The organism is Streptomyces sp. O3, assembly GCF_054788135.1.
In genome coordinates, this window is sequence record NZ_JBTVYK010000035.1 from 1 (window position 1) to 55772 (window position 55772).

Annotated in this window: 53 protein-coding genes, 1 other RNA gene and 3 pseudogenes (1 of these 57 running past the window's edge); 31 read left to right on the forward strand and 26 right to left on the reverse strand. The window is 72.5% G+C overall.

The window, feature by feature from the left end; all coding sequences use genetic code 11:
* Positions 1–327: 327 nt before the first annotated feature.
* Entirely contained in the window at positions 328–1383 is a 1056-nt protein-coding gene (locus ACX6XY_RS18605) for an MBL fold metallo-hydrolase (RefSeq protein WP_460331935.1), read from the reverse strand.
* A 249-nt stretch (positions 1384–1632) separates the two neighbouring features.
* Here ACX6XY_RS18605 and ACX6XY_RS18610 point away from each other — a divergent pair, with 249 nt between their 5' ends.
* A complete protein-coding gene (locus tag ACX6XY_RS18610; protein ID WP_460331937.1) occupies positions 1633–3090 on the forward strand; it encodes an aldehyde dehydrogenase in 1458 nt (485 codons plus the stop codon).
* A gap of 21 nt (positions 3091–3111) precedes the next feature.
* Positions 3112–3354, forward strand: a complete 243-nt coding sequence (locus ACX6XY_RS18615; protein WP_460331939.1) for a ferredoxin — start codon at positions 3112–3114, stop codon at positions 3352–3354.
* A 68-nt stretch (positions 3355–3422) separates the two neighbouring features.
* Here ACX6XY_RS18615 and ACX6XY_RS18620 read toward each other — a convergent pair whose 3' ends face one another.
* The gene (locus ACX6XY_RS18620; protein WP_460331941.1) at positions 3423–4043 is read right to left on the reverse strand and encodes a TetR family transcriptional regulator; all 621 of its coding nucleotides are present in this window, start codon (positions 4041–4043) and stop codon (positions 3423–3425) included.
* A 258-nt stretch (positions 4044–4301) separates the two neighbouring features.
* Here ACX6XY_RS18620 and ACX6XY_RS18625 point away from each other — a divergent pair, with 258 nt between their 5' ends.
* From ACX6XY_RS18625 to ACX6XY_RS18635, 3 genes are all read left to right on the forward strand, one after another.
* Entirely contained in the window at positions 4302–5843 is a 1542-nt protein-coding gene (locus ACX6XY_RS18625) for a glycosyltransferase family 4 protein (RefSeq protein ID WP_460331943.1), read from the forward strand.
* A 100-nt stretch (positions 5844–5943) separates the two neighbouring features.
* Complete coding sequence (locus ACX6XY_RS18630) at positions 5944–6717, forward strand: class I SAM-dependent methyltransferase (RefSeq protein WP_460331945.1); 774 nt, start codon at positions 5944–5946, stop codon at positions 6715–6717.
* Positions 6714–7802, forward strand: a complete 1089-nt coding sequence (locus ACX6XY_RS18635; protein WP_460331947.1) for a prenyltransferase/squalene oxidase repeat-containing protein — start codon at positions 6714–6716, stop codon at positions 7800–7802. Before ACX6XY_RS18630 ends, ACX6XY_RS18635 begins: the two co-directional genes overlap by 4 nt.
* A gap of 53 nt (positions 7803–7855) precedes the next feature.
* On the opposite strand, the gene ACX6XY_RS18640 is transcribed toward ACX6XY_RS18635, so the two are convergent.
* The 4 genes from ACX6XY_RS18640 to ACX6XY_RS18655 all read right to left on the reverse strand — a co-directional run bounded on the left by ACX6XY_RS18640 (position 7856) and on the right by ACX6XY_RS18655 (position 11962).
* A complete protein-coding gene (locus ACX6XY_RS18640) occupies positions 7856–8875 on the reverse strand; it encodes an LLM class F420-dependent oxidoreductase (protein ID WP_460331949.1) in 1020 nt (339 codons plus the stop codon).
* A 163-nt stretch (positions 8876–9038) separates the two neighbouring features.
* Entirely contained in the window at positions 9039–9950 is a 912-nt protein-coding gene (locus tag ACX6XY_RS18645; RefSeq protein WP_460331951.1) for a hypothetical protein, read from the reverse strand.
* Between the two features lie 222 nt (positions 9951–10172).
* Complete coding sequence (locus tag ACX6XY_RS18650) at positions 10173–11249, reverse strand: N-acetylmuramoyl-L-alanine amidase (RefSeq protein ID WP_460331953.1); 1077 nt, start codon at positions 11247–11249, stop codon at positions 10173–10175.
* Between the two features lie 38 nt (positions 11250–11287).
* A complete protein-coding gene (locus tag ACX6XY_RS18655; protein WP_460331955.1) occupies positions 11288–11962 on the reverse strand; it encodes a class I SAM-dependent methyltransferase in 675 nt (224 codons plus the stop codon).
* Positions 11963–12158: 196 nt separating this feature from the next.
* Between ACX6XY_RS18655 and ACX6XY_RS18660 the strand changes: the two genes are divergently transcribed.
* Positions 12159–12308 carry a hypothetical protein gene (locus ACX6XY_RS18660; protein WP_460331957.1) on the forward strand — a complete coding sequence of 50 codons (150 nt, stop codon included), beginning with the start codon at positions 12159–12161 and terminating at the stop codon, positions 12306–12308.
* A gap of 49 nt (positions 12309–12357) precedes the next feature.
* Here ACX6XY_RS18660 and ACX6XY_RS18665 read toward each other — a convergent pair whose 3' ends face one another.
* A complete protein-coding gene (locus ACX6XY_RS18665) occupies positions 12358–12588 on the reverse strand; it encodes a hypothetical protein (protein ID WP_460331959.1) in 231 nt (76 codons plus the stop codon).
* Positions 12589–12703: 115 nt separating this feature from the next.
* On the opposite strand from ACX6XY_RS18665, the gene ACX6XY_RS18670 reads away from it, so the two are divergent.
* The 8 genes from ACX6XY_RS18670 (at position 12704) to ACX6XY_RS18705 (ending at position 21033) form a co-directional block, all read left to right on the forward strand.
* Entirely contained in the window at positions 12704–13528 is an 825-nt protein-coding gene (locus ACX6XY_RS18670) for a helix-turn-helix domain-containing protein (protein WP_460331961.1), read from the forward strand.
* Entirely contained in the window at positions 13515–13808 is a 294-nt protein-coding gene (locus tag ACX6XY_RS18675; RefSeq protein ID WP_460331963.1) for a DUF397 domain-containing protein, read from the forward strand. The genes ACX6XY_RS18670 and ACX6XY_RS18675 overlap by 14 nt, the downstream gene beginning before the upstream one ends.
* A gap of 375 nt (positions 13809–14183) precedes the next feature.
* Entirely contained in the window at positions 14184–14906 is a 723-nt protein-coding gene (locus tag ACX6XY_RS18680) for a hypothetical protein (protein WP_460331965.1), read from the forward strand.
* Positions 14907–14979: 73 nt separating this feature from the next.
* A complete protein-coding gene (locus ACX6XY_RS18685) occupies positions 14980–16170 on the forward strand; it encodes a lipid-transfer protein (protein WP_460331967.1) in 1191 nt (396 codons plus the stop codon).
* 259 nt (positions 16171–16429) lie between these two features.
* Positions 16430–17869 carry an MFS transporter gene (locus tag ACX6XY_RS18690; RefSeq protein ID WP_460332062.1) on the forward strand — a complete coding sequence of 480 codons (1440 nt, stop codon included), beginning with the start codon at positions 16430–16432 and terminating at the stop codon, positions 17867–17869.
* A gap of 190 nt (positions 17870–18059) precedes the next feature.
* Positions 18060–18932, forward strand: a complete 873-nt coding sequence (locus ACX6XY_RS18695; RefSeq protein WP_460331969.1) for a MaoC/PaaZ C-terminal domain-containing protein — start codon at positions 18060–18062, stop codon at positions 18930–18932.
* 64 nt (positions 18933–18996) lie between these two features.
* On the forward strand, positions 18997–20076 hold the full coding sequence (locus ACX6XY_RS18700; protein WP_460331971.1) for a Zn-dependent alcohol dehydrogenase: 1080 nt from the start codon (positions 18997–18999) through the stop codon (positions 20074–20076).
* A gap of 15 nt (positions 20077–20091) precedes the next feature.
* Positions 20092–21033, forward strand: coding sequence for a 3-oxoacyl-ACP reductase (locus ACX6XY_RS18705; RefSeq protein WP_460331973.1), 942 nt, complete (start codon positions 20092–20094; stop codon positions 21031–21033).
* Between the two features lie 142 nt (positions 21034–21175).
* On the opposite strand, the gene ACX6XY_RS18710 is transcribed toward ACX6XY_RS18705, so the two are convergent.
* Complete coding sequence (locus tag ACX6XY_RS18710; RefSeq protein WP_460331975.1) at positions 21176–21367, reverse strand: hypothetical protein; 192 nt, start codon at positions 21365–21367, stop codon at positions 21176–21178.
* Positions 21368–21416: 49 nt separating this feature from the next.
* Positions 21417–22571 carry a hypothetical protein gene (locus ACX6XY_RS18715; protein ID WP_460331977.1) on the reverse strand — a complete coding sequence of 385 codons (1155 nt, stop codon included), beginning with the start codon at positions 22569–22571 and terminating at the stop codon, positions 21417–21419.
* A 221-nt stretch (positions 22572–22792) separates the two neighbouring features.
* Between ACX6XY_RS18715 and ACX6XY_RS18720 the strand changes: the two genes are divergently transcribed.
* A complete protein-coding gene (locus ACX6XY_RS18720) occupies positions 22793–23824 on the forward strand; it encodes an ABC transporter substrate-binding protein (protein ID WP_460331979.1) in 1032 nt (343 codons plus the stop codon).
* Positions 23825–23992: 168 nt separating this feature from the next.
* Here the strand turns inward: ACX6XY_RS18720 and ACX6XY_RS18725 are convergent, their stop codons facing one another.
* Both ACX6XY_RS18725 and ACX6XY_RS18730 read right to left on the reverse strand, forming a co-directional pair.
* The gene (locus ACX6XY_RS18725; RefSeq protein ID WP_460331981.1) at positions 23993–25471 is read right to left on the reverse strand and encodes a serine/threonine-protein kinase; all 1479 of its coding nucleotides are present in this window, start codon (positions 25469–25471) and stop codon (positions 23993–23995) included.
* A gap of 415 nt (positions 25472–25886) precedes the next feature.
* Positions 25887–27707 (reverse strand): serine/threonine-protein kinase, encoded by a 1821-nt coding sequence (locus ACX6XY_RS18730; protein ID WP_460331983.1) that lies wholly within the window; start codon positions 27705–27707, stop codon positions 25887–25889.
* A 400-nt stretch (positions 27708–28107) separates the two neighbouring features.
* Between ACX6XY_RS18730 and ACX6XY_RS18735 the strand changes: the two genes are divergently transcribed.
* Positions 28108–28539 (forward strand): hypothetical protein, encoded by a 432-nt coding sequence (locus tag ACX6XY_RS18735; RefSeq protein ID WP_460331985.1) that lies wholly within the window; start codon positions 28108–28110, stop codon positions 28537–28539.
* Positions 28540–28615: 76 nt separating this feature from the next.
* Here ACX6XY_RS18735 and rnpB read toward each other — a convergent pair.
* From rnpB to ACX6XY_RS18750, 3 genes are all read right to left on the reverse strand, one after another.
* An RNA gene (gene rnpB, locus ACX6XY_RS18740) (RNase P RNA component class A) lies at positions 28616–29026 on the reverse strand.
* Positions 29027–29082: 56 nt separating this feature from the next.
* Positions 29083–29652, reverse strand: coding sequence for a Uma2 family endonuclease (locus tag ACX6XY_RS18745; protein ID WP_460332064.1), 570 nt, complete (start codon positions 29650–29652; stop codon positions 29083–29085).
* 140 nt (positions 29653–29792) lie between these two features.
* On the reverse strand, positions 29793–31241 hold the full coding sequence (locus tag ACX6XY_RS18750; protein ID WP_460331987.1) for an RNB domain-containing ribonuclease: 1449 nt from the start codon (positions 31239–31241) through the stop codon (positions 29793–29795).
* A 101-nt stretch (positions 31242–31342) separates the two neighbouring features.
* On the opposite strand from ACX6XY_RS18750, the gene yaaA reads away from it, so the two are divergent.
* Complete coding sequence (gene yaaA, locus ACX6XY_RS18755; protein ID WP_460331989.1) at positions 31343–32161, forward strand: peroxide stress protein YaaA; 819 nt, start codon at positions 31343–31345, stop codon at positions 32159–32161.
* A gap of 119 nt (positions 32162–32280) precedes the next feature.
* Here the strand turns inward: yaaA and ACX6XY_RS18760 are convergent, their stop codons facing one another.
* From ACX6XY_RS18760 to ACX6XY_RS18770, 3 genes are read right to left on the reverse strand one after another with little or no spacing between them, the layout of a single operon-like run.
* A complete protein-coding gene (locus tag ACX6XY_RS18760) occupies positions 32281–33804 on the reverse strand; it encodes a bifunctional RNase H/acid phosphatase (RefSeq protein WP_460331991.1) in 1524 nt (507 codons plus the stop codon).
* The gene (locus ACX6XY_RS18765) at positions 33804–34547 is read right to left on the reverse strand and encodes a zinc ribbon domain-containing protein (RefSeq protein ID WP_460332066.1); all 744 of its coding nucleotides are present in this window, start codon (positions 34545–34547) and stop codon (positions 33804–33806) included. Before ACX6XY_RS18765 ends, ACX6XY_RS18760 begins: the two co-directional genes overlap by 1 nt.
* Positions 34544–35407 (reverse strand): Nif3-like dinuclear metal center hexameric protein, encoded by an 864-nt coding sequence (locus ACX6XY_RS18770; protein ID WP_460331993.1) that lies wholly within the window; start codon positions 35405–35407, stop codon positions 34544–34546. Before ACX6XY_RS18770 ends, ACX6XY_RS18765 begins: the two co-directional genes overlap by 4 nt.
* Positions 35408–35533: 126 nt before the next feature.
* Here ACX6XY_RS18770 and ACX6XY_RS18775 point away from each other — a divergent pair, with 126 nt between their 5' ends.
* Positions 35534–35956, forward strand: coding sequence for a GPI anchored serine-threonine rich family protein (locus ACX6XY_RS18775; RefSeq protein WP_460331995.1), 423 nt, complete (start codon positions 35534–35536; stop codon positions 35954–35956).
* Between the two features lie 93 nt (positions 35957–36049).
* On the opposite strand, the gene ACX6XY_RS18780 is transcribed toward ACX6XY_RS18775, so the two are convergent.
* A complete protein-coding gene (locus ACX6XY_RS18780; RefSeq protein ID WP_460331997.1) occupies positions 36050–36592 on the reverse strand; it encodes an MOSC domain-containing protein in 543 nt (180 codons plus the stop codon).
* 247 nt (positions 36593–36839) lie between these two features.
* Between ACX6XY_RS18780 and ACX6XY_RS18785 the strand changes: the two genes are divergently transcribed.
* The gene (locus ACX6XY_RS18785) at positions 36840–38819 is read left to right on the forward strand and encodes a PhoX family protein (protein WP_460331999.1); all 1980 of its coding nucleotides are present in this window, start codon (positions 36840–36842) and stop codon (positions 38817–38819) included.
* A 12-nt stretch (positions 38820–38831) separates the two neighbouring features.
* Here ACX6XY_RS18785 and ACX6XY_RS18790 read toward each other — a convergent pair whose 3' ends face one another.
* Together ACX6XY_RS18790 and ACX6XY_RS18795 are read right to left on the reverse strand one after the other, a co-directional pair.
* Positions 38832–39707, reverse strand: coding sequence for a PhzF family phenazine biosynthesis protein (locus ACX6XY_RS18790; protein WP_460332001.1), 876 nt, complete (start codon positions 39705–39707; stop codon positions 38832–38834).
* A gap of 106 nt (positions 39708–39813) precedes the next feature.
* Positions 39814–40581, reverse strand: a complete 768-nt coding sequence (locus tag ACX6XY_RS18795) for an SDR family oxidoreductase (protein WP_460332003.1) — start codon at positions 40579–40581, stop codon at positions 39814–39816.
* Positions 40582–40805: 224 nt separating this feature from the next.
* Here ACX6XY_RS18795 and ACX6XY_RS18800 point away from each other — a divergent pair, with 224 nt between their 5' ends.
* Both ACX6XY_RS18800 and ACX6XY_RS18805 read left to right on the forward strand, forming a co-directional pair.
* Positions 40806–42239, forward strand: a complete 1434-nt coding sequence (locus tag ACX6XY_RS18800) for a Bcr/CflA family multidrug efflux MFS transporter (RefSeq protein WP_460332005.1) — start codon at positions 40806–40808, stop codon at positions 42237–42239.
* An 11-nt stretch (positions 42240–42250) separates the two neighbouring features.
* Complete coding sequence (locus ACX6XY_RS18805) at positions 42251–43342, forward strand: serine hydrolase domain-containing protein (protein WP_460332007.1); 1092 nt, start codon at positions 42251–42253, stop codon at positions 43340–43342.
* Here ACX6XY_RS18805 and ACX6XY_RS18810 read toward each other — a convergent pair.
* The gene (locus tag ACX6XY_RS18810; protein ID WP_460332009.1) at positions 43317–44660 is read right to left on the reverse strand and encodes a hypothetical protein; all 1344 of its coding nucleotides are present in this window, start codon (positions 44658–44660) and stop codon (positions 43317–43319) included. The genes ACX6XY_RS18805 and ACX6XY_RS18810 overlap by 26 nt on opposite strands.
* A gap of 120 nt (positions 44661–44780) precedes the next feature.
* Between ACX6XY_RS18810 and ACX6XY_RS18815 the strand changes: the two genes are divergently transcribed.
* Positions 44781–45815: a small ribosomal subunit Rsm22 family protein gene (locus tag ACX6XY_RS18815; RefSeq protein WP_460332011.1), complete on the forward strand. Its 1035-nt coding sequence runs from the start codon at positions 44781–44783 to the stop codon at positions 45813–45815.
* A 328-nt stretch (positions 45816–46143) separates the two neighbouring features.
* Here the strand turns inward: ACX6XY_RS18815 and ddaH are convergent, their stop codons facing one another.
* Positions 46144–46962, reverse strand: coding sequence for a dimethylargininase (ddaH, locus tag ACX6XY_RS18820; protein WP_460332013.1), 819 nt, complete (start codon positions 46960–46962; stop codon positions 46144–46146).
* A gap of 195 nt (positions 46963–47157) precedes the next feature.
* Here ddaH and ACX6XY_RS18825 point away from each other — a divergent pair, with 195 nt between their 5' ends.
* Complete coding sequence (locus ACX6XY_RS18825) at positions 47158–47793, forward strand: TetR/AcrR family transcriptional regulator (protein WP_460332015.1); 636 nt, start codon at positions 47158–47160, stop codon at positions 47791–47793.
* On the opposite strand, the gene ACX6XY_RS18830 is transcribed toward ACX6XY_RS18825, so the two are convergent.
* The gene (locus tag ACX6XY_RS18830) at positions 47780–48649 is read right to left on the reverse strand and encodes a glycerophosphodiester phosphodiesterase (protein ID WP_460332016.1); all 870 of its coding nucleotides are present in this window, start codon (positions 48647–48649) and stop codon (positions 47780–47782) included. The two genes, ACX6XY_RS18825 and ACX6XY_RS18830, sit on opposite strands and share 14 nt — an antisense overlap.
* A gap of 150 nt (positions 48650–48799) precedes the next feature.
* On the opposite strand from ACX6XY_RS18830, the gene ACX6XY_RS18835 reads away from it, so the two are divergent.
* From ACX6XY_RS18835 to ACX6XY_RS18845, 3 genes are read left to right on the forward strand one after another with little or no spacing between them, the layout of a single operon-like run.
* Positions 48800–49540: a bifunctional DNA primase/polymerase gene (locus ACX6XY_RS18835; RefSeq protein WP_460332018.1), complete on the forward strand. Its 741-nt coding sequence runs from the start codon at positions 48800–48802 to the stop codon at positions 49538–49540.
* A 43-nt stretch (positions 49541–49583) separates the two neighbouring features.
* On the forward strand, positions 49584–50075 hold the full coding sequence (locus ACX6XY_RS18840; protein WP_460332020.1) for an HtaA domain-containing protein: 492 nt from the start codon (positions 49584–49586) through the stop codon (positions 50073–50075).
* On the forward strand, positions 50072–50878 hold the full coding sequence (locus ACX6XY_RS18845) for a site-2 protease family protein (protein WP_460332022.1): 807 nt from the start codon (positions 50072–50074) through the stop codon (positions 50876–50878). The genes ACX6XY_RS18840 and ACX6XY_RS18845 overlap by 4 nt, the downstream gene beginning before the upstream one ends.
* Positions 50879–50891: 13 nt before the next feature.
* Here the strand turns inward: ACX6XY_RS18845 and ACX6XY_RS18850 are convergent.
* Positions 50892–51142: pseudogene (locus ACX6XY_RS18850) on the reverse strand (hypothetical protein).
* A gap of 33 nt (positions 51143–51175) precedes the next feature.
* A complete protein-coding gene (gene npdG / locus ACX6XY_RS18855; RefSeq protein WP_460332024.1) occupies positions 51176–51904 on the reverse strand; it encodes an NADPH-dependent F420 reductase in 729 nt (242 codons plus the stop codon).
* A gap of 138 nt (positions 51905–52042) precedes the next feature.
* On the opposite strand from npdG, the gene ACX6XY_RS18860 reads away from it, so the two are divergent.
* Complete coding sequence (locus ACX6XY_RS18860) at positions 52043–52708, forward strand: hypothetical protein (RefSeq protein ID WP_460332026.1); 666 nt, start codon at positions 52043–52045, stop codon at positions 52706–52708.
* A gap of 43 nt (positions 52709–52751) precedes the next feature.
* On the opposite strand, the gene ACX6XY_RS18865 is transcribed toward ACX6XY_RS18860, so the two are convergent.
* Positions 52752–53042: a hypothetical protein gene (locus ACX6XY_RS18865; protein WP_460332028.1), complete on the reverse strand. Its 291-nt coding sequence runs from the start codon at positions 53040–53042 to the stop codon at positions 52752–52754.
* Between the two features lie 67 nt (positions 53043–53109).
* On the opposite strand from ACX6XY_RS18865, the gene map reads away from it, so the two are divergent.
* The 4 genes and pseudogenes from map to ACX6XY_RS18885 all read left to right on the forward strand — a co-directional run.
* Positions 53110–53967, forward strand: a complete 858-nt coding sequence (gene map, locus ACX6XY_RS18870) for a type I methionyl aminopeptidase (RefSeq protein WP_460332030.1) — start codon at positions 53110–53112, stop codon at positions 53965–53967.
* A gap of 207 nt (positions 53968–54174) precedes the next feature.
* On the forward strand, positions 54175–54825 hold the full coding sequence (locus tag ACX6XY_RS18875; protein ID WP_460332032.1) for a biliverdin-producing heme oxygenase: 651 nt from the start codon (positions 54175–54177) through the stop codon (positions 54823–54825).
* A 78-nt stretch (positions 54826–54903) separates the two neighbouring features.
* A pseudogene (locus ACX6XY_RS18880) lies at positions 54904–55158 on the forward strand (AfsR/SARP family transcriptional regulator); the annotation flags it as partial.
* Between the two features lie 138 nt (positions 55159–55296).
* A pseudogene (locus ACX6XY_RS18885) lies at positions 55297–55772 on the forward strand (ATP-binding protein) (its annotated part continues 2787 nt past the right edge of the window); the annotation flags it as partial.

Here is a 55772-nt window from a genome sequence, read left to right on the forward strand (position 1 = left end):
CCGGAAGCTGCGAACCGCGTGCTGCCCAGTTCACAGTCCCCGCTCCGCTCGCACCCCCCACCCCACCCCCTCACGTCCGTGAGCGGCTCCGGGCGGGTGGGTGGGATCCCTCGTGCGCCTGCGGGCGGGTGGGGGTGCGCGGTCCGCGTCTGACTGTTGTGGGCATACGTTCCGCAGGGCGAGGGGGCGCCTCCCGCTCGAGCGAAGCCGAGAGTGGGGGAGGGTGGGCACAACTCACCGACCCCGGTAACCGTCCTGACAGGGCCGCAGGGCGTCCCCCTCCCCGTGACGCGGGACGCCCCCGCCCCCTGGGCGCCGGGGGAGGGCCTAGCCCACGGCGCGGTACGACGTCGGCGTGCCTCCTGGCACCGCTTCCGCGTGGCCCAGTTTCACCAGGCGGCGGAGGTGCGCTTCCGCCTCGGATACGGCGATGTTGCGTGAGCCGTACGGGATCTCCTCCCAGGGGCGGTTCCATTCCATGCGCTCGGCGAGCTGCCAGGGCGTGAGCGGGGTGGCGAGCAGGGCGCGCAGTCCGCGGAGCCGCTCATCGTGGTGAGCCAGCAGCTCCCGCACCCGGCCGGGCGCGTCGGTGAAGGCGTACTGGTGGGCCGGGAGCACCTCGGCCACCCCGAGGCGGCCGACCCGTTCCAGGGAGTCCAGGTAGTCGCCGAGTGGATCGGTGACCGTGGCGTCGTCGGGGTCCTCGTAGAGGCCGATGTGCGGGGTGATTCCGGGGAGCAGATGATCGCCCGAGAACAGTCGGCCGTGGCCCGGCTCGCCGGACGGGTGCGCCTCTTCGAGGTGCAGGCAGACGTGTCCTGGCGTGTGTCCGGGGGTCCAGACGGCACGCAGGCGGCGGCCCGGCAGGTCGAGCAGGTCGCCGGGGGTGATGTCCCGGTCGGGCAGCGCGGCGTCCAGGCCGGGCAGGGCGCGCGCCGTGCCGGACTCGCGGGCGGCGAGGAGGGGGGCCAGGTGGGTGTCGGGGGCCCCGGCGGCGGTGAGTCTGTCGGCGAGGTAGTCGAGCCAGCGCTCCGGCGGCTGCTCGCGGGTGCGGCGTACGACGTGCGCGTCGGCGGGGTGCATCGCGATCCACGCGCCCGACGCCTCGCGCACCTTGCCGGACAGGCCGTGGTGGTCGGGGTGGTGGTGGGTGATCACCACGCCGTGTACGTCGGTGATCGCGGTACCGCAGGCGGCGAGCCCCGAGGCGAGGGTGTCGTAGGCCGTCGGGTCGTCCCAGCCGGTGTCGATCAGCACCGGGCCGCGGTCGGTGTCGAGCAGGTGGACGAGGGTGTGGCCGAGGGGGTTGTTCGGGATGGGGACCTTGATGCTCCATACGCCCCCGCCGTGCTCGGTCACCTGCGTCCGCGTCTTGGAGCTCATAGGCCCGCCCTTAAGTAGAACTGGTTTCAATAGTCGCTTAAGTCTACGGTTTCCGCGGGGTGTTGGTGGCAGGCTGGTGGGGTGCGTGATCGTCTGGAGTGTGGCGGCGTCCGGTATGACGTCGAGCTGCACGCGCGTCTGGCGACGGACCGTGTTCGTGCCGTGGACTCCTTCAAGTAGAACTGGTATCAGTTCAGTTCTGGGTAGCTGACATCATGTCAGGAGTTGCTTCTCGGGAGGCGGTTGGCCATGACCGAGCTTGTGGAACACGGAAAGTTGTTCATCGGCGGGGAGTTGGTCGACCCTCTCGGGACGGATGTCATCGAGGTGGTCTCGCCGCACACCGAGCGGGTCATCGGCCGTGTGCCGCACGCCGCGCCCGCCGATGTGGACCGGGCCGTCGCCCACGCGCGCAAGGCCTTCGACGAGGGCCCCTGGCCGCGGCTGCCGCTCGCGGAGCGCGCGGCCGTGGTGACCCGGATCAAGGACGCGTTCGCGGCCCGGCACGAGGAGATCGCCCGCGTCATCAGCTCCGAGAACGGCACCCCGTACACGTCGAGCGTGATGGTCCAGTCGCTCGCCTCGATGATGGTCTGGGACGCCGCCCTCACCACCGCGCGGGACTTCCCGTACGAGCAGCGGCGCGACGGCGTGCTCGGCCGGATCCTGGTCCGGCGCGAGCCGGTCGGGGTGGTGGCCGCCGTCGTGCCGTGGAACGTCCCGCAGTTCACCGCCGCCGCGAAGCTGGCCCCCGCCCTGCTCGCGGGCTGCCCGGTGATCCTGAAGGTCTCGCCCGAGACCCCGCTGGACGCCTATCTGCTGGCCGGGATCGCCGCTGAGGCCGGGCTTCCCGAAGGGGTGCTCTCGGTCATCCCCGCCGATCGGGAGGTCAGTGAGTACCTGGTCGGGCATCCGGGCGTGGACAAGGTGTCGTTCACCGGCTCGGTGGGGGCGGGCAAGCGCGTCATGGAGGTCTGCTCGCGCAACCTGACCCGCGTCACCCTGGAACTGGGCGGCAAGTCCGCCGCGATCATCCTGCCGGACGCCGACGCGGCCACCGCGGTCGCCGGGATCGTGCCCTTCGCCTGGATGATCAACGGGCAGGCCTGTGTAGCCCAGACCCGCATCCTCGTGCCGCGCGGGCGGTACGAGGAGTTCGCCGAGGCCTTCGCGGCCGCCGCGGGCGCGCTCAGGGTCGGCGATCCGCTCGACCCGGCCACCGAGGTGGGGCCGCTGGTCGCCCGGCGCCAGCAGCGGCGCTCCCTCGACTACATCCGGATCGGCCAGGAGGAGGGCGCCAAGATCCTCACCGGCGGCGGCCGTCCGGCCGGGCTCGATCAGGGCTGGTACGTCGAGCCGACGCTCTTCGGCGGCGTGGACAACTCGATGCGGATCGCCCGTGAGGAGATCTTCGGGCCGGTCATCTGTCTGCTTCCGTACGGCGACGAGGCGGACGCGGTGAAGATCGCCAACGACTCGGACTACGGGCTGAGCGGGAGCGTCTGGACCGCCGACGTCGAGCGCGGCATCGAGGTCGCGCGGCGGGTCAGGACCGGGACGTACAGCGTGAACACCTTCAGCCTGGACATGCTCGGGCCGTTCGGCGGCTACAAGAACTCCGGGATCGGGAGGGAGTTCGGGCCCGAGGGGTACGGGGAATACCACGAGCACAAGATGATCCATCTGCCCGGCGGCTATGAAGGATGAGGGATGAGGGGTGTGTGGGTGATGGGGGATCGTTGGCAGGTGGACGTCGACCGGGGGGTGTGCATCGGGTCCGGTATGTGCGCGAGCCTCGCACCGGGGGGCTTCCGGCTGGACACCGCGCGGCAGTCGCATCCCGTCGCCGACGTGACGGACGCCGATGAGGAGGTGCTGGGCGCGGCCGAGGCGTGCCCGGTCGAGGCGATCACGATCGCGCTGGTGGGAAGCGGGGAGTCGGTGTTTCCGCCCGAGGAGCCCGCGGGGTAGGGATCCGGGGGCGTAAGGGGAGGGGCGGGTGCCTGGGCTGGTGTCGTCGTCTGGCCCGGCGTCGTCCTTTAGGGGCGGCTGTCCGGTGACGTCGCGTCGATCAGGCGGCAGACCGTCTCGATGTCGATCTTCACCTGGGCGATCGAGGCCCGCCCCGACAGCCAGGTGATCAGCGCCGAGTGCCAGGTGTGCTCGATCACCCGTACCGCCGAGAGCTGCTGCGGAGTCGGGTTCTCCAGCTCCATCGCGTCCAGGATGATCGCCGTGGTGAGCCGGGACACGGTGTCCACCTCCGGGCTCACCGACCGGTCGGCGAAGGTCAGCGCCCGTACCATCGCGTCCGCCAGATGCGGCTCGCGCTGCAGTGCGCGGAAGGCCCGCATCAGGGTCTCGGCGACCCGGTCGGCCGCGGAGTCCCCGGCCGGTGGGTGCTTGCGGAGCGCTCCGTGCAGGTGCTGGAGCTGGTCCTGCATGGTGGCGACCAGCAGGTGGACCTTGGACGGGAAGTACCGGTACAGCGTGCCGAGCGCGACGTTGGAGGACTCCGCGACCTCGCGCATCTGCACGGCGTCGAAGCCGCCCTTGCTGGCCAGCTGGGCGCTGGCGTGCAGGATGCGCCGCCGACGGGCCTCCTGCCGCTCGGTCAGCGGTGGGGATGCGGCGCCGGATTCCTTCGCTTCCGTAGTCATGTGTCCCGTTCCACGGTGTGAGTGGTGCTGCGAGTGGTGCTCAATGCGGTGCTCAATGCGGTGCCCAGTGTGGTGCCCAGTGCGGGGCGTCGAGCATGGCAGGGCGCGGGGTCGTGGCGCGAATCACCTGCTCCGGGTCCCCCAGTCGGCTTACCTGCCGGTAAATTCAGAGCTCCTTGAACGATCAAGTCTGAAACTTGTTCTAGATTACCGTCCCGGCGTAACCTCGCGGGAACCGCAGGGAGAAGGGGGCCGTGAGTGACCGCTGAGGCCATGGACAAGGGGCCCCGTGCGGCCGCGTCGGGCGGCGCGGAGCGGCCGCTGCGCATCGCGCTCCTCACGTACAAGGGGAACCCGTTCTGCGGGGGTCAGGGCGTGTACGTACGCCATCTGTCGAGGGAGCTCGCGCGGCTCGGCCACCACGTCGAGGTGATCGGCGCGCAGCCCTATCCCGTGCTCGACGAGGGCGTGCCGCTCACCGAGCTGCCCAGCCTCGACCTGTACCGCAGCCCCGACCCCTTCCGCACTCCGAAGCGGTCCGAGTTCCGCGGCTGGGTCGACGCGCTGGAGTTCGCCACCATGCGCACCGGCGGCTTCCCCGAGCCGCTGACCTTCTCGCTGCGGGCCCGCCGCCACCTGGCCGCGCGCCGCGGCGAGTTCGACGTCGTACACGACAACCAGACGCTGGGGTACGGGCTGCTCGGCGGCCCGCGGCGGCTCGGCGCGCCCCTGGTGACCACCATCCACCACCCGATCACCGTGGACCGGCAGCTTGAGCTGGACGCGGCCGCGAACTGGCAGGGGCGCGCGTCGGTGCGCCGCTGGTACGGGTTCACCCGGATGCAGAAACGGGTCGCCCGTCGGCTGCCGTCGGTGCTCACCGTCTCCGGCTCGTCCCGCCAGGAGATCGTGGACTGCCTCGGCGTACGCGACGACCGGGTGCACGTCGTGCACATCGGCGCCGACACCGGTCTTTTCTCGCCCGATCCGTCGGTGCCCGAGGTGCCCGGCCGGATCGTGACGACCTCCAGCGCCGATGTGCCGCTCAAGGGCCTGATCCACCTGGTCGAGGCGCTCGCCAAGGTGCGCACCGAGAACCCGGCCGCGCATCTCGTCGTCGTCGGCAAGCGCGCCGAGGACGGGCCGGTCGCCGGGGCCATCGAGCGGTACGGCCTGGAGGGCGCCGTCGAGTTCGTCAAGGGCGTCACCGACGCCGAGCTCGTCGACCTGGTGCGCGGGGCTCAGGTCGCCTGTGTGCCGTCGCTGTACGAGGGGTTCTCGCTGCCCGCGGCCGAGGCGATGGCCACCGGTACGCCGCTGCTCGCCACCACCGGGGGCGCCATCCCGGAGGTCGCGGGGCCGGACGGCGAGACCTGCCTCGCGGTGCCGCCGGGCGACGCGGGCGCGCTCGCGGCCGGGCTCAACCGGCTGCTCGGCGACCCCGAGCTGCGCGCCCGGCTCGGCGCGGCCGGGCGTGAGCGGGTGCTCGCCCGCTTCACCTGGGCCCGCGCCGCCCAGGGCACGGCCGAGCGCTACCGCGAGGCCATCGCGGACGCGGCGACGCGAGCGGGTACGCCTGCGGCTGCGGCGGCTGGGGCGGCTGCGGCTGCGGCTGGGGCTGGTACGTCTCCGGCTGCGGCGCGTACGTCCGTGCCCGCGGGCGACGCCGTGCCCGCGGGCGACGCCGCGACCGCGGGCGACGCCACGGTCGCCCGTGCCGCTGGCGCGGTGGCCGCCGGTGGTGTGGACGCCGGTGGTGTGGACGCCGCCGCTCGTTCGGCTGACGGTGCTCCCCGATGAGGCGCCGTCGGCTTCCCCGTACCCCTGGCGCACCCCGCCGTTTCCGCCGCCCCGCGGCCGCCACCCCCACCGCCGGACTCCACCGAGAAGGCAGGCACTCGTGCTGACCGTCGACTTTTCCCGCTTCCCGCTCGCCGCGGGCGACCGCGTACTGGACCTGGGCTGCGGCGCCGGGCGGCACGCGTTCGAGTGCTACCGGCGCGGGGCGCGCGTGGTGGCCCTGGACCAGAACGCGGAGGAGATCCGCGAGGTCGCCAAGTGGTTCGCCGCGATGAAGGAGGCGGGCGAGGCCCCGGCCGGGGCCACCGCCACCGCGATGGAGGGCGACGCGCTCGCGCTGCCCTTCCCCGACGCGTCCTTCGACGTCGTGATCATCTCCGAGGTGATGGAGCACATTCCCGACGACAAGGGCGTACTCGCCGAGATGGTGCGGGTGCTCAGGCCCGGCGGCCGGATCGCGGTCACCGTCCCCCGGCACGGCCCCGAGAAGGTCTGCTGGGCGCTCAGCGACGCGTACCACGAGGTCGAGGGCGGCCATATCCGCATCTACAAGGCCGATGAGCTGCTCGGCAAGATGCGCGAGGCGGGCCTCAAGCCGTACGGCACCCACCACGCGCACGCGCTGCACTCGCCGTACTGGTGGCTCAAGTGCGCGTTCGGCGTCGACAACGACAAGGCGCTGCCGGTCCGCGCGTACCACAAGCTGCTGGTCTGGGACATCATGAAGAAGCCCCTGGCCACCAAGGTCGCGGAGCGGGCCCTGAACCCGCTGATCGGCAAGAGCTTCGTGGCGTACGCGACCAAGCCCCACCTGCCCGCCGACGTCGACGCGGACCGCGCCGACGACGCCGACCTCGCGGCGGCCGCCCAGTGACCACGCCCCGGACGGAACACCTGGCCCTGCCCGGCGTCCTCACCGCCGAGCAGGCCGCCCGGACCGTGGCGGCCATCCGCGCCGGGCAGCGCGAGGACGGCGCGATTCCCTGGTTCCGCGGCCACCACCTCGACCCCTGGGACCACACCGAGGCGGCCATGGCCCTGGACGCGGCCGGGGAGCACGCGGCCGCGGCCCGCGCGTACGACTGGCTGGCCCGCCATCAGAACCCGGACGGCTCCTGGTACGCCGCCTACGACGACGGCGACGCCGAACGCCCCACCGACCGGAGCGTCGAGTCCAACTTCTGCGCGTACATCGCCGTCGGCGTCTGGCACCACTATCTGGCCACCGGCGACGACGCCTTCCTGGACCGCATGTGGCCGCATGTGCGGGCGGCCGTCGAGTGCGTCCTCGCCCTCCAGCAGCCCGGCGGCCAGATCGGCTGGAAACGCGAGGCCCCCGAGAGCGGCGAAGGTGTCGGGGCGCCCGTCACCGACGCCCTGCTCACCGGCAGCTCCTCCATCCACCAGGCCCTGCGCTGTGCCCTGGCCATCGCCGAGCAGCGCGAAGAGCCGCAGCCCGACTGGGAGTTGGCGCTCGGCGCGCTCGGCCACGCGCTGGCCCGCCACCCCGAGCGGTTCCTCGACAAGAACCGCTACTCCATGGACTGGTACTACCCGGTCCTGGGCGGCGCGGTCACCGGACCCGAGGCCAAGGCCCGTATCGAGGAGGGCTGGGACCGCTTCGTCGTCCCCGGCTTCGGCGTCCGCTGCGTCGTGCCCAACCCCTGGGTCACCGGCGGCGAGAGCGCCGAACTCGCCCTGACCCTGTGGGCGATGGGGGAGTCCGACCGGGCCGTGGAGATCCTCCAGTCGATCGGGCACCTGAGAGACGAGGACTCCGGCCTGTACTGGACGGGGTACGTCTACGAGGACCAGGCCGTCTGGCCGGTCGAGCGGACCGCCTGGACGGCGGGGGCCGTGCTCCTCGCGGTGGCCGCGCTCGGCGGCCATGAGGCGACCTGCGCGGTGTTCGACGGGGAGCGGCTGCCGCGGGGGCTGACGCCGGACTGCTGTCGCTGAGACTGCTGGCCCTGGCCGCGTGCTTTTCGTGCCGTGCGTCTACGCCGGTGACGTCACCCGGTGGTGTTCAGGTCCGCCAGCACGCGCAGGGTGTGCGGGTCCGGGGCCACCAGCAGGAGATCCGTGACCAGGCCGCCCTCGCGCCACAACTCCAGCCGGTCCCGGACGCGTTCGCGCGGGCCGACGAGTGAGATCTCGTCCGCGAACGCGTCCGGGACCGCCAGTACCGCCTCCTCCCTGCGCCCCTGCGCGAACAGCCGCTGGATGTGCTCGGCCTCGTCGGCGAAGCCCATCCGGGCCATCAGACCAGCGTGGAAGTTCTTCGTGGCGTGCCCCATGCCGCCGATGTAGAAGCCGAGCATCGCCTTGACCGGGAGCAGCCCTTCGGCGACGTCGTCGCAGACCTTCGCCCGTACCAGCGGTGCGACCGTGAAGCCGGTCGGGAGGTCGGTCAGCGCGGTCTCGTACGCGTCTGTGCGGGTCGGCGACCAGTACAGCGGCAGCCAGCCGTCCGCGATCCGGGTCGTCTGCGCGATGTTCCTGGGGCCCTCCGCGCCGAGCAGGACGGGCAGGCCGGGGCGCAGCGGGTGGGTGATCGGCTTGAGCGGCTTGCCGAGGCGGGTGCCGTCGGGGCCGTCGTAGGGGAGCGGGTGGAAGCGGCCGTCCAGCGTGACCGGGCCCTCGCGGCGGAACACCTGCCGGATCACGTCCACGTACTCGCGCGTCGCGGTCAGCGGGCTGCGCGGGAACGGCCGCCCGTACCAGCCCTCCACCACCTGCGGCCCGGAGAGACCGAGGCCGAGCGTCATCCGCCCGCCGGAGAGATGGTCCAGGGTCAGCGCGTGCATCGCGGTGGCGGTGGGCGTACGGGCCGCCATCTGGGCGACGGCGGTGCCCAGCCTGATCCGTGAGGTGTGCGCCGCGATCCAGGTCAGCGGGGTGAACGCGTCGGAGCCCCAGGCCTCGGCGGTCCACACCGAGTCATAGCCGAGCCGCTCGGCCTCCTGGGCCAGCCGTACGTGGTCGGGGTCCGGGCCGCGGCCCCAGTAGCCGAGTGCGAGGCCGAGCCGCATGTGCCCTCCCGCTGTCGCGAGCTTTCCTGATGGGTCGTCAGGTTGCCTGAGTGGGCAGACTGTACGGGGCGGGTGCGGACAAGGCAACGGCCTCCGTCCCGGTGGACGGAGGCCGTTGGCGAGCTGCGGCGGACTGTGGCGGGCTGTGCGGTGTCAGCCGGTGTCAGCCGCGCTGGATGCCCGTGGTGTCCTGCAGGACGCCGCGACGGCCGTCCTGCGTCTGGGCCACCAGGCCGGGGCCGCGCTGCTCCACGGCCAGGTACCAGGTGCCGGGCGCCAGTTCGGCGATCGGCGTCGGCGAGCCGTCCTCCGGGTACAGCGGGCGGGCCACCGGCACCGCGAACCAGAACGGGGCGAAGTCACCGGCGGGCTGCTGGGCCGCCGCCTGCTGCGCGGGCTCCGGGGCCTGCTGGGCCTGCGGCTGGGCGGGCTGGCCCGGCTGCGGCTGGCCGCCGTACGAAGGCTGCGGCTGGCCGGGCTGGGGCTGGCCGCCGTACGACGGCTGCTGAGCGCCGGGGTAGCCGTAGCCGCCGCCCTGCTGCGGCATGCCGGGCTGGCCGCCGTACGGCTGCTGGCCGCCCGTCATCGGGGCGGGCGCGGCGCCCATCAGCGGGGCGCTCAGGGCCGGCACCAGCGACGTCGCGATCGCGGCGCCCGCGAGGACCAGGGCCGCGATCAGACCCACGATCAGTCCGGCGCCGGCGTCCGGGGAGGTGCTGCCGCCGGTGCCGCCGCCCAGGCGGCCGAGCTGCTCGAACATGAAGCCGAAGGACTGGTCCGTGTCCATGATCGCGAAGAGCGCGCTGAGCGCGGAGCCGAAGGTCAGGGTGATGCCCACCTGGCCGAGGTCGAGCCCCACGACCTTGCGCGCGGGCTGCAGTGCGCGGCCGACGGCGATCAGCGCGGCGCCGATGATGCCGAGCAGGTAGACGCTGACCAGCAGGTTGCCGTTGGACCAGGCGGTCGGGACGTCGCTGCCCGAGCCGTCGAACGTGTCGAGGAACGAGGCGATGAACAGCAACACCGCTGCTCCGATCACCACTGCGTCGCCTCGAGTGAGAGCGCGGAAATTCACTTCAGGTCCTTCGTAAATCGTCGAGTCGGTAGGCGTCGCTGTCGCCGGTACGCATGGTGCGAAGCGCGGGGGTGGCCCCCTATGGTACGGGCGACAGTATCGCCCGTTCGGCCGGGGTGTCTGCTCCGTATAAAGGTCGTGAGGATGCTTCCCCCGTGCTGTCCCCCTTGTGCTGCCTCGGCGTTGCTGTCTGTGGGGCGGCTGTGTCCGGCCGCTCCTGATCTACCCGTCGAGGAAGCCTGTGATGCCCTCCGCGATCCCACGGGCGGCCTTCTGCCGCCAGGCTCCATTGGTGAGTTGGGCGGCGTCTTCGGCGTCGCGCATGTTGCCACACTCGATGAACACCTTGGGAACCTTTGACAGATTGAGCCCGCCGAGGTCCTTGCGTACGTCGAGTCCGGTGCCGCCGCCGATGTAGTTCGCGGGTGCGCTGCCGGTGCGGCGTACGAAGCCGCCCGCGATGCGTTCGCCGAGCTCGCGGGACGGGCCGACGATCGCGGTGGTGTCCGCGTCGCCGGAGGTGACCTTGCCCGGCAGGATCACGTGGAACCCGCGGTTGCCCGCGCCCGAGCCGTCGGCGTGCAGGGAGACGGCGGCGTCGGCCTTGGCGTCGTTGCCGATTCGGGCGCGCTCGTCGATGCAGGGGCCGTAGGGGCGGTCGGCGTCCTGGGTGAGCTTGACGGTCGCGCCCTGCTCTTCGAGCAGCGTGCGGAGCCGGTGGGCCAGGTCGAGAGTGAACTTCGCCTCGGGGTAACCGTCGTTGGTGGCGGTGCCGGTGGTGTCGCACGCCTTGCGGTGCGTGCCGACGTCCACGAGGCGGGCGATCTGGGTGGTGTGCTTGAAGTTGCCCGGATTGTGGCCGGGGTCGATGACGACGGTCTTGCCGGTGAGGGGGCCGGTGAGGTCGGTGGGGTCGGTGGGGTCGGTGGAGCTCGTGGGTGAGGGCGAGGCGGTGGTGCCGGGTTCGGAGGGCTCGGGCTTCGCGGTGGAGTCGGCCTTGGAGTCGGCCGTGGAGTCGCCCGTGGAGTCGGCCTTGCCGTCTGAGGGCTCCGGGCCCGAGCTTGACGCGTCGCTGGACGCCGGACCGGGCGTGGGGCTGGACGACGACGCCCTGCCGTCCGCCGCCTGGCCGTCATCCGACGCCGCGCCGCTCACGCCCTGCCACAGCAGCCACCCGCCGAGGCTTACGGGCACCAGCGCGGTGGCCACGACCAGCGCGCCGCGTCGGCGGAAGCCGAAGGGGCGGCGCGGCTCCGGCGAGTGAGCGGGGGACGGGTTATCCGGATCGTCGTACGACACGCGGCGATGCTATCGGCGTTCGCGCGTGGGCGGCGTGCTCAGATGCCCGCACCCGTACGCCGCAGGACGCGCAGCGAGCCCGTGACGGAGGTCTCCGTGAACGCGCCGGACTCCAGCGCCCTGCGGTACACGCGGTACGGGGCCTGGCCGCCGTCCGCCGGGTCCGGGAAGACGTCATGGATGACGAGGAGCCCGCCTTCGGCGACGTGCGGGGCCCACCCCTCGTAGTCGCCCGTCGCGTGCTCGTCCGTATGCCCGCCGTCGATGAACACCAGCCCGAGCGGTCCGCCCCACACCCTGGCCGCCTGCGGGGACCGCCCGACGATGGCGATCACGTGGTCCTCAAGGCCCGCTTGGTACAGCGTGCGCCGGAAGGCGGGGAGGGTGTCCATCTGCCCCACCTCCGGGTCGACGACCGTCGGGTCGTGGTACTCCCAGCCGGGCTGCTGCTCCTCGCTGCCACGGTGGTGGTCGACGGTGACGGCGGTCGTGCCCGCCTGCCGGGCGGCGTCGGCCAGCAGGATCGTGGACCGCCCGCAGTACGTTCCGATCTCCAGCAGGGGCAGCCCGAGCCGCCCCGCCGCTACGGCGGCCGCGTACAGCGCGAGCCCTTCGCCGGTGGGCATGAACCCCTTGGCCGCCTCGAAGGCGGCGAGTATCTCCGGCTTGGGCGTCGGCGTCGGCGTTGGCGTCGGCGCGGTCGCGGCGGTCATTCGAGGTTCCTCCAGGGCGTGGCGTACGGGGTGCGGGCTGGGCGGCCGCTCCATGGTGCCACCTGTCCGTGGGGCGCGCTGTCTCGTCGTGGGGCGGGGCCCCGCCGGGGGTACGTGCTCACGCCGACTGGGAACCCCGTGGTGGGATACGGCGTGCGGCGGTGGACACAGTCGGCGCTCCGCTCGCACCCCCGCCGTGTCCCCTCACGTCGTCGTGCGCCTCTCGGTGCACTTCGGGCAGGCACAGGGCGGAAAGCGGGGCGGCACTTCGAGCGGAGCCGCCGAGTGGCCGGGCGTGTACGTCCGCTCCGGCTCCCAGGTGCGGCCGCCGTCGCGCGACACCTGAAGCGTGATCGTCGCGCCGAGCCCACGCGGCGCTCCCGCGCGCTGCCCGCTCACCAGTCGCCGCCGTACCGCGCGGCCTTCTGCCGTAGCCAGGCCTCCACCTCTTCCTGCTCCTCGGGGGAAGCCGCGCGCAGGTCGCCCGCGTGGACCGTGGCGACGAAATGCGTGAACCGCACGCGCCGCAGCTCCCCGTCCGCGCCGAGCACTTTGCCGGGGCCGTAGACGTCGGTGCCCGTGTGGGCGACAAAGCACCCTTCGCCGGGTGACCACTCCACCGTCATGCCCTGCTCCTCTCGCTCTGTGTGCCGTTCTCGTCACAGAGTGGGGCGGTGGCGGTTACGCTCGACAGTGGTTTGCGTGTGACAACGGCTGCTGCACTCCCTGGAGTTGATCGGCGTGGCGATCGAAGACACCCCCCAGGCCCGCGAACGGTACGGCCAGGAGCTCAAGCGACGCCGCGAGGCGGCCGGGCTCACCCAGGAGGAGTTGAGTCAGCGCGCGATCATGTCGCGTACGCACATCGCCCACATCGAGGCGGGCCGCCGCAGGCCGGACGTGGAGGACGCGCGCAGGCTGGACCAAGTTCTGGGAGCGGATGGGTTCTTCGAGAACTTCCTGCCGTCGCTGGGGGAGGGGCGGGTCGCCGAACACTTCGCTGAGGCGTTGGAGTTGGAGCGGCAGGCGACGGTGATCCGGGAGTACGGCCCCAAGCTGGTGCCGGGCGTGCTGCAGACTCCGGCGTACGCCCGTGAGGTGCTGGGCTCCGGCTTCCCGTCCAAGTCCGCCGACGAGCGTGACAAGCTGCTCGTCACCCGGCTCGAACGCGCCCGCATCCTCGACGACTTCCACTCACCGGTGTTCTGGGTGCTGCTCGACGAAGCGGTACTGCGGCGTCCGATCGGCGGCCCGGAGGTCATGTGCGAGCAGCTCCGGCACATCGAGGAGCTGGGCGCGAGCCACCGTATCCGGGTGCATGTGCTTCCCTTCTCCGCGGGCTTCCACGCACTGCTGGAGGGCTTCGTCACGCTCATGTGGTTCGAGGACCTTCCGCCGGTCGCGTACGTGGAAGGTCTGAAGACCGGACGGGTGCTGGAAGTCCCGTCCGTGGTGCGGGGGTGCCAGGCGGCATACGATCACGCCTTGGGGGACGCGCTGGCGCACCGCGAGTCCCTGGCACTGATCAGGTCCATCGCGAAGGAATACGAGCATGCGCAGCAGTGAGTACGTGAGCATCCCGGACGCCTCGGTCGTACCGATGTGGCGCAAGTCCAGCTACAGCGGCGGCAGTAGCGGTGACTGCCTGGAGGTCAGCGACGCCTACGTCACGGCGGCCTGGCGCAAGTCCACGTACAGCGGCGGCGAGAGCGGCGACTGCCTCGAAGTGAACGACATCTGCCCCGCCTGTGTCCCCGTCCGTGACAGCAAGAACCCGCACGGCCCCGCCCTCGTCTTCGGTCCGGCCGCCTGGACGGCCTTCGTTGCCTCCGTGGCGGCGTCGTAGGTGCACGGGCGGTAGTTGGTTGCCGGGTTCCGGCAGGGTGGGGGGCTGGGTCCTGGAGGGTTATGGGCCTGTGGCTTCCCTGAGCGCAACCGTACGGTCTTCTCGTGGATCTCAGGAACCGGATCTGGACGATCGGATCTCGGTGTTCGGCTGAGACCTGTGGGGAGGGGGTGCGGGATGGGGCAGGCTGCTCGGCGCAGGCGACGGGAGCGGCAGCGGCGTGACCGGCGTCGGGAGTACACGGCTCCAGCGCCTCCGGCGTCGCAGTGGACGGCGGACCGGGGGGAGGAGTGGGAGAGGGAGTGGGCGAGCGGCGAGCGGAAGCGGCGGTGGCGGGAGATCCGGCGGTTTCGGCGTGCGGCTCCCGTGATCCTGGTGGCGGGACTCGTCATGCTGTTGTTCGGGCTGGGGAAGCTCGGCTCGGAGGCGTCGGAAGCGGTGGCGCGGGAACGGGCGTTCCTCGCCGCCGCGCCGTGTGACCGGTCCTTGTGGGATGTGCTGGGCGTCGGGGCGGGGAGCGGGGAGCGGCGGGACTGCCTGTGGGTGGACGCGTTCACGGTCGATTCCGCCGGGACCGAGCCCTCGGGTAAGTCGACTCGCTACTACGCGAAGCTGGTCGACTCCACCGGGTGGGGGCAGCGGGTGACCTTCTCGGACCGTGACCCCGTGTTCGATCGGCTGTCGGAGGGGGGCCGGGTCGAGGGGACCGTGTGGCGGGGCGACGTCGTACGCGTGTCCGTCGACGGGGTGGCCGACGCGACAAAGGCGAACCCTGTCGGTAAGCCCCTGGGCGTCATGATGTGGGGCGGTTTTCTGGTGCTCGGTGGGGCGCTCGCGCTCATCGCCGGGGGGTGGGGGCTGGCGCGGCCGGAGAGCTTCGTGCCCAACGCGCCGCGGTCTGCAGTGGTCGCCGCGTGGGTGACCGGCGCGTTGGCGGTGGACTGGGCGCTGGTCGGGTTCATCCAGCTGGTGACGGAGATGGATGTGTGGCTGATGGGTCCCTTCGCGCTGGTGGGGGCGGCGCTACTTGGGGCTGGCTACTGGTGTTGGCGCTGGGCGCGTGGCCGCGAGGATCGTCCTCGTTCTCCCGGCGTCTGAACCTTCCGCCCTAATGGAACGTGTTCTAGTCTGTCCCGCCTTCGGCAAGCGCGAGCGAGCGAGGGAGCGGGACGTGAAGAGCTATATCGTCGGGGTCGGGATGACGAGGTTCGAGAAGCCCGAGTCGCGCGACTGGCAGTACTGGGACATGGCGAGGGAGGCCGGGACCAAGGCCCTGGAGGATGCCGAGGTCTCGTACGGGCTGGTGGACCAGGTGGCTGTCGGGTACTGCTTTCAGCCCTCGACGGCCGGGCAGCGCGCGGTGTACGAACTCGGGCTGAGCGGAGTGCCCGTGTACAACGTGAGCAACAACTGCGCTACTGGCGCTACCGCGTTGATGATGGCCCGGCAGTTCGTCGAGGGCGGGCTGAGCGACTGTGTGCTGGCGCTGGGGTTCGAGAAGATGGCGCGCGGGGCCCTGGGAGGCGGGGCGGACGGCGGGGACTTCGCGGCCTCGCCCGTCGCGCGGCACTACGGGATCATGGCCGCCCGGCACGGGTTCGAGATGACCCCGCCCACCGCGCAGATCTTCGGCGACGCGGCCCGCGAGCACATGGAGCTGTACGGCACCACCGAGGCGCAGCTCGCGGCCGTCGCGGCCAAGAACCACCGGCACTCGGCGCACAATCCGTACGCCCAGTTCCGGGACGTGTACGGGGTCGATGAGGTGCTCGCGGCGAAGACCGTGCACCGGCCGCTCACCAAGCTCCAGTGCTCGCCGACGTCGGACGGCTCGGCCGCGGTGCTGGTGGCGTCGGAGCGGTTCGTGGCGCGGCACGGGCTGGCCGGGCGCGCCGTGGAGATCGTGGCGCAGGCGATGACTACGGATACGGCGGACTCGTTCGACTCCGGGTCGTGTATCGATGTCGTCGGCAAGCCGATGTCGAGGGCCGCGGCCGCGCGGGCGTACGAGGTGGCCGGGCTCGGCGTCGAGGATGTCGATGTCATCGAGCTGCATGACTGCTTCTCGGTCAACGAGCTGCTGACGTACGAGGCGCTGGGCCTGTGCGCGGACGGCGAGTCCGGCAAGCTCGTGGAGTCCGGGGCGACGACGTACGGCGGTCGGTGGGTCGTCAATCCGTCCGGCGGACTGATCTCCAAGGGGCACCCGCTCGGCGCGACCGGCCTCGCCCAGGCCGCCGAGCTGACCTGGCAGCTGCGCGGCACGGCCGGTCAGCGGCAGGTGGCCGGGGCTCGGGTGGGGCTCGCGCACAACATCGGGCTGGGCGGGGCGGCGGTGGTGACGTTGCTGCGCAGGTCGTGACGGAGGGCCTAGGTCCTGCCTTCAAACTCCCGTCGTCGCCCGGAGGGCGGCCTCGCGGCGTCAGGTGCGTGCTCTCGGCGTGCCGGGTGCGGGCCCTCGTACTGGACGTACTTGGGTCTGCGCCCGGTGCGGCGAGAGTGCGTGCATGGCGTCGCGAGGCAGACGGGAGTTTGAAGACAGGGCCTAGGTCCAGCGGCGTACGGCTGGTGCGGCGAAACCCCGATGTGTCGGCCATGCGTCGGCTGAGAGCATGGCGGTCATGGTCCATGCCCCGTCTGACACTCGCCAGCCTGCCTCCGTCAAGAAGACCGCGCCGATGTGGGCGGTGGTGCTGGCGGCCTGCGCCGGGCAGTTTTTGGTCGTGCTCGATGTGTCGGTGGTCAATACCGCGCTGCCGTCGATGCGGGCCGACCTGGGGATGAGCGCGATCGGGCTGCAGTGGGTGGTCAACGCCTATGCGATCGCCTTCGCCGGGTTCATGCTGCTCGGCGGGCGGGCCGGTGACCTCTTCGGGCGCAAGCGGATGTTCCTGCTCGGGCTCGGGCTGTTCACCGCCGCCTCGCTGGCGGGCGGGCTGGCGCAGGTCGAGTGGCAGCTGCTGGCGGCGCGGGCGGTGCAGGGTCTCGGCGCGGCGGTGCTCGCCCCGTCGACGCTGACGATCCTCACGTCGGCGGTGCCCGAAGGGCCCGCGCGGGTGCGCGCGATAGGGACCTGGACCGCCGTCGGCGCGGGCGGCGGCGCGGCCGGAGGGCTGGTCGGCGGGGTGCTCACCGATCTGCTGTCCTGGCGCTGGGTGCTGCTGATCAACGTGCCGATCGGCGCGCTGGTGCTGCTCGCGGCCGGGCTGTGGATCAGCGAGAGCCGGGTGGGCGGCAGTCGGCTCGACCTGCCGGGCGCGCTGTTGGCCACCGGCGGACTCGCTACCTTGGCGTACGGGATCGTGCAGACCGAGTCCGCGGGCTGGACCGCGTCCGCGACGCTGCTGCCGCTGGCCGCCGGGCTGGCCCTGCTCGGGGCGTTCCTGCTGGTCGAGGCGCGTACGCGGGTGCCGTTGATGCCGCTGAAGCTGTTCCGGGTGCGGTCCGTCTCGGCGGCCAACGTCGCCATGTTCGTCTGCGGCGGCGCGATGTTCGTCATGTGGATGTTCATGACCTTCTACGCGCAGAACGTGCTCGGCTACACGCCGCTGGAGGCCGGTCTCGCGCTCGTCCCGTCCTCGCTGACCGTGATCGTGGGCTCCAAGCTCGCCCCGCGGCTGATGCCCAGGCTCGGCGCCAAGAACGTCTCGCTGCTCGGCATGGTGGTGTCGGCGGTGGGATTCGGATGGCAGTCGACGCTGACGGTGGACGGTGCTTACGTCACCTCGATCATGTTGCCGGGTGTCGTGATGATGCTGGGCGCGGGTCTCGCCGCGACGCCGCTGGCCTCGCTCGCCACATCGGGCGCCGACCCGGCCGACGCGGGACTGGTCTCCGGGCTGATCAACACCTCCCGCACGATGGGCGGCGCGCTCGGCGTGGCGGTGCTGTCCACGGTCGCGGCGACGGTGACCGGCGGCCTGGACACGGCCGACGCGCTGACCTCCGGGTACGCCATGGCGTTCCGGACGAGTGCGGGGATCCTGCTGTTCGGGGCGCTGCTCACGCTGGTGTGGCTGCCGCGTCCCGAGCGGCGAGCGGCGGCGGGGCCTTCGTTGTGATCTGACATTGCGTCAGGAGGCTTCACAAGTGGTGGGGGCTGCGTTATACATGGGATCACCGGCGTAGAACGCGTTCTAGAACGTCCGGAGCGTCAGTGAGGCCGGTCCCGATGCGACCTCGGTGCGACCGACGGTGCGGACGGCCGCACCGAGGTCTTATGTACTCAGTAGCTCAAGGAGCCGCGTTCTCATGCCCATTGACGCTGCCAAGGCCGTCGCCTCCGAACCCCGCAGCACCGACATCGCCTGGGACCACAAGGACGTCCAGCTCTACCACCTGGGCCTCGGCGCGGGCGTGCCCGCCACCGACCCGGACGAGCTGCGCTACACGCTGGAGTCCCGGCTGCACGTGCTGCCCAGCTTCGCCACGGTCGCGGGCGGGGGCATGGCGGTGGCCGGAGGGCTCGCCGCGCCCGGCATCGACGTGAACCTCGCCCATGTGCTGCACGGCGGCCAGTCGGTCACCCTGCACCGGCCGATCCCGGCCGCGGGCAAGGCCGTACAGACTTCGACGATCCCCGCCGTGTACGACAAGGGCAAGGCCGCGGTGATCGTGATGCGCTCCGACACGGCGGACGACGACGGCCCGCTGTGGACCTGTGACACCCAGATCTTCGTACGCGGCGAAGGCGGCTTCGGGGGCGAGCGCGGCCCGTCCGTGCGGGCCGAACTCCCGGACCGCGCACCGGACATCGAGGCGCACCGGCCCATCCGGGAGGAGCAGGCGCTGCTCTATCGCCTGTCCGGGGACTGGAACCCGCTGCACGCCGACCCGGAGTTCGCGAAGCTCGCCGGGTTCGACCGGCCGATCCTGCACGGCCTGTGCTCGTACGGCATGACCCTGAAGGCCGTGGTCGACGCGGCGCTCGACGGCGATGTCGCGCGCGTACGCGGCTACTCGACCCGCTTCGCCGGGGTGGTCTACCCCGGCGAGACGCTGCGGGCGCGGATGTGGCGGCAGGACGGCGACGGGCAAGGCGGCGGGCGGATCCAGGTGTCGGTCACGGCCGCCGAGCGGGATGACGCGCCCGTTCTGGCCGACACGCTCGTCACGCATTCCTGAGCCTGCTCAACCCGCTCGACCTCCTGACAGCTCCAGGCCGAACACCCGTGAGGGGAGCCGTACCGTGCGCGCAGCCGTACTGCACGAGATCGGACAGGACAAGCTCGAAGTGCTCGATGACGTCGAGGCGGTGGGATTCGGCCCCGGCAAGGTCCGGATCCGTGTCCGGGCCACCGGACTGTGCCACTCGGACCTCTCCGCGATGAGCGGCGTCCTGCCGCAGCCCGCGCCCTTCGTCCCCGGACACGAGGGCGCGGGCGAGGTGCTCGACGTCGGCGACGGCGTGACCCGTGTCAAGCCCGGCGACCGGGTGCTGGTGTGCTGGCTGCCGCCGTGCGGCGGCTGCCCCGCCTGCCGGCGCGGCCAGTCCCAGCTGTGCCTGGCCGGGTTCATGAACGCGGGCACGCCCAACTTCCGGCGTCCCGGCGGCGAGGTGTTCGGCTTCGCGGGCACCGGCACCTTCACCGACGAGGTCGTGGTCGCGGAGGGGTGCGCGGTGCCGATTCCAGACGACGTGCCGTTCGACATCGCCGCGCTGATCGGCTGCGGGGTGACCACCGGGCTCGGCGCGGCCGTCAACACCGCCGACGTCGCGGCCGGTTCGTCGGTGGCCGTGATCGGCTGCGGGGGCGTCGGGATCTCCGCGATCCAGGGGGCCAGGCTCAAGGGCGCGGCCCGGATCGTGGCCGTGGACCCGGTGGAGTCCCGGCGCGAGGCGGCGCTCGGGTTCGGCGCGACCGAGGCCGTCGCGCCGGACGGACTCGACGACGCCAAGCAGCGGATCACCGCGGGCGAGGGCTTCGACTACGTCTTCGAGGTGGTCGGCAAGTCCGCCACCGCCAGGACCGCGTACGAGGCGACCCGGCGCGGCGGCACCCTGTGCGTGGTCGGCGCGGGCGCGATGGACGACTTCCTCCAGCTCAACATGTTCGAGCTGTTCTTCGACGAGAAGCGGGTCCTGCCCTCGCTGTACGGCGGCGGGGACGTGCTCACCTCGTACGAGCGGGCCATCGCCCTGTGGCGGGCGGGCCGGATCGACCTGGCGGGCCTGATCACGCACCGCGTACAGCTCGGCGAGATCAACGAGGCACTCGACCAGATGCGGACGGGCGGCGCGCTCCGTACCTGCATCGAGATCAGCTGAGAGGGGCGTCGGGTGATGTCACAGCCGTTGGAGGGCCTTTCCGCGATCGTCACCGGCGCGGGCCGGGGCCTCGGCCGCGCTGAGGCGCTGGAGCTGGCCCGGCTCGGCGCGAGCGTCGTCGTCAACGACTACGGGCAACCGGGCCGGGACGGCTCCGGCGAGGCGTCCGGAGGGCCCGCCGAGGAGGTCGCGGCCGAGATCCGGGCCGCGGGCGGGCGGGCCGTCGCCCACCAGGGCGATGTCGCCGACCACGAACAGGCCCGCGAACTGGTCGACTTGGCGGTCGACAGCTACGGCACGCTCGACATCCTGGTCAACAACGCGGGCATCCTCCGCGACCGGATGGTCTTCTCGATGAGCGAGGACGAGTGGGACTCGGTGATCCGGGTCCATCTCAAGGGCCACTTCAACACCACCCGCTTCGCGTCGGCGCACTGGCGCGCCCGCAGCAAGGCCGCGGGCGGCCCGGTGTACGGCCGGATCGTGAACACCTCGTCCGAGGCGTTCCTCGCGGGCTCCGCCGGGCAGCCCAACTACGCGGCGGCCAAGGGCGGCATCGTGGGTCTGACGACCTCGACCGCGCTGGCGCTTGGCAAGTACGGGGTGACCGCCAACGCGATCTGTCCGCGGGCCAGGACCCGGATGACCGAAGACGTCTTCCAGGGTTTCCAGGAGCCGGCCGGCGACGCGCTCGACCCGCTCGCGCCCGAGCATGTCGCGCCGCTGGTCGGCTATCTGGCCTCACCCGCCGCCGGGCGGGTCAACGGGCAGCTGATGGTGGTGCATGGCGGCATGGTCGCGATCGTGGAACGCCCCAGGGTGGCGGCGAAGTTCGACACCGCCAAGAGCGTGTTCAGCCACGCCGAGCTGGACGAGCTGATCACCCCGTACTACGCGGACCGCCCGTCGGATGAGACGTTCGCGGCGGCGGAGGTGCTGGGGCTGAAGCACGGCTGACCGCGCGGGGGGACCGCGTGTGGGAGGGGCGGGCTGGGGCATCCGGTGCGGGTGCCCCAGCCGTGCCGCGTCCGGCTGTCCCGGTGTGCGGTGCCCGGACGTCTGAGGGCGTGGGTGTTTCAGGCCGTCCGGGAATGTGCGCTCAGGCCACCCGCGCACCGGCGTCGGCGGACTCCGCCGACGCCGCCGACTCGTCCGACGGGCGGCGGTGGCGACCGCCCGCGGCGGCGGTCGGGGCCTCCTGGGCGGCGGCGGGGCCGCGGTGCTTGCCGTGCCCGGCGGCGGGCGTGTTCGGTGCGTCCGGCTCGGCCTGGCCGGTTCCGCTCTCGGTCATCGGGAAGGTCACCCCGTAAGGAAGATCGTCGTACAACAGCCGGGTGATTCTAACCGGCTGTCACCTTCCCGGTGAGCGGGGCCTGCTGGAGGGGAATCGGACGCTGAGCTGCCGCTTTCGGTGGTTCGGGGGCAGGTTCGTCCGCCTCGTCGGGCGGCGGGGCGAGGCGGACGACGGCGCACGGCACGGCCGGTGTGGAGCAGGGGAGTCGGAGCGTCCCGTCGGCCGTCCACCGGCCGTTTCCGGCCAGCCAGCCCTCCGGCGCCGCGAGGTGCTGCGGCTGGCGCCGTCCCGGCCGCCACAGGGCGACCCAGGTGCCCGCCGCGCCGTCCACGCGCAGCGCCACCGCGCACTGCTCCGGGGTCAGCAGCTGTCCGGGCTGGACGGCGAACGGCGTCAGCGCGCAGTCCGCGATCCGCAGCGCGTCCGGGAAGCGCACCGGGAGGGTGCTGCCGAGCACCCCCCAGCCGAGCCGGTCGTGCCCCGGCGCGTCGGAGCGGACCAGGATCAGCCCGCTGCCCGGATCGGCGAGCAGCAGCCGGTCGTCGCTGCCGTCGGAGATCTGGAGCAGCGGTGACACCTCGCCGCCGCGCTCCAGGTCGACGGCGACCGCCTTCGTCCGTCCGCCGGCCTCGCGGTCCAGGGCGAGCATCCGCCCCGTACGGTCCAGCCAGACGCCGCCCGAGCAGCGCCCCGGCACCAGCGCGGCCAGCTCGGGGCCGAAGGAGCCGCCCGCCACCAGCCATACGGCGCTGGTGTGCTCCCCTACGGCCAGCGCGTAGGCACGCTTGCCGCAGGGTGACGGCGGCAGCAGGCGCAGCGACGCGCACTCCACGGCGCCGAGCGGTCGCTCGCCGGTTCCGGGGCCGGTCGGGTACAGCAGCGAGAACATCTGCCGCCCGTCCACCGAGCGCTGCACGAGCACCTGCCCGTCGGCCATCGGCAGCACGCCGGTGCCGGGCTCCTCGGGCTGGTCGAGGGGGAGCGGCACCGCGTACGGCTCGGGGCCGTCCAGGGTCCAGCGCTCGGCCCGCCAGGCGTCTCCGGTGGCCCGCGTACGCGCGAGCCGGGCGGCGTAGGAGCCGTCGGCGGTGATCGCGAACTCCGCCTGGGGCCGTGCCACCGCCTGGGCCTGGGCCTCTGCTTGGGCCTCCGCCCGAGCTTGCGCCGTCGCCGCCGCCGTCGTCGTCGTACAGACCGTCATCGACTGGTCACCTCCGGCGACGAAGGTAGTTTTCGTACGCGCTGCCGTGGCATCGGGCGCCCCTCGCTTCACACCAAAGGGTGGCGATGCCCCGGTTCGCCTGAGGGGCTGGGGGCGACTGTGCTGGACGGGCCGCGAGCGCTTACAGTAGGCCGCGCCATAGGTAAGGCACACCTAAGTGCCGCCCCTTCTCTCTTCTGTCCGTCACCTCTGGAGCACTGATGTCCATACGACGCCGCGGCGCCGCAGCCGTCGCCATCGCCGCAGCCGGCGCCCTGCTGCTCGGGGCCTGCTCGGGAGACGGGGGAGGGTCGGGGAAGTCGTCCGCGGGCAACGGCAGCAAGTCCGTCGCCCAGGGCGGCGACGACTTCACCAAGGCCGCCGAGAAGACGGCGAAGATGGGCACCGACGCCAAGGACGGCGAGTTCCCGCGGACCATCACGCACGCCATGGGCGAGACGGAGCTCAAGGCCCAGCCGAAGCGGGTCGTCGTCCTGGACGTCGGCGAGCTCGACAACGTCGTCTCGCTCGGCGTCAAGCCGGTCGGCTACGCGCCCACCGAGGGCGACGACGGCATCCCCGAGTACCTGAAGAAGGACGCCGGGAACCCCGAGAGCGTCGGCACGATCAACTCCCTGAACCTGGAGGCGATCAACAACCTCAAGCCCGACCTGATCCTCGGCAGCGAGCTGCGTGCCGCCAAGCTCTACCCGAAGCTCTCCAAGATCGCGCCGACCGTGTTCTCCATCCGTCCGGGCTTCACCTGGAAGGAGAACTACCTCCTCAACGCCGCCGCCCTGGACCGCACCAAGGAGGCCGAGGCGAAACTCGACGCGTACGCGAAGAAGGCGTCCCAGCTCGGCGACGACCTGGGCGACGACAAGCCCTCCGTCACGATGCTCCGCTACCTGCCGGGCATGATCCGGCTGTACGCGAAGGCCTCGTTCATCGGTGTCATCCTCGACGACGTCGGCGTGCCGCGCCCCGAGAACCAGCGGGCCAACGACCTCGCCACCGAGGTCAGCCCGGAGAAGATCGACGAGGCCGACGCGGACTGGATCTTCACCGGCGTCTACGGCGACGCCAAGCAGACCGACCGCGCCGCCGCCGAGGACAACCCGCTCTGGAAGAAGCTCCCCGCGGTCAAGAACGGCCAGGCCGTGAACGTCCCGGACGAGACCTGGTACCTGGGCCTCGGCGTCACCGCGGCCGACGCGGTCCTGAACGACCTCCGCGCCCACCTCGTCAAGTAGCCAGCACGCCCGCCGGGCGCTGGCGATTCACGCCGCTCCCCGGCGGGCGGGTGCCTCACCGAGACGGTTCTTCTCGCCGGGGGTGAGGTCGGTCATGGTGGTGTCCTCCAGGAGTCGCCTGGTCAGCGTATCCAGTCAGGCACATCGAGGTCGCCCGCAACCGGCAGTTCACGGGAGAGCGGAGCTGGAGGCGTCTCGTGTCCCACTGGCGCCGCATGCGGCCGCGGCGTTGTTCCGGGCGTAGACGGCGTTGTCGAAGATCGCCTTGTTCACCGGCTGGTCCCAGTCACGCGTCCCCATGCGCTGGTTCCTGGCCAGGCTCTGGTGTGCGTTCACGTTTTCCAGTAAAGCGTCTTTCAGCTCAGGGTCCTCGGCCTTCCGCCACGCGGTACGGGCCTGGCCCGTGTAGGAATCGGCACTGTGGGCGTACGCATACGCGGATACGGTGGTGTACTGCCGGTTTGCCTTGTGGAGTACCTCGCATGCCTCGGCGTCCGGTTCCGCACCGCCGGTTTTCACCGCTGCTATGACTCCTGCCGAGACGACGATGGCGGCGAAGGCGGCGAAGGCAAAGGCGCCTGATTTTCGTATGGACGCCTTCCGGCCCTTCGCCTCCCGTACCGCCTGTTCCGCCCCTTCCCTTGCCGCTTTCCTGTTCGCTGCTTCCCATTGCGCCCTCTTCTGGAGGCGCGCGCCGGGTGTGGCGTTTCGCTCCAGTATGGGCTTGGCGTCGCCCGGCCCTCCGGGACTGGTGCTCCGGGTGGTCGGTGCGGGGGTGTCCCAGTTGAGAAGGTACTCGGCACGGCGGCTGATCTGCGCTCCTACGGCGGTTGGAGGCCACGCGCCGTGGTGGGAGTGGGCGGTGGCGACGATGTCCGTCACCGTGGGGCGTCCGGCTGGGTCCTTGGTCAGGCACGCTTCGATCAGGGTAGTGAACTCATCGGGTATGCCGTCGAGTTGCGGCGGCTCGTAGACGCTGCGGTAGATCATGTCGGCGGGTGTGCCGGTGCCGAAGGCATGCCGCCCGGTGAGCGCGAACACGGTGACCGCGCCGAGGGCGAAGACGTCGGCCGGGGGCCCCGCCTTTCCGCCCTGCGCCTGTTCGGGGGCCATGCAGCCGGGGGTGCCGATGGCCATGCCGGTGGTGGTGAGGTTCGTGCCGTCCACGGCGCGTGCGATACCGAAGTCTATGAGGAGGGGGCCGCGTGCGGACAGCAGGATGTTCTCGGGCTTGATGTCCCGGTGGACGAGTCCCTGTGCGTGGACATGCTCCAGCGCGGCCGCGAGGTCCCCGATCATGTGCCACGCCGCTTCCGCCCGGAGCGGGACCGCTTCGGTGACGGCCGCGCGGAGGGAGGGGCCGGGGATGTAGTCGGTGGCGAGCCACGGCATGGGGGCGTCGGGGGCGGCGTCGACCACACGCACGGTGCCGGGGCCGGTGAGGCGTTGGCAGGTGCGTACTTCGCGGGTGAAGCGCTCGCGGAACCCGTCCGCCGCAGCGAGGTTGGCGTGGATCATCTTGACCGCGACGAACCGGCCGCCGCGCGTGCGGCCGAGGTAGACCGTGCCCATGCCGCCCGCGCCGAGGCGTGCCAGCAGCCGGTAGCTCCCGGCCTGTCTCGGGTCTGCTCCTGTCAGCTCCTGCACCACACGCCCCCATCCTCGACCACCGGCAACTGGTCATGTTCGCCGGGGAGTCGACCGTACTGGGTCAGACGTGGCCGGGTGAGCGGTTCTGGCGGGTTCCGGGGCGCGCAGTCCAGGGCCACGAGACCGTACTGGATGCCCCTCCATCGTGGTAGCGCGCGATGCCGGTGGCCTTGTGGCCTTCCTCCCTCAGCTCGACAGCGCAGGTACGCCTGTTCGAGGCCCGAGACCTGACCTTCGGGCCACAGGAGCTCACTCCCACAGAGGAGGACTTCAAACTGTCCTGGTGGCCCATGGAGGAAGCATTCGACGCAGCAGCGGAAGGCCGCTTTGAGCGACCCGGCCAACGCCTGATCCCCTGCTTGAGCAGCGGGCCGCGCCCCTTGGCATTCAGCCGGGAGGCGCGACCCGCCTGTCAATTTCCGAAGTCGCCTGCGCGGGTGTCCGAAGTTGTGTGCGCGGACGTGCCATGGAGCGACCGGGCTCGCCGGGTTTTGACGTCGCGGTAGCAGTACGCCGCGATGCTCAGGAGTGTCGCCGTGAGGTACAGCGGCAAGTTGTGGGCGAGTGTCGGCCCTGGGCCTTGAGTCACCCCCATCACGAAGCCGATGGCGGCCGTGGATGCGAACACGTAACCCACGCTTCGGGCCACGCCATCGGAGTGCGGTGTCAGTGCTGCCGTGAACACGAGAAGGCCCACCATGAGGAAGCGCACAAGCCAGACCGAGAAGACCCAGTCCGAGGGGGGTCCGAGATCGGTGCGCCAGAAGTCAGACGACAGATTGGCGAGCACGAACAGGGCAACTGGAGGACCGAACCGCTCCCACTGGGCACGGCTGCCGGGACTTGGGCTCGGGTGATGGGGGGCCGTGAGGGCAGACCCGCGGTCTGACCTGCCGTGGGCCGGTCGGGCCCGCCGGGTCCTGATATCGCGAAAGCAGTACGCTGCGGCGGTCAGGGAAGCCAGCACGTAGTAGAGCGACATATTGCTGGAATACGTGGCTCCCCGCTCAAGCAGCTGCGCGTTCCACAGGACACCGGTGCCAGCGAGCGCCGTGGTCACGTACCCGATTCCGCGCGTCATGCCCGTGGATCGCGGCGTAAGGGATGCCGTCAACACGATGGCGGCGCTCAAGGTGACCAGGGACGTCCAGAGGGTGACGGAGTAGGACCCTGCGCCATACCGCTCATTGAACGGCAGGCTGACAAGGAACACGAGCAAGATCGCTGGAGGGCCGAACCTCTCCAGTGCCGCGAGGTACGTGCCCTCAGGCTGAGCGAGAACGGCTGCCGGGTTATTCGCCCCCTGAGGTGAGGCCATGGGCGGAATCGAGGGCGGGCCCGGCTTTGTGAGCGGCCGGGTCCGGTCGTCTGCCGAGAGTTCGGTCTCGGGTGCGCGGTCGAGCTGGCGCAAGGCCTGGGAGAGCTCAGTAGCGCTCGGATACCGCTGGGTGGGGTCCTTGTGCAGCAGGGTCAGCACGAGGTCGTCCCAGCCGGGTGGGATGTTCGCGGACACCGAGCTGGGTGTGGGCGGTTGTTGGGTGAGGTGTGCCGAGAGGTAGCCCACGGTGTCGGGAGCCTGGAACGGCAGCTGGCCTGTGATCGCCTCGAAGAGAATGCAGCCGAGCGCGTAGAGGTCGCTGCGCGGTTCGGGGACCCCGCGTGCTTGTTCGGGGGCCATGTAGGGGGGTGTGCCCACGATGAAGCCGGTCTGGGTGAGACGGTCCGCGGTCGCGTAGGGATCGGCGGCCCGCGCGATGCCGAAGTCGAGGACCTTCACGAGACCGGAGGACGTGATGAGGATGTTGGAAGGCTTGATGTCCCGGTGCATGATTTTGGCGTCATGCGCCTCTGCGAGTGCGTCGCATATCTGCGCGCCCCACTGGGCCGCGTCCTGCGGGGTGACGTCGCCTCGGCGCAGCTTCGCGTCCAGGCCCTCGCCTCGGACCCGTTCCATCACCAGGAACGGCACCCTGTTGCCCTCGGTGTCGGTCTCGCCGAGATCGTGGATGGTGACGATATTGGGGTGCTGTAGCCGGGCGGTGATCCGTGCCTCGCGCAGGAACCGGGCGCGTGCCTCGTCGCCGCGGCTTCCGCCACCGGCGAGCAGGGAGATCACCTTGACCGCGACAGGTCGCCCCAGCGTTTCGTCCTGCGCCTCCCATACCTGCCCCATTCCACCCTCGCCGAGCTGTCGCACCAGCCGGTAACGGCCCCCGAGAAGCTGGTCTCGCACTGCTATGTCTCCCCGTTTCGGACATTCCTGCCCCGACCTCGACCTGATGCGGGTCAGGAACCAGTCATGATGAGTCTCCGGACGGCGCGGCGGCCTCGTTAGCGTCCGCCAGCCCCACCATGGCCTTCTCGGCAAAGGGCCCGATCAACTCAGCCTGACGCACTACGGCTTCCCACACGCCGCCCGAAGCGGTCAGCACCCGTGCTCGGCCACCGGTCCATCCGCCATCTGGCCCCCTCCGCTGCGCGCACGACTACAGCCAACTCGACAGTAGTGCAAACGACTTCGCTCTGTCTGGAAAGTTCACAGCCCCCTGCGTCCGGAGACGAACCCCCGGCTCACCCGTACACGCGACTACGGACATTCACACCACCGGCCATACGTGGAAGGAGGCCACATCTTGGCGTATGCCACCCTCGACGAGCTGAAGGCCCGTCTCGACTGGGACCTCGACGAGGACGAACTCCGCATCGGGGCCGGAGCCCTGGAGGACGCCTCCGACCTGGCGACCGTCTACGGCCGCGACTGGCCCGAGGCCACCCCGCCCCGCCTGGTGCGCACCCTCGTCCTCAAGTCCGCGGCAAGGTACCTGCGCAACCCGCACGGCTACACCCAGAGCCGGGCCGGTGACGAGACGCTGACCTGGGGCGATGCGCACGGCCGCGACGCGGGCAGCGTGTACTTCACCCGCGAGGAGGTCCGCCTCCTGGAAGGTCTGGCCGGCACCTGGCCGACCCTGACCAGCGTGGTCGTCTCCGTGACTTGTACCGCCACAGGATCGCCACACAGCACCGAGAAACACCCGGAAACAGTTACAAAGAGTGAGCAATGATCGCTCGTGCCCTGGAATCGAAACATGGCCACTGACCAGGTAAAACGCCTGGTCAGGGCTGCCCGCAAGGGGGCGGCGGACGAGTCGGCCTGTACGCCGGGTTCTGTCTCCCGGTCGCCTCGCGGCAGCCGGGGAGGCGGCCATCCATCTAGGACCGGCATTGCTGCCGGTCTCGTGCGGTCTACCCGCGGACTCGGGCGGGCAGCCCTCGGTCGTCCGCGCAGGGTCCTCTCGCGAGGGCCCCTCTTGACCTTGCTCCGGGTGGGGTTTACCTAGCCGCCTGGGTCACCCCAGGCGCTGGTGGTCTCTTACACCACCGTTTCACCCTTACCGGGTCCCGTACGGATACGGTCCCGGCGGTCTGTTTTCTGTGGCACTGTCCCGCGAGTCACCTCGGGTGGCCGTTAGCCACCACCCTGCCGTGTGGAGCCCGGACGTTCCTCGGCGGCGATCCGGAGATCGCCGTCGCGGCCGCCCGGCCGGCTCGTCCGCCGTGCCGACCATGTTACCTGTCGGGAGAGGGCGGATCGGACCTCATCAGACTCAGACGAAGTCCGTGGTCTCCAGGTCGAAGGCGAAGGGCTCGGGGAGGGGGAGGGGCTTGCCGAAGGCGCTGGTGTGGTGGTGCTGGTAGTCATCGCCCTCTGGTTCGCTGAAGAGGGTGACGGAAGCCTCGGTGCGGTCGACCAGCAGGTAGTGGGGAATTCCGTTGCGGGCGTAGCAGTGGCGCTTGGCCTCACGGTCGATGTCCGGCCTGCCGGAGGTGACCTCGACGACCATGGCGATGCCCTCGCACGGCATCCAGGAACCGGCGCCTCGGAACAGGCGCAGTTCGGTGGGTGCGAAGGTGCCGTCCGGAATGACGTGGTTCTTCGGGCAGCCGCCGCCGCTGCTGAGTTTCAGGCCCTTGTTGCCTGAGAACTGCATGAGGACGCGGGACCGGGCTTTCACTTGTGTATTGATCACGTCGATGTAGTCCTCGTGGTCCCCGTCCGGTGGCGGCGTCACGACAATCTCCCCCTCGATCAGTTCGGCCCGGAAGCCCTCTGGCGTATCCAGGGCGAGGAAACCCTCCAGCAGCAGCTCAGCCTGCGTGAGCGGTTCGTGTGCCATGGCAGTCATGTCACGCCCTTTCCTTGGTCGTCGCCGAAGGTAGCTGCCGAGGGGGCGGCGCCACCGCGTACGGGAACAGCTTCCCTCGATCGTGGCACAGCGGACCGTTTTCGCGGGGCGCATCCGGCTTCGGTGTGCCTTCACGCCGGGGCGAACTGGACCTTCGCCGTGCCCGGATCCGCCTGGGTGAGGCGGACCCGCAGGCGTTCGCCCAGCGGGAGGCGGGCGCCGGGGCTCTCGACGCGGCCGATGACCGCCGGGTCCTCCAGGTGGACCGTGCCGACCGCCGGGTCGGCGTCGGGGTCCTTGACGTCCACCACGTACGCGTCGAACACCTCGCCGATCCGGCCCCTGAGCACCGCCGCCTCGACCACGTCGACGCATTCGCGCTCCACGGCGCCCGCGCGCCGCGCGCCGTCGGCCATCTCCTGGGGGAGGTCGGGCAGCGCGGCCCGCACCCAGTCGGGCGGGGGCTCGTTCGCGGTCGCGGCCAGGCAGATCTCTCCCGTGTAGCGGTCCACGAGGCGGCGCAGTGGCGCGGTCGCGTGGGTGTAGGGGGCGGCTACCGCGGAGTGGATGCGCGGGTCGGGGACCTCGCCGTTCTCGAACACCGTGTAGCCCGCGCCCCGTAGCAGCGTCGTGCACTCTTCGAGGAAAGCGGCGTGCCGCGGGTCGCCGGAGTCGAGTGACCTGATCAGTTCCGCGTACGCGGTGTGGTGCGGCCAGTCGATGCCCAGCGCCCGGGCCGAGCGGCGGAGCCTGCCGACCGCGCCGTCCGGGGCGGCGGGCAGCGTGCGCAGGATGCCGGTGCCGTGGGCGGTCATCAGGTCCGCGGCCGCCATGCCGGTGAGCAGCGAGATCTGGGCGTTCCAGCCGTCGGCGGGGCGCGTGGCGCGGTACTCCAGCAGATAGCTGTCGCCGTCCTCGACGATCTCCTGCTCGGGGACGTTGAGGGAGATGCCGCCGCGCGCGGCTTCCAGGCGTTCGCGCAGTCGGCCGATGCTCTTGAGGAGGGCTACCGGCTCCTCGGCCGTGCCCTCGTCGATGGCCCGCTGGACGCCTTCGTACGCCAGCTTCGCGCGGCTGCGGACCAGCGCGCGGCGTACGTCCACGGCGACCCTGCGGCCTTCGGCGTCCAGGTCGATGGTCCAGAGCACCGCCGGACGGGTCTGGTCGGGCAGCAGGCTCGTGGCGCCCTCGGAGAGCAGCGGCGGATACAGCGAGACCCGCTCGTCCGGGAAGTAGAGGGTCATCACGCGCGCGTGCGCCTCGGTGTCGAGCGCGCCGCCGGGTGTGACGAACGCGGCGACGTCCGCGATCGCGTACCGCACGCGGTAGCCGCCGCCGGTGCGGCGGGACAGGTGCATCGCCTGGTCGAGGTCGGTGGACGTGGGCGGGTCGAGCGTGAAGAAGGGAATGCCGGTCGCGTCCTCGTCCGGCAGCCGCGGGGACCGCGCGGCCGCTTCCGCGTCGGCGAGCACCTCGGGCGGGAACTCCTGCGGCGTGCCCAGCTCGGAGCGCAGCGCACGCAGGGCGGAGCGCAGCGGGGCCTCGGCGGCGCCGGTCACATGCATATGGCGGCGGGGCATAAGCCGAGCGTATGGCCTCCGGGCCGTCGTGGCCTGTTGTGCGGTTACGCTGCTGCGGGGCCGCATCCCCGTCCGTGTTTTACCTAAGGAGAACGATCGCCGTGCTCGTCTTGCTGCCGCCGTCCGAGGGGAAGGCCGCTTCCGGGCGCGGGGCCCCGCTGAAGGCCGAGTCGCTGTCGCTGCCGGGGCTCGCCGACGCGCGGGCGGCCGTACTCGACGAGCTGGTGGAGCTGTGCCTGACGGACGAGGAGCGGGCGCGCGAGGTGCTCGGGCTGAGTACCGGCCTCGCCGGTGAGGTCGCCAAGAACGCCGAGCTGCGGACCGCGGGCGCGCGGCCCGCGGGGGAGATCTACACCGGGGTGCTGTACGACGCGCTCGGGCTCGCCTCGCTGGACGCCGACGCGAAGAAGCGGGCCAGGCGGGAACTGCTGGTGTTCTCGGGGCTGTGGGGCGCGCTGCGGATCGGTGACCGGATCCCGTCGTACCGCTGCTCCATGGGCGTGAAGCTGCCGGGGCTCGGGGCGCTGGGCGCGTACTGGCGGCCGCGTCTGGCGGACGTGCTGCCCGAGGTGGCGGGGGACGGGCTCCTGCTCGACCTGCGGTCGGCCGCGTACGCGGCGGCGTGGAAGCCCGTGGGGGAGCTGGCGGCGCGGACCGCGACGGTGCGGGTGCTGCACGCGCGGATGGTCGACGGGGTCGAGAAGCGGTCCGTGGTGAGCCACTTCAACAAGGCGACCAAGGGCCGCCTGGTGCGCGACCTGCTGCGGGCCGGGGCCGCGCCCGCCGGGCCCGCGGAGCTGGTGGAGGCGCTGCGGGACCTGGGCTACGTGGTGGAGGCCGAGGCTCCGGCGAAGTCCGGGAAGACGGCGAAGGCGGCGAAGGCGTGGCAGCTCGATGTGGTGGTGACGGAGATCCACTGAGGCGTCGGAGTGTCCGGCGTCGCCGGACGCGGGATGCGTCGGCGGCACGGGACCGGGCCAGGGTGAAGCCCCTGGCCCGGTCGAGGCCGCCGGGCCGCGGGGCCGGCAGGTGACCGGGGTCAGCGGAGGTACGACGTGTCGTTCAGGAGCCGTACCGAGGCGTTGCCGTCCGTGTAGTACGCGACCGCCGACAGGGACGCCGCCGACAGCTCCATCCGGAACAACGCCTCCGGGGGCGCGCCCAAGGCCAGCCTGACCAGCGTCTTGATCGGCGTGACATGGGTGACGAGGAGGACCGTGCGGCCCGCGTACCGGGCGAGCAGCTTCTCCCTGGCGGCGGTGACGCGCCGGGTGACCTGGGTGAACGACTCGCCGCCGCCGGTCGGCGCGGCCTTCGCCGATGCCAGCCAGGCTGCCAGGTCGTCGGGGTGACGCTGCTGGACCTCGGCGAACGTCATGCCCTCCCAGGCGCCGAAGTCCGTTTCGCGCAGCCCCTGCTCGATCCGGACGTCGAGGCCGAGCCGGGCGGCCACGGTGTGCGCGGTCTGCTGGCAGCGGACCAGCGGTGAGCTGACGATCGCCTCGATGGTGCCGCGCGCCGCGAGCGCGGCGGCGACGCGGTCGGCCTGCTCCCGGCCTACGGGGGACAGGTCGGGGTCGCTGCCGCCGCTGCCGGAGAACCGCTTCTCCGGGGTCAGCGCGGTCTCTCCGTGCCGCAGCAGGACGAAGGTGGCGGGCGGGCCGAGGTCGGCGGGCACCGCCCAGCCGACGGGCGCCGCCGCGCCCTCCGGGCTTCCGGTACCGGCGGCTCCCACACTCCGCGCGGCGTCGACATCACGCGCACCCGAAGCGGGCTGCGCGTGATCCCCGCGCACGGCGGCGGCATCGCGTCCGGCCGTTGCGGGACCGGCCGTTGCGGGACCGGCCGTCCCGCCGGTGCCCGCGCCCGAGGGTCCGGCGCTTGCGGCGGCGCGCGTGTGGTTCCCGTGCGCGGTGGCGTCGCGGCCCGCCGCCCGCGCACCGGCCGTCCCGCGGGTCTCGGTGTCCGTGGGGCGGTCGGCCGGGACAGCCCCGGCGGTGGCGTCCAGGGCCGTCGGGGCCTGGGCGCTCGCCAGGGCCGCGCGGGCCCTGGCCGCTCCCGCCGCCCCGTCGCCGGGAGCGGCCGCCGCGCGGGCGGCCTGGGCGTCGGCCGCGTCGAGGGCCGCCGTGCTCGCCGACGGCGACCACTGCCTGCCCCGCTTGCCCGCGTCCATCGCCTCGTTGGCCAGCCGGTCCGCGTGCTTGTTCTTCTCGCGCGGAATCCACTGGTACGTGACTCGCCCGGCGGGGAAGACCCGCGCCGCCTCCGCGGCCAGCGGCTTCATGTCCGGGTGCTTGATCTTCCAGCGGCCCGACATCTGCTCGACGACCAGCTTGGAGTCCATCCGGACGCTGATCTCGGCCTCGGGGTCGAGGGCCTTCGCGGCCTTGAGCCCGGCCACCAGACCCTTGTACTCGGCGACGTTGTTCGTCGCGACGCCGATGTACTCGGCCGCCTCGGCGAGCGCCTCGCCCGTCACCGGGTCGATGACGACCGCGCCATAGCCCGCGGGCCCCGGATTGCCCCGAGACCCGCCGTCCGCCTCGACGATGAACTTCCGCATTACAGGCCGGACTCCGAGGTACGCACCAGGATCCGGCGGCAGTTCTCGCAGCGCAGCACCGCGTCCCTGGCCGCGGCCTTGACCTCGTTCACCTCGGTGATGTTCAGCTCCAGACGGCAGCCCTCGCAGCGCCGCTGGTACAGCCGCGCCGCGCCGATGCCGCCCTGCTGCTCGCGCAGCTTGTCGTACAGCTTCAGCAGGTCGGCCGGGACCGAACCCGCCACCACCTCGCGCTCCTTGGTGACCGCGGTGGCCTCGCCGTCCAGCTCCTCGTACGCGGCGGTCCGCCGCCCCGTGGCGTCGTCGATCTTCGACTGGACGGACGCGACGCGCTCGGTCAGCTCCGCCACCCGCTCCTGCGCGGACTCGCGGCGCTCCATCACCTCGAGCACCACGTCCTCCAGGTCACCCTGGCGCTTGGCGAGCGAGGCGATCTCGTGCTGCAGGCTCTCCAGGTCCTTCGGCGAGGTGATCGCACCCGAGTCCAGGCGCTGCTGGTCGCGGGCGGCGCGCTGGCGCACCTGGTCCACGTCCTGCTCCGCCTTGGTCTGCTCGCGCGCGCAGTCGCTGTCCTCGGTCTGTGCCGCGACCAGCAGGTCGCGCAGCTGGGTGAGGTCCTTGTTCAGCGACTCGATCTCGGCGTGCTCGGGCAGCGACTCGCGCTTGTGCGCGAGCTGCGACAGCCGGACGTCGAGCGCCTGGACGTCGAGGAGTCGGATCTGGTCGGCGGGCTCGGCGTTCAGTTGGGGGCTCCAGATGAAGAGGGGGGAACAACGGAATCGGACGCCGCGTGGGCGGTCCAGGGGTCGGTGGCCGTCGTCGACACATGGACCCGCAGGCCCCAGCCGTGACGGTCGGAGATCGCGTCGAGCTGCGCGGCCGCCTGCTCGCACCAGGGCTGCTCGGTGGCCCAGTGGGCGGCGTCGAGCAACGCCAGCGGGGAGTGCTGGGTCGCCTCGGAGGCCGGGTGGTGGCGCAGGTCGGCGGTCAGGAACGCGTCCACGCCCGCCGCCCGTACGTGGCCGAACAGGCTGTCGCCGGAGCCGCCGCTGACCGCGAGCGTACGGATCACGGCGTCCGGGTCGCCCGCGGCGCGGACGCCCTGCGCGGTGGCGGGCAGCCGCTTGGCCGCGTACTCGGCCAGCTCCCGCAGGGACAGCGGGTGGTCGAGCTCGCAGATCCGGCCGAGCCCGCGGCGGCCCTTCGGGTCCGTGGCGTCGGGCGCCAGCGGGCCGACGACCCGCAGGTCGAGCGCGCCCGCGAGGGCGTCGGACACACCGGGGTCGGCGGTGTCGGCGTTGGTGTGCGCCACGTGCAGCGCGATGTCGTTCTTGATCAGGTCGTGTACGACCCGGCCCTTGAAGTGCGAGGCCGCGACCGTCGTCGTGCCGCGCAGATAGAGCGGGTGGTGTGTGACCAGCAGATCGACGCCGAGCCGTACGGCCTCGTCGACGATCTCCTGGACCGGGTCCACGGCGAACAGCACACGGGAGACGCGGGCGTCCGGATCTCCGCAGACCGTCCCGACGGCGTCCCAGTCCTCGGCCCGCTCGGGGGGCCACAGGGCGTCTAGCGCGGCGATGACTTCAGACAGGCGGGGCACGCAGGCAAGGCTACCGCCAGATGGGGCGGCTGCCGGAATCGCTTCCCGGTTCGCTCGCCGTGCGCGTGACGCGGGCCCGTGCCTACCGTGGACGAGGAGGGGAGGAAGAGGGGAGGAAGCAGAGCCATGAGCCTGATCGACCGCCTCAGGTCCGCCGCCAAGGGCGCCGGTACGGTGCCGGGGCACCCTGACGCGTCCCGCACGCCCAGTGCCGATGCCGGTGACGTTGACGGCTTCGGTGCCGGTGCCGGGGCCGGTGCCCTCCGGATTCTGAGCCCCGCTGCGGGCGACGTGTGGCGGATCGGGCAGGACGTGGGCGTCACCTGGCGGCTGACCGGGGACGCCGGGCACCCCTGCGACATCGTCTTGGTGCGCGGCGAGGGCGAGCGGACCGAGGGGGTCGCCGAACTGGCCGTCGGCGTGGACCCCGGCGACCTCGCGGCCTGGGCCACTGTCCCGGATGTGCCGCCCGGCGACGGTTACGCGGTCGCGCTGACGTCCAGCGATCCGCTGACCGTCTACAGCGGGCGGCTGACGATCGTCCGCTGACCCCGTCCACAGTGGACGGCCCCGCGCACGCCACGGGGGCGCGCACCCCGCGCCGCGCACCTCGCGCACACCGTCCCGGTCACATCGCCTCGGTCACACCGCCTCAAGCGGGCGGTGCGGCCCCGGCGGCAGCTCGACCTCGACGGCGTCGTCGGCCCGCACCACGCCGCCCTGCCGCACGACGCCCATCACCCCGGTCTTGCGGACGACGCCGCCCGCCGCGTCCCGGCCGACGACCTGCTTGAGCAGCCCGGCCTGGAAGTCGTCGATCTGGCGGCACGGGTTGCGCAGCCCGGTCACCTCGACGACCGCCGACGCGCCGATCCGCAGCAGCGCGCCGACGGGCAGGCCGAGCAGGTCGACGCCGCCGGTGGTGATGTTCTCGCCCAGCTGGCCCGGCGCCACGTCGAAGCCCGCGGCGGCGACCTCGGTGAAGAGTTCCTCGTGGATGAGGTGGACCTGGCGCAGGTTCGGCCGGTCGGGGTCCTTCGCCATGCGGGCGCGGTGCTTGACCGTCGTCCCGGCGTGTATGTCGCCCTCCACGCCGAGCCCTTCGCGCAGGGTGATGCTGTCGCGGTTCGGCTTGGTGAAGGAGTACGTGCCGTTGCTGCTGACCGCCCGGACCGTGCCGCCCATCTCGTGGCCCCCTGTTTCCCTGTTTCTCTGGTTTATCTGAATTCCTGTGGTGCTGGCGCGTTTCGACCCTATCTCCGGCTCTTTGCGCGGGGCCAGGCGATTCCCTTGGCGTTCGAGGGGTGTACGCGCGTAGATCCGCGGTCCTAGTATCGCCGGACTGTAACTTCTGAGCGACTGTCAGGCGTCTGTTCCTCAGGGTGACCAGGCGACCGGGCAGTCGGCGCATTCTCGACACCGAGGACGGAACATGACTGCTGACCCTTCAGTGTTCCCCGTGGCCGACCCCGACGATGTGAGCTCGAACCCCTCCGCCAACCGCCCGTTCCGGGACGTGGTCGCGACCCGGATGTCGCGCCGCGCCGCCCTGCGCGGCGGCACCGCGGCCGCCGTCGGGTTCCTGGGGCTCGGCGTCGCGCAGGGCGTCGCGGCGGCGACGCCCGGCCGGTCGCGCCCCCTGCTCGGGTTCAAGCCGGTCGGCACGCACAGGGCCGACGAGCTGACCGTCCCGGAGGGCTACGAAGCGCAGGTGCTCATCCCGTGGGGCACCCCGATCCAGCCCGACGGCCCGCAGTGGCGCAAGGACGCCTCCAACACCGCCGCCGAGCAGGCCCGGCAGCTGGGCATGCACCACGACGGCATGCACTTCTTCCCGCTGGGACGCGGCGGACACGGTGGACGCGGCGGCCATGGCGGGCACCGAGGACAAGGGCACGGCGGGTGGGGCCGACACGGCTGCGACCGCGGCATGCTGGTGGTCAACCACGAGTACGTGGACCAGTCCCTCCTGTTCCCCGACGGCCCCGGCGAGATGACCGAGGAGAAGGTCGAAAAGGCGCTCGCCGCGCAGGGCGTCAGCATCGTCGAGATCGCCAGGAAGCGGGACGGCTCCTGGGAGCGCGTCGCGTCCCGCCGCGCCCGCAAGGTGCACGGCGGGACCCCGGTCGCCTTCTCGGGTCCGGTCCCCGCCGACCACCCCGAGCTGCGGTCGAACAACCCCCCGCTGGGCACCCTCAACAACTGCTCGATGGGCGTCACCCCCTGGGGCACCTATCTCGCCTGCGAGGAGAACTGGAACTCCTACTTCGGCACCGAGGACGCCTCCTGGGAGCCCACCCCGAGCCAGGCCCGCTACGGCCTGAGCCGGGTCGGCTTCGGCTACCGCTGGCACCTGGCCAGCCCGCGCTGGGACGTGGCCGTCAACGGCAAGGAGGCGAACCGTTTCGGCTGGGTCGTCGAGATCGACCCGATGGACCCCGGCCACACCTCGGTCAAGCGCACCGCGCTCGGCCGGATCAAGCACGAGGGCTGTGTCACCACCGAGTGCCGCGGCCGGGTCGTCGGCTACATGGGCGACGACCAGCGGGGCGACTACATCTACAAGTTCGTCGGCAGGCGGCCGTGGCGCAGCTACCGGCGCGGGCAGAGCCCGCTCGACGACGGCACGCTGTACGTAGCCCGCTTCGACGACGACGGCAGCGGCACTTGGCTGCCCCTGGTCTTCGGCGAGGGCCCGCTGACCGCATCGGGCGGCTGGCGGGACCAGGCCGACGTACTGCTCCGTACCCGTGAGGCGGCGGACGCCGTCGGGGCCACGCCGATGGACCGCCCGGAGTGGCTCGCCGTCAACCCGAAGAACAAGGACGTCTACTGCACCCTCACCAACGGCACCGGCGAAGGGGGCGCGGCCAACCCGCGCACCCCCAACCCGTACGGGCACATCATCCGCTGGCGTGAGGAAGGCGGGGACAACACCGCGACCCGGTTCCGCTGGGACGTCTTCCAGCTCGCCGGTGACCCGGCCTACGACGACGCGGTCGACCTGACCGAGGAGACCATGTTCGGCTCGCCGGACGGGCTCTGGTTCGACGCCGACGCCCGGCTGTGGATCCAGACCGATATCTCCAACTCCGCGCAGAACCTGCCGGAGAAGGGGTACGACCGGATCGGCAACAACGCCATGCTGGCCGCCGACCCGCGTACCGGCGAGATCCGTCGTTTCCTGGTCGGGCCGCGCGGCTGTGAGATCACCGGGGTCGTCACCACGCCCGACCAGCGGACGATGTTCGTGAACATCCAGCATCCGGGCGAGTCCACCGCCGCCTGGGGCGCGCCGACCCCCGACAATCCGCGGGCGGTCAGCAACTGGCCGGACTTCGACCCGGACGGCCGTCCCCGCTCGGCCACCGTGGTGATCCGCAGGACGGACGGCGGCAAGATCGGGGCCTGACCTTCCCGCGCGTCAGGCGCTGATCGAGACGGCCGTGCCCGAGACATGGACGCGCGGGTCACCGGCCCGCAGCGTCACCGTGAGCACACCGGGGCGGCCCATGTCCTCGCCCTGGTGGAGCGTGAGCACCGCCTCGTCCTTCGCGAGGCCCAGCTCGCGCGCGTACGCCCCGAACGCGGCAGCGGCGGCGCCGGTCGCCGCGTCCTCGACGACCCCGCCCACCGGGAACGGGTCGCGCACATGGAACACGGAGTCGGCCGCCCGGTACACCAGTTGCAGCGTGGTCAGGCCCAGGCGCCGCATCAGGGCGTCCAGGCGGTCGAAGTCGTAGTCCAGGTCCGCGAGCCGTTCCCGTGTCGCGGCCGCGATGACCAGGTGGTCATTGCCCGCGAACGCGATCCGCGGCGGAAGCGCGGGGTCCAGGTCGGCCGCGGGCCAGTCCAGAGCGGCCAGCGCCTCGGTCAGATCGGCCTCGGCCACGGGCTTGACCCGCGGCTCTACGCTGCTGAGCGTGGCCCGCAGCTCGCCTTCGGCCTCGCCGACGGTCACCGGGACCGTCCCGGCCGGGGTCGCGAAGACGTAGTCGCCGGGGCCGCTCCGGTGTTCGGCCAGCGCCACCGCGGTGGCGACCGTGGCGTGTCCGCAGAAGGAGACCTCCGCCTTCGGGCTGAAGAACCGCAGCGTGTACGCGCGTCCGGGCTCGCCGCCCAGGCCCTCGGGCGGCGCGGTGAGGAACGCCGTCTCGCTGTAGCCGAGTTCGGCCGCGACGCCCAGCATCGCCGCGTCGTCGAGGCCGGAGGCGTCCAGGACGACTCCGGCGGGGTTGCCGCCGTCGGGGCTGCTGGAGAAGGCGGTGTAGCGCAGGACTTCGGTCGTGTTCTGTGGCATGTCCGCACCCAACCACGGCGCTGGCGCGCGCATTCCCGCCCGCGTGTCCCCGCGCGTTCCGTGTGCTTCCGCGCGTTCCCGCGTGCTCCCGCGCGTCCCCCGTGGGTCAGCCGCGCCCGATGTACGGCATGGTGGTCGCCATCACCGTCGCGAACTGCACATTCGCCTCAAGCGGCAGCTCCGCCATGTGCCGTACGGTGCGGGCGACGTCGGCCACGTCCATCACCGGCTCGACGGCCAGCTCGCCGTTCGCCTGCAGGATGCCCTGGCGCATCCGCTCGGTCATGTCGGTCGCCGCGTTGCCGATGTCGATCTGGCTGGCCGCGATCCGGTACGGACGGCCGTCCAGGGACAGGGACTTCGTCAGGCCGGTCATGGCGTGCTTGGTGGCCGTGTACGCGACCGAGTGCGGGCGCGGGACATGCGCGGAGATCGAACCGTTGTTGATGATCCGCCCGCCCTGCGGGTCCTGGGCCTTCATCTGCCGGAAGGCGGCCTGGGCGCACAGGAAGGCGCCGTTGAGGTTGGTGTCGACGACGTGCCGCCAGGCGTCGTAGTCCAGGTCCTCCAGCGGCACGCCGCCCGGACCGAACGTGCCCGCGTTGTTGAAGAGCAGGTCCAGGCGGCCGAACCGGTCCCGCGCGGTCGCGAAGAGGGCGGTCACGTCCTCCTGGCTCGCCACGTCGGCGCGTACGCAGTGCACCCCGGCGGCGTCCCCGGCGAGGGCCGCCGTCTCCTCCAGGGCCTCGACGCGGCGTCCGGCGAGCGCCAGCGACCAGCCGCCGCGCGCCAGCTCCACCGCGACCGCCCGGCCGATGCCGGAGCCCGCTCCCGTCACTACCGCCGTCCTGGTCCGCGTCCGCGTATCGCTCATGGGCCGCAGGGTACTCACCGCGGACGGCGTCTACGCCGCCCGTCCGCCCACCGGTCACGCACCGGTCGCCCACCGGTCACGCATCGGTCGCCCACCGGTCGCCCACCGGTCGCCTCCGGCGGGCCGCTGAGCCGCCGAGCCGCCGGGTGATCCCGTCTATTCGGTTCGGCGATCTTGTTCGAGCTGAGAACATGGGTGCGGACGGGAAACCAGGGGAGGGGCGCATGCCGAAGCGCGGCACGGAGGGCACCGCTGTGCCCGCGGCATCAGGGGGCACCGGGGAGGACGGCGCGGCGTCGTCGGCAACAGGTGCGGCGGCCGGTCCGGCGGCGGAGCCCGCTGGGGCCGCCGTTCGGCGGCGCGCCGCCCGTACCGGCTTTCTCGTCACCCTGATACTCGGCGGGCTGACCGCCGTACCGCCGCTCTCCATGGACATGTACCTCCCGGCCCTGCCGGAGGTCACCCGCTCACTGGGCACGTCCGCCGCGACCGTCCAGGTCACCCTCACCGCCTGCCTCGCCGGTATGGCGCTCGGCCAGCTCGTCGTCGGGCCGATGAGCGACAAGTGGGGCCGCCGCCGCCCGCTGCTCGCCGGGCTGCTCGTCTACGTCCTGGCCACCGCGCTGTGCGCGCTCGCGCCCACCGTCGAACTCCTCATCGGCTTCCGGCTGCTCCAGGGCCTTGCGGGCTCGGCCGGGATCGTCATCGCGCGGGCCGTGGTCCGCGACCTGTACGACGGCATGGAGATGGCCCGGTTCTTCTCCACGCTGATGCTGATATCCGGGGTCGCGCCGATCGTCGCGCCGCTGATCGGCGGCCAGGTCCTGCGGGTCACCGACTGGCGCGGCATCTTCCTGGTGCTCGCCGCGATCGGCGTCGTACTGACCGTCCTGGTCTGGCGCAGACTCCCGGAGACCCTCGCCCCCGACAAACGCCAGAACGGCGGCGTCGGCAAGGCCCTGCGCACCATGGGCGGGCTGCTCACGGACCGGGTCTTCACCGGCTACGCGCTGGCGGGGGGCTTCGCGTTCGCCGCGCTCTTCTCGTACATCTCCGCGTCGCCGTTCGTGATCCAGGAGATCTACGGGGCCTCGCCGCAGACCTTCTCGCTGCTCTTCGGGATCAACTCCGTCGGCCTGATCGCGGCGGGTCAGATCAACGGCAAGGTCCTGGTCGGCCGGATCAGCCTGGACAAGGTGCTCGCCGCCGGGCTCACCGTGATCACCCTCGCCGCGATCGCGCTGCTGCTGATGGCCAGCGGGGTGTTCGGCGAGGTGGGCCTCGTGCCGATGGCGACCGGGCTGTTCTTCCTGATGTCCGCGATGGGCATCACCCTGCCCAACACACAAGCCCTGGCCCTGATGCGGACCCCGCACGCGGCGGGCTCCGCGTCCGCGCTGATCGGCGCCGCGTCCTTCCTGGTCGGCGCGGTCGCCTCGCCGCTGGTCGGCATCGCGGGCGAGGACACGGCCGTGCCGATGGCCGTCGTACAGCTGGCGGGCGCGCTGGCGGCCGTCGGCTGCTTCGCGGGGCTGTGCCGTCCCTGGAGCCGTACGGCGCGGAAGGCGCAGAAGGCGCAGAAGGCGCAGAAAGCGGAGAGCGCCGGGAGAATCGAGAGCGCCGGGAGAACCGAGGAAGCCGAGGGAGCGGAGCGCTGAGAGCGGCACGGTTGCGCGTCGGGCCGCCGAGCAGGGCCGGGCTCGACGCGGCGGAACTGAGGCTGCTGGTCGCGGAGGCGGCACGGCTGCCGGACGACTGGTGCGCCGGTGCGGTGGTCGTCGCCGGGCGCGGGCCGGTGATCGCCGTCGAGGAGGCCGTCGGCTGGGCGGTGCGCCACCGCTCCGTCGACGAGGAGCTGCCCGAACACCGCCGGGTGCCGATGTCCACCGGCACGCCCTTCGACCTCGCCTCGCTGACCAAGCTGTTCACCGCCGTCGCCGCCGTCCAGCAACTGGAGCGCGGGGCTCTCGCCCTCGACACGGGCGTCGGGGCGTACATCCCCGACTTCACGGCCGCCGCCGACCACGGCCTCACCCTGCGCCACCTGCTCACCCACACCTCCGGACTGCGCCCCGAACTCCCGCTGTACGACTGCCCGGACGCCGAGGCCAGGCGCGCGGCGCTGCGTGCCGAGGAGCCGGTCGCCGCGCCGGGGAGCGGCTACCGCTACTCGGATCTGAACCTGCTGCTGACCCAGGCGGTGCTGGAGCGGGTCACCGGGCGGCGGCTCGACCGCCTCGTACGGGACGGCGTCACCCGCCCGCTGGGCATGCGGCACACCGGCTTCGGGCCCTGCCCGTTCGCCGCGGCCACCGAGGACCAGCGCAGGCCCTGGGCCAAGCTGGACCGGGGGATGGTGCGCGGCACCGTGCACGACGAGAACGCCTACGCGCTGGGCGGGGTCGCCGGGCACGCCGGGCTGTTCTCGACCGCCCGCGACCTGGCGGTGTTCTGCCGGACGCTGCTGAACGGCGGCGCGTACGGCACGGCGCGGATACTCGGCGCCGACCACGTCGACCTGCTGCTGCGCGCCCCCGGCCTCGGCTTCCAGGTCGACCAGCCGTGGCTGATGGGCGAGCTGGCGGGCCGGGGCGCGGCCGGGCACTCCGGCTTCACCGGGACCTCGCTGGTCGTGGACCGGGCCACCGACACGTTCCTGGTGCTGCTCGCCAACACCGTGCATCCGCGCCGGAAGCCCGCCGACAGCGCGCCGCGCGCGGCGGCGGCCACCCGGCTCAGTCGTGCCGCTCGTATCCGATGAGGTGCACGACGTCCTTGCCGTCGGTCCAGCGGAAGATCCCCACGCCGCCCTGGTCGTGCGCGGGCAGCCGCAGGCCGGGCGCGAGCGCGCGGAGCTCGGCGGTGTCCAGGCGCACCTCGACCGGTGTCCCGCCGCCGGAGAGCGCGTCCGCCGCGCCGCGTGCGCCCGTCGCGCCGTAGGCCACGCCCGCATCGGTGACGGTGGCCAGGGTCAGCGACCTGGCGCCGCCGTTCTCGCCGTCCTCCTCGAAGCAGCGGCCGGTCCGCTTCCACAGGTCGAAGGCGAGGTTCCCGGCGACGAGGTAGCGGCCGGTGGGGGAGCGGGTCAGCTCGGGGTAGCGGCCCGGCTTGAGCGCGGGCCTGCGGCACTCGACCGTGATCAGCGCCTTGCCGTTCACCGCGTCGTGCAGCGCCCACACGTCCCGCTCGGCCGCGCCGGAGTCGTCCGGGCCCTCGCGCTTCTTGCTCCACTTGGCCAGGACGTGGTCCGCCGTCACGGATGTGGGCGTGCCCGATCCGGGCGCGGTGCCTTCAGGGGCGGTTCTCCGTCCGTGCCAGGCGCCGGGCACCCAGAACTCGCCGTCCCCGCTGACCAGCGGCCCTGTGCTGGTCAGGCCGCGTATCTCGGTGAGCTCGCGGCACTTCGCACAGTCTTTCGGGTCCTTGAGGTCGACGCGCTCGAAGCGGGCGGTCTCGCCCGTACGGGGGTCGACGACGACGGCGTGCGTGCCGCCTGTGCCGACCAGGACGCCGGGGCCCGCGCCGCTCACGCCGGGCGCGGTGGGCCAGGGCAGCTCGACGCGTCGCAGGGAGCCGTCGGCCGCGTCGTACATGTCGAGCGAGAGGACCTTGTCGGCCGTGCTCAGCGGGTCGCGGTCGCTGGCCGTGCCGTACGACCAGGTCGCGAAGTACTGCCGACGGTCCTTGCTGACCGCGAGCAGCCGGGGGAGGCGGGAGCCGTCGTCGCCGAGCGGCTGCCAGGGGTCGCTCGACCAGAGGGGCTCGCCGGTCCTGGCCGCCACCGCCGTGAGGCGGAAGCGCCGCCGGTCGACCCGCTCGATGTACGCGATCCGGTTCGCGCCGTCCGCCAGCGCGTAGTCCCGCGAGACCCCGGATATCTCCCAGCCGCGCCGGGTGTCGTACGCCGCCGGGACGTCCAGCCGGGTGGCGGGGGCCCGGCTGGACGGCGTGGACGCGGCCGAGCCGCCGCCAGCGGAGCCGTCGCCGCGCCCGCCGCCCGGATCGGCCGTGCCGCCGTCGGTGAAGGCGGCGAGGCCCAGCAGCAGCGCCAGGACCACCACACCTGCGACGAGCGCCACGCGCACGATCCTCTGTCCCACTGGTCCCCCCAGGAGCATGACAGTCGGTGTTCACACGTGACGCCAGCGTAGCAACGGGCCCTGACAGCGCGGCAGCGTCCGGCCGCCTAGAATCTGCGGGTGAACGACCCCCGTACCCCCGCCTCTCCCGCCTCTCCCGCCCCCTCCGCGACTCCGGCGTCCCCCGCTGAGACCCTGCGCGCCGCGCTCGCCGGGCTGCTTGACGGGCTGCCGCCGAAGCAGGCGGCGCAGGCCGTCGAGCGGCTGATCGCCAACTACCGGGGGCGTACCCCGACCGACGCGCCGGTGCTGCGCGACCGTTCGGACGTCGCCGCGTACGCCGCGTACCGGATGCCGGCGACGTTCGAGGCGGTGCGCGCGGCGCTGGACGGGCTCGCGGACGCGGCGCCCGCGGGCTGGTCGCCCGGCAGCCATGTCGATGTGGGCGGCGGCACCGGCGCGGCCACCTGGGCGGTCAGCGCGACCTGGGAGTCCGTACGGCCGGTGACGGTGCTGGACTGGGCCGAGCCCGCGCTGGCGCTGGGCTGTGAGCTGGCGGCGGCGAACCCGCTGCTGCGCGCGGCGCGGTGGCAGCGCTCGCAGATCGGAGCGGCGCTCCGCCTGCCGAGCGCTGATCTCGTCACCGTGTCGTACGTGCTCGGGGAGCTGACCGAAGCGGACCGGCGGGCCCTGGTCGACGAGGCGGCCAGGGCCGGGCAGGCCGTGGTGGTCGTCGAGCCGGGCACGCCCGACGGCTATGCCCGCGTCCTCGCGGCGCGGGACCGGCTCATCGCGGCCGGGCTGCGGATCGCGGCGCCCTGCCCGCACGCGGCGGAGTGCCCCATCGTGCCGGGCCGGGACTGGTGCCACTTCTCGGCGCGGGTGAGCCGGTCCTCGCTGCACCGGCAGGTGAAGGGCGGCTCACTTCCGTACGAGGACGAGAAGTTCAGCTATGTCGCGGCGACGAGGTTCGCCGTGGAGCCGGTGGCGGCGCGGGTGGTCCGCAAGCCTCAGATCCGCAAGGGCCAGGTACTCCTGGACCTCTGCACGCGCGATCCTGGCCTGACCCGTGACACGGTCACCAAGCGGCACGGGCCGCTGTACCGGGCGGCGCGGGACACAGACTGGGGCGACGCCTGGCCACCGCCGGAGTAGCCACCCCGGCCCCGCCCGGCCCCGGCCTGTGCCCGGCCCCTGGCCTGTGCCTGGCCCTGGCCTTGGCCTGCGCCCGCCCCGCGCCCGGCCCCTGGCCTGTGCCCGGCCCTGGCCTGCGCCTGGCTCCGGCCTGTGCCCGGCCTCCGGTGCGGGACGGCTCAGGGCCCCGAACTCAGGCTGGCCCCTGGCCGCGCGGGCTGGCCCCCCGCGCGGGCTGGAGCGCCGCGCGGGGTGGCGGCCGGGCGGGCCGAGTCGTCGCGCGCGCCCCGGACGCCGGGCGGGCAGGTCCGCCCGCCCGTCCGCCCGTCCGCCCGGCCGGGAGCGAGGCCTACGCCCCCCGGAGTTCGAGCGTGCAGCACTTCACGCTGCCGCCGCCCTTCAGCAGCTCGCCCAGATCGATCCCGACCGGCGTGTAGCCGCGCGCCCGCAGCGGCTCGAACAACCCCAGCGCGGCCTGCGGCAGCAGCACATGGCGGCCGTCCGACACCGCGTTCAGGCCGAGCGCCTCGGCGTCCGCGCGCTCCGCGATCAGCGCGTCGGGGAACAGCCGCCGCAGCACCGCCCGGCTGCCCGCCGAGAACGCGCCGGGGTAGTACATGACGTCGTCGCCCGCGTCGTCGAGCACGGCGAGCGCCGTGTCCAGGTGGTAGAAGCGCGGGTCCACCAGGTCGAGCCCGATCACCGGCCGCCCGAAGAACTCCTGCGCCTCGCCGTGCGAGAGCGGGCTCGCCCGGAAGCCGCGTCCGGCCAGGATCCAGGACGCGGTGACCGCGAAGTCGCCCTCGCCCTCGTTGACATGGGCCGGTACGTACACGTCGGTGTAGCCGTGCGCGTGGAACCAGTCCAGGTGCTCCTCGGCCTCGGGGGCCCGCTCGCGGTACGCGAAGCGCGCGCCGAGCACCCGCCCGTCCAGCACGGTCGCGCCGTTCGCGGCGAAGACCATGTCGGGCAGTCCGGGCCGCGGCGTCAGCTCGTCGACGGTGTGGCCGAGCGAGCGGTACCGGTCCCTGAGGTCCTCCCACTGCGTGACGGCGAGGGGGACGTCGACCGGTTTGCCGGGGTCCATCCAGGGGTTGATGGAGTAGGTGACCTTGAAGTGTGCCGGTGGGCACATCAGATAGCGCCGGGGTGTGGCGTGACGAGGCAAAGAAGGCTCCTCACGGTCGGCCGGGGTCCCTGGTCGGGACCCGTGCTGTCTCGTGCTGCCCATGGTGCGGCGTACACGGCTGTTGTGGGTGGTGGCGAACGGGTTGTTTTCCGGCCGTTTGCCATCGCCCGCCACAGCCGCCCCTCCCGATTCGAGACGATACGTATCGGCTCTGCTCGCTGCTACATTCGACCCATGGCCACCAAGACCGCCCCCGACCAGAACCGCCGCAGCGAACGCTCCCGCCGAGCGATCTACGACGCCGCACTCGCCCTCGTCGGCGAGGTGGGGTACCCCAAGACGACCATCGAAGCGATCGCCGCCCGCGCCGGAGTCGGCAAGCAGACGATCTACCGCTGGTGGTCGTCCAAGGCGGAGGTGCTGCTTGAGGCCTTCCTCGACCTCGGCGAGCAGGCCGCCGACGCCGCCGCCGAGGCGGCCGGACACGAACCGGGCCAGGGCTACGCGATCCCGGACACCGGCGACCTCGAAGCCGACCTGAAGCACGTCCTGCGGGCCACCGTCGACGAGCTGCTCGACCCCAAGTTCGACGCGCCCTCGCGCGCCCTCGCCGCCGAGGGCGTCATCGACCCCGCCCTGGGCGCCCGGTTCGTCGAGCAGCTGCTCGAACCCTCGCTCCAGCTCTACGTCCAGCGGCTGCGCGCCGCCCAGGACGCCGGAGACGTACGCGCCGACGTCGAGCCGCGCATCGCGCTGGAGCTCTTCGTCTCCCCGCTCGCGCAGCGCTGGCTCCAGGGCACCGGGCCGCTCTCGCACGCCTATGCCGACCGCCTGGTCGAGTACGCGCTGTACGGGCTCACCCCGCGCTGACCCGCCGCCCCGCGCCGCGCGCCGGGGTGCGGGCGAGCAGCCCCGGAGCGTCCGTGAGGACCCCGTCGCAGCCGAGCCGCAGCACCCGGTCGCGCTCCTCGGGCGTGTTCACGGTGTGCGCCCACACCCGCCCGATGCCGGACTTCACGGCGCGCGTCAGATCCTTGTCGGCGGCCTCGTGGTTCACGTCGAGTACGTCGACGAAGTCCCGCCACTGGGCGGGGTCGTCGGTCCGCAGCTGCTTGGCCGAGCGCCACAGCTGGGCGAGCAGGCCGAGTTCATGCGCCTGCCGTGCGACGGCGGGCTTGTTGGAGTTCACGAACACCGACCGGGTGAGCCCGCGTGCCCGCAGCTTCCCGGCCAGCACCGGGAGGCTGTCCGGGTCCTTGGCCTCCAGCATCAGCAGCACCCGGCCGCCGAACCGGTCCAGCACCTCGTCCACCGTCGGCGGGCGCTCGGACCGCCAGCTGCCGGGCAGGGCGGGGTCCGGGCGCAGCCGGACCCGCTCCCAGTCCTCGCGGGTCAGGGCGCGCACCGGCCCGGTCATGTTGGTCGTACGGTCCAGGGTCTTGTCGTGCATCGCCACCAGCGTGCCGTCGCGCAGCATCCGGAAGTCCACGTCCAGCACGTGCGCGGTGCCGCGCAGATAGGCGGCCATCAGCCCGGACATGCTGTTCTCCGGCACCTCCAGCGCCCCGCCGCGGTGTGCCGTGTACGTGACACGGGTGAGCGAGTCGACGGTGAGGGGCGCGCCCCGCCATTCCAGGGGGGTCGGGGACCCGCCGGGGCCCGTGGGTCCCAGGTGTCCCGTGAGGGTCAGTGCCATGAGCATGACGGGCACGGTGGTGGTGACCATGGCGCCCAACGTAGAGGGACGAATCGGGTTATGCCAGACAAAGACCCCCAGTGGCTGGCATCACCCCAGGTACCCCGGATGTGGACTACGGCCACCCGCGGAGCAGGATGGTGGCACCATGGACGGAACGAGGGCGAGATGAGGGGTTAAATGGGCGCGGAGTTCGGCCGACCGGCTGGTGGACAGAGCAGGATTTCCCAGTGGCTGCGAGCCCGCCGTCCACAGCACGCCGACGCCGCCGCGGCGTCGGCTCGGGAGGCGGGGCTGCTGGCCTTCGCCGAGGCGGGCCTCCCGCTCGCGCCCGCCGCCCATCCCGCGGGGTATCGCTGCTCCTGCGACCGGGTCGGCTGTCCGACGCCCGCGCGACATCCCCTCTCCTTCGCCTGGCAGACCCAGTCCACGACGGACCGCGCTCAGATCGAGCGCTGGGCCAGGCACCAACCGCAGGCCAACTTCATCACCGCGACCGGCATGGTCCACGACGTACTCGACGTACCAGTGGAGGCCGGTCGCAGTGCGTTGGAGCGGCTGTGCGAGGCGGGGGTCGAGGCCGGGCCCGTCGCGGAGCTGTCCGCGCCGGGCGACCAGGGGCGGATGCTGTTCTTCACGCTCACCCGCGGCACCCCGGCCGACGAGGACGAGTGGTGGCCCTGTGAGCTGGACTGCCACCCCGAGACGATGGACGAGCACCCCGGACTGCGCTGGCACTGCCGGGGCTCCTATGTCCTGGTGCCACCGGCCCGGCTGCCCGGAGACCAGCGGGTGACCTGGGTACGCGGCCCGGAGCACCCCCTGCCGGAGCCGCTGACCCTGCTGGAGACGCTCACCGACGCCTGCGCCCGCTTCGCGCCCGACTCGGAACCGGTGGCGGCCTGGCCGCTGCGCGGCTGAACTCCCGGCGCGGCTGAGATCCTGCCGTGACGGAGTCCCCGGCGTGGCTGAGTCCCCGGCGGGGCTGAGCCCCTCGTCGGGCAGCAACAGGGGCGCGCGCTGGGCCAGTACGCGCGCCAGCGCGACCCGCGCCCGCTCGCCCAAGGACAGCGCGGCGGACTGCGGCAACACGGCCCTGAAGCCGAAGAGCGGTCTGCTGACGGTGGCCGAGGCCCCCGCCAAGCTCACCGCCGACGGCGCGAGGGCCTCCGGGTCGCTGTACAAGGCGGGCACCGGTATGGGCCCCGTGTCGCTCGCCGTCGCCCTCACTGAGGGCGCGGAACTCCCGGCGCTGCCCGACCTGGGCTCGTCGGCCGCGCCCACGACGCCGACCCCCGAGCCGGCGGCGTCCGACGCGACCCCGTCCGCCGCCGCTCGCCCGTGGGCGACCGGGCCTGACGCGCGAGGCCGCCCGTACACCTGTCCGTCCGGCACGCCTGACCGTTCTACGGGGGCGGCCAGGCGTGCCCGGACAGGGCCTAAGGTCGGTGCATGAGCCGTACGCGTACGGGCATCGCCGGATCCGAGCGCCGCGTCAGCCCCGTCTTCCTGGGGCTGGTCGCGGTGACCGGCGTGAGCGGCTGGGCCGTGTGGGCGGATGTCCTCCCGCGCATAGGGATCGCGGTGTTCCTGTTCGTCACCGCGGCCTGGGTCGTCTCGCTCTGTCTGCACGAGTACGCGCACGCCCGTACCGCCCTGCACAGCGGGGACGTCTCGATCGCCGCCAAGGGCTATCTCCGGCTCAACCCGTTCGCGTACACGCACGCGTTGCTCAGCATCGTGCTGCCCGTGCTGTTTGTGATCATGGGCGGGATCGGGCTGCCGGGCGGCGCGGTCTTCATCGAGCGAGCCCGCATCCGCGGCCGCTGGCGGCACAGCCTGATCTCCGCGGCCGGACCGCTCACCAACGTGCTGTTCGCGGTCGTCTGCACCGCGCCGTTCTGGCTGGACGCCCTGGACGGCGTGCCGGGGCCCTTCCGCTACGCGCTCGGCTTCCTGGCGCTGCTCCAGGTGACCGCCGCGATCCTGAACTTCCTGCCGGTACCCGGCCTGGACGGGTACGGCGTCGTCGAACCCTGGCTTTCGCACCGCCTGCGCCGCCAGGTGGAGCCGTTCGCGCCGTTCGGGCTGCTCGCGGTCTTCGCGGTGCTGTGGATCCCCGAGGTCAACGAGGTGTTCTTCGACGCGGTGCGCGCCCTGCTCCGAGGGCTCGGGGTGCGAGATCTGGACTCGTACTGCGGGCTGAACCTCTACCGCTTCTGGCGGGAGGAGGCCTCGTTCTGCCTGGTCAGCCGGTAGCCGGGCTGGCTGGTCAGTCCGCAGCCGGGGAGCCCGCGGCGGCCGCGCGCTCGGCCTTCGCGCGGCGCAGGTAGTACCAGGCCATGTTCGACGACAGCCCGGCCAGCAGCACCCAGACGACCCCGAGCCAGCTGCCCTGGACGAAGGACACCACGGCCGCGGCCACGGCGAGCAGACAGACGGTGAGGGCGTAGAGGGCGAGGCGGGGCATGGGGGTCGGCTCCTGTCCGGGTCCTGAAGGCGTGCGCTTCCAGTGTCCCCCATGCCCCGGCCGCGCCGGTACGTCGGCCGCCGGGCCTAGATGTCGGTCACGCGCAGGCCCGCGTGCGCCTTGTACCTGCGGTTCACCGAGATCAGGTTCGCGACCAGCGACTCCACCTGGTGGGCGTTGCGCAGCCGCCCCGCGAACACGCCCCGCATGCCGGGGATGCGCCCGGCCAGCGCCTGCACGGTCTCCACGTCGGCGCGGGCCTCACCGAGCACCATCACATCGGTGTCGATCTCGTCGAGCGACGGGTCCTGCAACAGCACGGCCGACAGATGGTGGAACGCCGCCGTCACCCGCGAATCGGGCAGCAGCGCGGCGGCCTGCTCGGCCGCGCTGCCCTCGGCGGGCTTCAGCGCGTACGCGCCCTTCTTGTCGAAGCCGAGCGGGTTGACGCAGTCGACGACCAGCTTGCCCGCCAGGTCCTCGCGCAGCGCCTCAAGGGTCTTGGCGTGGCCGTCCCACGGTACGGCGACGATCACCAGGTCACTGCGCCGCGCGCACTCCGCGTTCGCCAGGCCCTCGACGCCGAGACCCAGCTCGTCCGCCGCGGTCCGCGCCCGCTCCGCCGCCCGAGAGCCGATGATCACCTTCTGGCCCGCCCTGGCCAGCCGGTAGGCCAGGCCGCGCCCCTGGTCGCCGGTGCCGCCGAGCACGCCGACCACGAGCCCCGACACATCCGGCAGGTCCCAGGGGTCTTTCGCGGGGGCCTTGGCGGGGGCCTTGGCCGGAGCGTTCTGCACATCATCGGAGGAAGTCATAGGGGGACGATACTCGCAGGTACGCGCCAAGACCCCTGAGTCGTACGCCAGTACACCCCACATGTCGCACGTCAGTGCACCCCACCGGAACCGCCCGAACCGGCCACCCGCCCGGCCGGTCTGCGACAGGATGCGGCCATGGACGCCGTACGGGTCGCGCTGCTGCGCGACGTGCTGGCCGGAACGGAGTGGCTCGGGGCGACCCGCCGCTTCGCGGGAACCCTGCGTACCTCGGTGGTGCCGCACGGCGGCGGGCTGCTGCTGGTCGGCACCGAGGCGTACGAGCCCTGGCACCTGGCCGCGCATCTGGCCGACGAGGCGGCCTGGTCGGGCACGCCCGAGCTGACTCCGACACTCGTACGGCACCGGGTGCGGCCCGGCGGCCCGGCTCAGCTGTCGGTGGGCCTGGGCAGGATCGAGGCGGCGCGGCGCGGCGAGACCCTGCTCGTCGTGGCGCCCGACGAGCCGGGCGCGGGTCTCCTTGAGCGGGTGCGTGACGCGCGCCAGGCGGGGGCGACCGTACTGGCCCTGGACGGAGGCGGGCGCGAGCTGCGGGCCATGGCGCACGAGGCGCTCTCGGTGCCCGCCGCGTCAGGGCCGGAACCAGGGCCGGAACCAGGGCCGGAACCAGGGCTGGAACCAGGGCCGGAACCAGGGCTGGACCTGGACACAGTCCAGCACCTGGTGAGCGCGGCGGCCGGGGAGAACGGCCGACCGGCGCCCGCGCCGCGCGGCGGGCGGCTGCGGGACCGGCTCTCTCGGCTCGCCGACCAGTTGACCGTGCCGCCGCCGGAGCGGTGGTGAGCGGGGCGTGGGCGCGGGCGGCACGGGTGGCGCGGGACAAGCGCTAGCCGTGTTTCGCGCCACCGCTCCCGGTGCCGTCGCCCTCGTCGCCCTCACCCTTGTCGGGGTCGGCCTCGGGGCCGCCGCTGGACGCGTCGTGCCAGCGGGGGTCGTTCTCCCACTTGAGATTGCGCTCGCGGGCCGTCTGTAGCGCGTGGCCCGCCTCCTCGCGGGTCGCATAGGGGCCGAAGCGGTCCGCCGCCCGGCACTCGGGACCTTCCTCGACCTTTCCGTGCCGCAGGCAGAAGTACCACTCGCCGGGCTTCCCGATCGTCCGCTTCTTGAACAGGGCCATCGTCGGCTCCCTCTGTTTGGCGTTCCGCCGCCATCGTGCCCGAAAGGCGCTGGATACACTCGGGGACATGTCTGGCCAGTCACTGCTTGAACCAGGGGAGCTCTCTCCCGTCCGTTCCGTCCCCGGAAACATCCGGCGCCCGGAGTACGTGGGCAAGCCCGCGCCCGCCCCGTACACCGGCCCCGAGGTCCAGGACGCCGAAACGATCGAGCGGATGCGCGTCGCCGGACGGGTGGCGGCGCAGGCCATGGCGGAGGCCGCCAAGCTCATCGCGCCGGGCGTCACCACCGACGAGCTGGACCGGGTCGCGCACGAGTTCATGTGCGACCACGGCGCCTACCCGTCCACGCTGGGCTACCGGGGCTTTCCCAAGTCCCTCTGCTCCTCGGTCAACGAGGTCATCTGCCACGGCATCCCGGACTCCACGGTGCTGCGGGACGGCGACATCGTGAACCTGGACGTCACCGCCTACCTGAACGGCGTACACGGCGACAACAACGCCACCTATCTGTGCGGTGACGTGGACGACGAGTCGAGGCTCCTGGTCGAGCGGACCAGGGAGGCCACGCACCGCGCGATCAAGGCGGTCAAGCCCGGCCGCCAGATCAATGTCATCGGGCGGGTCATCGAGTCGTACGCCAAGCGCTTCGGGTACGGCGTGGTGCGCGACTTCACCGGGCACGGGATCAACTCGGCGTTCCACTCCGGGCTGATCGTGCCGCACTACGACAGCCCGCACGCGACGACCGTGATGCAGCCCGGCATGACGTTCACCATCGAGCCGATGCTCACACTGGGCACCCACGAGTACGACATGTGGGAGGACGGCTGGACCGTGGTGACCAAGGACAGGAAGCGGACCGCGCAGTTCGAGCACACACTGGTGGTGACCGACACCGGGGCGGACATCCTCACGCTGCCCTGACCCGCGACCTCCTCGCTCCCTGGCGACGCCCCTCCCGAGACCCCGGCCCCGCGCGATTCTTCGCGCGGGGCCGTTTTGCCGAACTCTGCCGAGTTTTGCCGACAGAATGTCGGGAACACATTGACTTAGGTAACCCTAAGCGGGAACATCAGTGGTGGCTCCCGCCCCTGCGGAAACGCGGGGCACCGTTCGGCATCGGAGGTCCCTGTGGACACGCCGTTTTCCACGCTCATCCGTACCGCGTCACACGAGCAGCACACCGAGGCGGAGACCTCGACATTCATGAGCGACCTGCTCGGCGGACGCCTCGGCGTGGCCGCCTACGCCCGGTACACCGAGCAGCTCTGGTTCGTGTACCGGGCCCTGGAAGACGCCGCGCGGGAGCTGCGGGACGACCCGGTGGCGGGGCCCTTCATCCAGCCCGAGCTGATGCGCGTCGCCGAGCTGGAGCGCGACCTGGCGCACCTGCGCGGCCCCGACTGGCGCGCGGGCCTGCGGCCGCTGCCCGCCACCGAGGCGTACGCGGCGCGGGTCGAGGAGTGCGCGCGCGGCTGGCCGGGCGGCTATGTCGCCCACCACTACACGCGCTACCTGGGCGACCTGTCCGGAGGCCAGATCATCCGCGACAAGGCCGAGAAGACCTGGGGCTTCGCGCGCAAGGGCGACGGCGTCCGCTTCTACGTCTTCGACTCGATCCCCAACCCGGCCGCGTTCAAGCGCGGCTACCGCGAACTGCTGGACGGCGTGGGCGTCGACGACCTGGAGAAGCAGCGGATCGTGGACGAGTGCAAGCGGGCGTTCGCGCTGAACACGGCGGTGTTCCTGGCGCTGGGCGAGGAGTTCCCGCTCAGCGCGTGACGGATCGCGTTTTCGACACGCCCTGGGCGTGGCCCACCGGCGTAAAAGGCGCGGGCGTTCGGGGGCGGTCCGGGGACAATGGGCGACGTGCACTTCTCGATCCTCGGCAGCACCCAGGTACATCGCACCGACGGTACGCCCGTCCCGGTCGGCGGGGCGCGGCTGCGCGCGCTGCTCGCCGTACTCGCGCTGCGCGCGGGGCGGGTGGTGACCGCCGGGGCGCTGATCGACGAGGTGTGGGACGGCGATCCGCCCGCCGACGCGCCCGGCGCGCTCCAGGCGCTGGTCGGGCGGCTGCGGCGAGTCATCGGGCACGAGGCCGTGGTGCACGCCGTCGGGGGGGGGGGGGGCCCCCGCGGCCCCCCCCCCCCCCCCCCCGGGGCCCCCCCCCCCCCCCCCGCGGGGGGGGGGGGGGGGGGGGGGGGGGGGGGGGCGGCGCCGGGGCGCCGGGGGGGGGGGGGCGGGGGGGGGGGCGGGGGGCCCCGGGGCGGCCCCCCCCCCCCCACGACGTGGACGCCCACCGCTTCCAGCGGCTCGCGGCCGAAGGGGCGAAGGCGTACGCGGACGGGGCGCCGGAGAAGGCGGCCGTGCTACTCGACGAGGCGCTGGCGCTGTGGCAGGGGCCCGCGCTCGCCGATCTGCCCGACCGCGCCGCCGAGGCGGCCCGCTGGGACGCCCTGCGCCTGGACGCCCGGCGCACCCGCCTGGCCGCCGGGCTCGCCCTCGGCCGGGCCGACGCCGTACTCCCCGACCTCACCGCGCTCTGCGCCGACCACCCGCTCGACGAACCCCTCCAGGCCCTGCGCCTGCGCGCCCTCCGCGCGGCGGGCCAGCCAGCCGAGGCGCTGGCGGCCTACGAGGCGGTACGCACCGACCTCGCCGAACGCCTGGGCACCGCCCCCGGCCCGGAACTCCGCGCCCTGCACGCCGAACTCCTCCGCCCGCAC

Bases quoted from the DNA above. Each gene is read 5' to 3' on its own strand.
- ACX6XY_RS18615 (WP_460331939.1), top strand. From the start codon at position 3,112: ATGGGGGATCGTTGGCAGGTGGACGTCGACCGGGGGGTGTGCATCGGG.
- ACX6XY_RS18690 (WP_460332062.1), top strand. From the start codon at position 16,430: ATGGTCCATGCCCCGTCTGACACTCGCCAGCCTGCCTCCGTCAAGAAG.
- ACX6XY_RS18720 (WP_460331979.1), top strand. From the start codon at position 22,793: ATGTCCATACGACGCCGCGGCGCCGCAGCCGTCGCCATCGCCGCAGCC.
- ACX6XY_RS18865 (WP_460332028.1), bottom strand. From the start codon at position 53,042: ATGGCCCTGTTCAAGAAGCGGACGATCGGGAAGCCCGGCGAGTGGTAC.
- ACX6XY_RS18790 (WP_460332001.1), bottom strand. From the start codon at position 39,707: ATGCCACAGAACACGACCGAAGTCCTGCGCTACACCGCCTTCTCCAGC.
- ACX6XY_RS18825 (WP_460332015.1), top strand. From the start codon at position 47,158: ATGGCCACCAAGACCGCCCCCGACCAGAACCGCCGCAGCGAACGCTCC.
- ACX6XY_RS18605 (WP_460331935.1), bottom strand. From the start codon at position 1,383: ATGAGCTCCAAGACGCGGACGCAGGTGACCGAGCACGGCGGGGGCGTA.
- ACX6XY_RS18785 (WP_460331999.1), top strand. From the start codon at position 36,840: ATGACTGCTGACCCTTCAGTGTTCCCCGTGGCCGACCCCGACGATGTG.
- ACX6XY_RS18610 (WP_460331937.1), top strand. From the start codon at position 1,633: ATGACCGAGCTTGTGGAACACGGAAAGTTGTTCATCGGCGGGGAGTTG.
- ACX6XY_RS18745 (WP_460332064.1), bottom strand. From the start codon at position 29,652: ATGGCACACGAACCGCTCACGCAGGCTGAGCTGCTGCTGGAGGGTTTC.
- ACX6XY_RS18780 (WP_460331997.1), bottom strand. From the start codon at position 36,592: ATGGGCGGCACGGTCCGGGCGGTCAGCAGCAACGGCACGTACTCCTTC.
- ACX6XY_RS18705 (WP_460331973.1), top strand. From the start codon at position 20,092: ATGTCACAGCCGTTGGAGGGCCTTTCCGCGATCGTCACCGGCGCGGGC.
- ACX6XY_RS18860 (WP_460332026.1), top strand. From the start codon at position 52,043: ATGGACGCCGTACGGGTCGCGCTGCTGCGCGACGTGCTGGCCGGAACG.
- ACX6XY_RS18710 (WP_460331975.1), bottom strand. From the start codon at position 21,367: ATGACCGAGAGCGGAACCGGCCAGGCCGAGCCGGACGCACCGAACACG.
- ACX6XY_RS18795 (WP_460332003.1), bottom strand. From the start codon at position 40,581: ATGAGCGATACGCGGACGCGGACCAGGACGGCGGTAGTGACGGGAGCG.
- ACX6XY_RS18695 (WP_460331969.1), top strand. From the start codon at position 18,060: ATGCCCATTGACGCTGCCAAGGCCGTCGCCTCCGAACCCCGCAGCACC.
- ACX6XY_RS18640 (WP_460331949.1), bottom strand. From the start codon at position 8,875: ATGCGGCTCGGCCTCGCACTCGGCTACTGGGGCCGCGGCCCGGACCCC.
- ACX6XY_RS18620 (WP_460331941.1), bottom strand. From the start codon at position 4,043: ATGACTACGGAAGCGAAGGAATCCGGCGCCGCATCCCCACCGCTGACC.
- ACX6XY_RS18845 (WP_460332022.1), top strand. From the start codon at position 50,072: ATGAGCCGTACGCGTACGGGCATCGCCGGATCCGAGCGCCGCGTCAGC.
- ACX6XY_RS18715 (WP_460331977.1), bottom strand. From the start codon at position 22,571: ATGACGGTCTGTACGACGACGACGGCGGCGGCGACGGCGCAAGCTCGG.
- ACX6XY_RS18835 (WP_460332018.1), top strand. From the start codon at position 48,800: ATGGGCGCGGAGTTCGGCCGACCGGCTGGTGGACAGAGCAGGATTTCC.
- ACX6XY_RS18775 (WP_460331995.1), top strand. From the start codon at position 35,534: ATGAGCCTGATCGACCGCCTCAGGTCCGCCGCCAAGGGCGCCGGTACG.
- ACX6XY_RS18665 (WP_460331959.1), bottom strand. From the start codon at position 12,588: ATGACGGTGGAGTGGTCACCCGGCGAAGGGTGCTTTGTCGCCCACACG.
- ACX6XY_RS18655 (WP_460331955.1), bottom strand. From the start codon at position 11,962: ATGACCGCCGCGACCGCGCCGACGCCAACGCCGACGCCGACGCCCAAG.
- map (WP_460332030.1), top strand. From the start codon at position 53,110: ATGTCTGGCCAGTCACTGCTTGAACCAGGGGAGCTCTCTCCCGTCCGT.
- ACX6XY_RS18675 (WP_460331963.1), top strand. From the start codon at position 13,515: ATGCGCAGCAGTGAGTACGTGAGCATCCCGGACGCCTCGGTCGTACCG.
- ACX6XY_RS18800 (WP_460332005.1), top strand. From the start codon at position 40,806: ATGCCGAAGCGCGGCACGGAGGGCACCGCTGTGCCCGCGGCATCAGGG.
- ACX6XY_RS18750 (WP_460331987.1), bottom strand. From the start codon at position 31,241: ATGCCCCGCCGCCATATGCATGTGACCGGCGCCGCCGAGGCCCCGCTG.
- npdG (WP_460332024.1), bottom strand. From the start codon at position 51,904: ATGACTTCCTCCGATGATGTGCAGAACGCTCCGGCCAAGGCCCCCGCC.
- ACX6XY_RS18760 (WP_460331991.1), bottom strand. From the start codon at position 33,804: ATGCGGAAGTTCATCGTCGAGGCGGACGGCGGGTCTCGGGGCAATCCG.
- ACX6XY_RS18830 (WP_460332016.1), bottom strand. From the start codon at position 48,649: ATGGTCACCACCACCGTGCCCGTCATGCTCATGGCACTGACCCTCACG.